The sequence below is a fragment of the Sulfurospirillum sp. MES genome, from assembly GCF_000789415.1.
Taxonomy (GTDB): domain Bacteria; phylum Campylobacterota; class Campylobacteria; order Campylobacterales; family Sulfurospirillaceae; genus Sulfurospirillum; species Sulfurospirillum cavolei.
The window spans coordinates 1-42,888 of the sequence record NZ_JSEC01000013.1; the positions used below are offsets into that span (position 1 = coordinate 1).

A 42,888-nucleotide genomic window follows, 5' to 3' on the forward strand; every position below is an offset into this window, starting at 1 on the left:
TTTTTAAATTAAAATTTATTTTACTTTTGTTATGATGGCTTTACATTAAAAATGCAAAGGAGAGATGATGAAAAAAGTCATCAGTTTATTGGTTTCTGCGTTTTTTGTATTGGGACTTATGAGTACCCATGCGATGGCAGATGCGGCGAAAGGTCAAAAGTACTATCTTAAGTACATGAAAGAGGGTGCCGGCATGAACGGTGCTAAATTTGCTACGCAACATACGCAAGCAGAGTGGAAAGCTTTATTTGACGGAAAAGGCGAGAAATTTGTTGCAGAATACAGCAAAAAATATCCCGGTCTTGAGTCCTTTTTAAAAGGCGATAAATTTGAGAAGTTTATGGCAGATATTAAAGATTTCTGTGTTGAATACGCAAGCGACAGCGGTAACGTTCCTTCTTGCTAATCGGGTTTAAAAATCTTACTTAAAAAGGTAAAAAAAGATGAAAAAATTCATCGCTCCACTGCTCGTCGGAGCAGCTCTTACATCGGCTTTCGGTGCCGATGAGTCGTTAAAGCAAGAAATCGAAGCTTTAAAAGCACAAATGGCGGAGCTTAAAAGTGCCCAAGCGAAAGTAAACGTTGAAGCACTTAAAAATCAGCTCTCTGAAGTCAAAGCACACGATGCCGGCGATAATATCAAATGGACCGTCGATTTTAGAACGGCATATGACTATGTTGATTATAAAATCCAAGGTTCTGAGAAACAAGATAACGGTATTTGGACGAACAAGTTAATTTTGGGTATGGCTTCGCAACCTGTCGATAATTTAGTCTTCAAAGGCTCTTTAGCGGCATATAAAGCATTTGGTCAAACGGATATGGCAACTTCTTCGTATTTCCAAAATTTTGATTGGTATGATTCTCAAAAACCAAATGATTCTACGATTCGTTTAAGAGAAGCTTATTTCTTGTATTTTGGCGATATGGGAGATGTTCCATACACGGCAAGTTTCGGTCGTCGTCCATCGGTTGACGGTTTCTTGGCTAACTTGAGAAACGATAACGACAATCCGGCTTCGCCGATCAGTCATAATATCAACATGGAATTTGACGGAGCAAGTTTTAAATTTGACTTTGATAAAGTAACGGGCATCGCCGGCCTTTACGCAAAACTCTGTTTAGGTAGAGGTTTCTCCGATACGACAGGTTCTTATTCTATGAATAGCACTGGATTTAATCCAGCCTATGTAAATGATGATAAAAATCCTGATATGGATTTAGCAGGCTTGATTGTCCAATTCTTTGATAACGGACAGTATAAGTTAATGGGTAATTATTTCATTGCTAAAAATATGATGGATATGAGTATTTATGGTTATGATATGCCTACTTTTGCGATGATGTCAATGGACATGAGGTATGCATCACCATTATTTAATTTTAAAGATGTCGGTGATATGACCGGAGGCGCATTATCGCTTCAAGTGACGGGCATCGGTGATGGTATTAGCGATTTCTTAGATGATAGTATTTTCTTCCTCTCTTATGCTTTTAGTCAAACCGATCCAAATAGCAATTCTATTGGAGCTGGTCTTGATTCTATGGGGAATGTAGTCTATCAATCAGGCATGCTTGGTTTTGAGGATAAAAAATTTGGCTCTTCTATTTATACAGGTGTTCAAGTTCCCGGTTTCTTAAAGGGACAAAGACTCGGACTTGAGTATAACCACGGTAGTAAATACTGGAGAAGCTTTACCTATGGTGAAGACACTTTAGTGGGTTCAAAACTTGCTGCACGCGGCGATGCTTATGAAATCTACTACATTATGCCGGTTGTCGGAAAGAACTTGACGGCACAGCTCAGTTACGTATATATCGACTATGATTACACTGGTAGTGATACTTTCTTTGGATGGACAGGTGAACCAATGGATGTCGATACGAAGACTGGTGCGGTTAAAACGGCACAAGATCTACGTTTGTCTTTACGCTACAGATATTAATCTATCTTCTTTACGCAAGAGAGGTTTTAAAACCTCTCTTTTTTCTTCTTAAAACAAAGCCGCAAAACAGTCAAACTATGTTAAGCTATAGCATCTTCGAGCAAAGGAAGTTTCATGCGATGGATCAGTCTTGCCTTGCTTTTACTTTTTTTGAGCGGATGCTCAAATCTTACGAAAGAGAAGTACGATAAAATTGAGATCGGTATGAGTTATGCTCAGGTGATCGATATTTTAGGTAAAGCAACCGAGTGTAACACGCTTGCTGGTATGAGCGATTGTACCTGGGGTGATGAAAAACGTTACGTCAAAGTTAAATTTATCACCGATAAAGTGATGTTGATGCATGCGCAAGGTATCGAGTAGTTAACAAAAGATTAACATCTCTCATCTATAATTTCAAATACATAAAAAAGGAATGTTAGATGAATGTTATAGCTCGAAATATTGTCAGTAGTCTCTTAATGATACTCTTTAGCGTCGTATCCATAACGGGTGTGATGATGTTTTTTAAAATCCGAATACTTTCCGGCGAAGTGCTGCACATATGGTTAGGTTTTGTTTTTGTGTTAATATCGTGTTTACATGTAATGAAAAATTGGAATAACGTCCGTATCTATTTTACGAAGCGCTCAACGCATTTTACTTTTTTATTCGGACTTTGTGTCGTCGTAGTGTTTGTAGCGATGCCGTTGCTTCAGCCGCAAGAACGGACGATCAATCCAAAAGGATTGATTTTTCAAACGATGATGAGTGCGCCGCTTTCTAAACTAGCCGCCTTTACGGATATCGATGAAGAGCTTATGGTTAAAGAGTTAGCCAATAGGCACATATCGGCTTCCGGCAGGCAATCTATCTTAGAAATTGCAAAAGCTAACGATACGACAAACGACGCTATTTTAAAGATAGTCTTTAGCGTTCCCGCGATGCACTAATGCAAACTGACATGTAGGAATGATTCTTACATGTCAGAATTTACGAAGTCTATTTTTCTTCTTTTTTCATCGCTTCTTTGGCACTTTTTACGGCACCGTCGACCATATTTTTAGCGACTTTCCATGCATGAAAACCTAATTTCTTAGCCTCTTGTGCCACTTGTTTCGCTTTTTCGTTCTCAAATTCGAATTGTTTCAAAGACTCGACTTTGGATGTTGCGATTTTTTCAAACTCGTTGACGTCTTTTTTGAAGGATTCGAGTCTTTTTTCGGCTTTTTCTTTGAACGTTTTTTCTAAAACAAACGCTTCGGCTTTAAGTTGTTCGATGCGCTCGCTAATCGCTTCTTTTGCTTCGTTTGCCGCACGCATCATTTTGGCGGTCGAGCTGTTCATCTCTTTTAAAATTTCTTGAATAAGCGAAGCGGAGATACCTTCGTTTTGTGCGGCAAGCGCTTCGAGAAGTTTCATAAATTGCTCATCGACTTTGAGTAACTCTTTGCGCAATTGCGTCAAATCGGTTTCCAAAAGACCTTCAATCTCTTCCGTTGGAGCAAATTTCAAATCATTTTTAAATTTATCGATGGCTTTAGCGATACCTTCTCTAACGCCGTTAACCGTACCTTCTAAAATATCTTTGGCATTCCCTAAATCTTCGTCGGCAATTTCAATAGCTGCGGAAATAACGGTATGTGAAATATCCATCATACGCTTTTTACTCAATTCGCGCTCGCTAATCGCTTGAAAAGAGAGATTTTTCGTAATTTCGTAAATCGTATCGACAATATCGCTTCCTTTCTCCAGTGTCGTTAGCAAGGCTTCACTGGTTGTTTCATGCAAAATACCGAGCATTTCGATACCTTTGAGCTTTGCGTCGCTGAGTGCCGATAAAGCATGATGTTTCGTCTCTTCTTGCATCGATTCGATATGATGTTCAAGCGTATCGAACATTTGGGTTAACGTGGCGCGAATGTGTTGTTTTTGGTGAAAAATACTCTTTTCCAATTGCTCTTTTTCATAAATCGTTTTGTATAAAAATGCCTCTTGCTCAGAACTAGAAGCCTTCAATAGACCGTCTATGACGCTCGTAAGAGCTCTTGTATTTTTGAGCCCTTCTTCATGCAACGCTTTTGCGTAAAGTTCAAACAATTCGCCCAATCGATTGTAAATATTGTGCTCATCTTTAAGGCGTTGAATCTTTTTACGCGAAAGTTCAAAACAGAGTTCGGAAATCAGCGGGTAAAGTTTGGGACTATCTTTGTTTTCCTTAACGGTTGCTAAAAAAATGGTGTACGTCGATTCCATATAAACCTCTCTTTTACAATACGAATTTAATGTGTTGGTGCGCTTTGAGTAAATGATAAAGCATTTTTCGATCGTCTGTTCCGTGGACTAAAACACGCAAGGTATAACTGACATAGTTACCTTGTGTACTCTTTTGCGATTTGGCGATTTCGTGCACGCGCTCTTCTAGTAGTTCCGTAACGATAGCGCGAATATCATGCTTGGCGTCCAAAACCAATTTGTATTCCCAATGACAAGGATAATCAAGCTGGAGTTCTGGCGTAGTCTCCACTTTTCCCTCCGCTTTTGGACTCTAAGCAAACGGCGTTGATAATCATCGATTTATCGATCGCTTTTGCCATATCGTAAATGGTTAAAAGTCCGATGCTAACGCCCGTAAGTGCTTCCATCTCGACGCCGGTTTGTCCTTTAAGCTTTGCCGTTACGCGTAACCTAAACCCCGGCAATTCCGGTAGCTCTTCGACGTCGCAGTTGACCGACGTGAGCATTAAGGGATGGCACATCGGGATTAAATCGCTGGTGCGCTTCGTTCCCATGATTGCGGCAACGATGGCGGTTTGAAGCACGGGACCTTTTTTGGTTTGCTCTGAAATAATCATCTCGTATGCATGCGGACTCATCGTGATCGTACCGCTAGCGACCGCAACGCGAAACGTCTCCTCTTTGTCGCTGACATCGACCATTTTCGGGCGATCTTTTTCATCCAAATGGGTTAATTTCATGGTCTTATCTCTTTTGTTTTTAATTTATTATAGCACCATTTTTCTTAATACCGTTCGTAAGCGCGTGATAAGAGTGTGTCATTTTTTCTCACTTGGCGCATCAAGGCGTTATTCTAAAGTATATAAAACGAAATTATATGCTACAATGATTTTGCAAAGTCATTCAGTGTTTTCTTCATAATAACGTAGTTACGGGCAAAAAAGATGACGTGAATGATTCAAACACGAGGAGTATGGTAACGATGAACATTTACGTAGGTAATGTTAAGTATGAGATGACGGGAGAACAACTTAAAGAGATGTTTTCCGCATACGGTGAGGTCAGTAGTGCACGCATTATTAGCGACAGGGAAACCGGTCGTTCTAAAGGATTTGGTTTTGTCGAGATGCCAAACGATGCGGAAGCTAAAGTGGCTATCGAGTCGACAAACGAAAAAGAGGTCGGAGGAAGAACGCTTAAAGTCAATGAAGCGAGACCTCGCGAAGAACGCCCGAGAAGATCCCCAAGAGAGTTCAACTAAGACGTTTCCCGCTCAAAAGATTCGCGCCGAACGGTCGCGAATCTTTAACGCTTTTTTACCTCGATAAGGCAAAGCCTATACCGATACGATCGCTTCGTTTATTATAATCGATTAAACTTTCCGCATAACCGCTGTAGAGTTGAATGTAACCGAACAGATTCTTCTCCCATAACGGAAATGTCCAATCTGCTTGAACGGCACCTCTATTGTCGTCACGATGAAAATTGTTACGCACTAAAATTTTAAACGTGTGTTGTTTCCACGGGTACATCAGCTCCAAATCCGCAATACCTAAATAATCGTCGATATCGGGATTGTCGTCACTGTTGGCATCTTCGGGGATGCGGTACCATATGCGTGGAGAAATGACCCAATCGCCCGCTTGCAAATAGGTTTTGGCATAGACGCGATTCCACGAACGCGATTTATCGCCTCCTTGGCCGTTGGATTCGTGTAGTACGCCGATTTGGTAAGCTTTGATAAAACTATCGTCGCTAAAATGCGGCATAATCATAAAAAGTTCGGGTTGATAATTGGTCTCTCTAAATGGAGCGGAGTCGTCCGTCGTTTGCCACCATGAGGTTTGCGTATAGGCAACAACGAAGCTTTCGTGTAACCCTAACAGATTGTCGGAAAGTCCTTTTTGAAGACTAAGTTGAAATTTGGTTTCGGCATGTTTTCTATCGCCGTGAGAAACTGCATCGTAGGTCATCGGCAAAAGATAGTTGATTTTATAGGGCGCAATGTCAAACGCTTGAGTCAACATCTGTTTCATCGAAGCTTTGGTTTCGTCGTCACCGTCGTACGATCGTAAGAAAGAGCCGTAGACGGCTTCGGTACGTTCGATTCTTTGCAGTTGTTCGACGGTTTCAGGCTCAGACGTTTGTCGGGTAAGCGGCGTTTTTTCGATACTCAGCGTTGCGGCATGTTTGTACCATAGCAGTGCTCTGTCTTTGTCGTCGTGCGCTTCATAATACTTGGCGAGATTTAAAGCCGCCGAGGCATCGCCGCCGAGGGCTTTTTCTTCTAAGAGCGACGTTGCTTCCGTTGCATGAAGAAGCAAAGACGTGCTAAAGAGTATGAAAAATGTGATAAGGGAGTGTTTCATAAGAGGTACCTTCTAAAATTAAAACACAATTATAGCGCAACTATGCGTATTACGGGAAGGATTTCGACCGCGCGGGTAACGAGGCCGAAAGAAAAGAGGTTTAATATTCGTAATCGACGACTTTACTCAGTGCGTTGAGGGATTTAATAAACGCAACGACTTCAAGGTGAATCGGATGGGTTGCATAGGTTGATAAATCTTCTTTGGTTTCAAAATCGCTGATGAGTGCAACATCAAAGGCACGTTCTTCAGGCGAGAAGTTAAGTCCGACTTCCAAATGTTTGACGATATCCAATTTCCCCTGCATGCTCATAATGCGATCGCGCATCGCTTGTTTATTCGTTTCGGAATTGTCGGGAAGCTTGAAAAATACGATATGGCGAACCATCGTTACTCCTTTTTAAGAGCTATTATAGCAAAACTTTATCACGAATCTGCGAAGGAATTTAACGTTAATTTAACACTTCATGACTACACTGTGACAAATTATTTCATAGGGAGTAACGATGATAAAGTTTATCGTATGGAGTGTTCTAGCACTCTTCTTGACGCTCGGATTGCATGCCGAGGAGTTTAACAAAGCGGCTTCGGGCGAGCCCGAGTTGATTCAGCAAGGCGATACGAAGGCCTATTGTCCGATATGCGGTATGAGTTTAAAGCAGTTCTATAAAACGTCTCACGGGGCTATTTTAAACGACGGAACCGCGACGCAATATTGTTCGATTCGATGCCTTGCGGCAGATTGGAATGCCATTGAAGCACGTGTTAAAAAAATCGTCGTAACCGATGCCAAAAGTGAAAAACTCATCGATGCGAAAGACGCGTTTTACGTCGTCGGTTCTAAAGTTCCCGGTACGATGAGTCAAGTCAGTAAATTGGCATTTGCTCAAAAAACCGACGCCGAAGCGTTTATGAAAGAGTACGGCGGCGAGTTGATGAGCTTTGATAAAGCGTTTGCCTCGGCAAAAGCCTCTTTAGCGCAAGACGTGGATGCTTTTATTCAAAAGAAGCAAAAAGGCATGTACCCGATGGGTGAGAAAATCTATAACGCAGCATGCGCGAAAGATCAAATTCATTTAGACGATTTTACGACGATTAGCGCATTGAAAGTCTTTTTGAAAAATAACAAAGTATGCGGCGAACTCGACGAACAAAAGTTGCAAGCCGTTTCTTTGTACGTGTGGGAGATTTTGCGCGAGGAGGCACACGGACATGCCCATAAAAATATGATACATGTCGAAAAAGATGAAAAATGTCCCGTGTGCGGTATGTTTGTTTACAAATACCCGCGTTGGGCGGCGCGTATGAACTACGTCGATAACGGTAAAAACGTCAGCCATGCCTTTGACGGCGTGAAAGATATGCTCAAGTTTTACCACAACCCTTCCAAATGGGGTAACTATGCAAAACAACCCGATGATAAAGTCGCTTTATTGGTGACGGATTATTATACGCAAGAAGCGATTGACGGCAAAGCGGCTCTTTACGTTGTTGGAAGCGACATGTACGGTCCGATGGGCAGAGAATTTATTCCGTTTAAAGATGAAGCAAGCGCGCAAAGCTTTTTGAAAGATCATAAAGGAAAACGCGTTCTTCGCCTCAATGAAATCGACGAGGCACTTGTGTACGAGCAAGATAAATAGTTTTTACGCGATGTCGTGAGGTTGTTCGACGATAAAGCCTTGGAAAAGATCACAGCCGAGGGTTCGAGCAATCTCGCGTGCGGCGCGCGAGTTGAGTTGCGAAGCGATTGTTTGGATGCCCTGCTTGCGGGCGAGATCGATCATGGCATTGCAGGTTGCTTGTGCGTTAGGATCAATCGCAAAATCACGGATAAGACGGCCGTGAAGCTTCACGTAATCCACGCATCCTTGCGGAAAATAGGCAAGATATTCCGCACTTTTCACGTTATCCAAAATCAGCGTAAATCCCTCTTGTTTCAGCGTACTTAAGCTCTTTAAGAGCAATTCGCACGGCGTTTTTCCTTCACATTCAACCTCAAGCCATACGTTTTTCGGATCGACGCGGTGTCGTAAAAATGCCAAACGCTCCGCATCAAGGAGATCTTCGTACGAAAGATTGAGCGCAATACGGCGATGCGCGGTTTGGGTTAATTGGCACGCTTTGTGGACGATACTGCGAAACAAAGCATCGTACAAACCGCGTTCGTGTGCGATTTTGAGGAAAAGTTTCGGCGACTGTAACGTTTGGCGATCGCACAAGCGCAAAAGACCTTCGTAATAGCAAGCTTGTTCTGCAAGATCGACGACGGCTTGGCAATGAAGCGTAATATTTTCGCGTTCGATCGCTTGTTTCATCATCGCTTCTACCGCTTCTTCGCTTTCGCCAAGGAGCGTATTGGCAAATTCAGAGTAGGTTACGAAAGGTTGATCTTCCGTTTTGGCAACGCGTAGCGCTTTTTGGGCTTTTTCCAGAGCATTGAAATGATCGAAACTGATGCCGATAACGGTCTCGACGCGAATGGTCTGATCGTCATAATCGTAGGCGAGATTTTTCAGCGTATCGAGCAGTGCAAAGATGAGGTTTTCCATCTTGGAAAGTTCAAACGGAGCATTTTGCAAGAGTATAAATTTGTCGTCGACGAAGCGGTAAAGCGTCATTTCGTACGATAGGGCAAAGGTTTGGAGCGTTTGGGCAAAACGACGCAAAATAAAATCACCGCCTTCGTCGCCGTGCGCGATCGTAATAGCTTTAAAACGTTTGATATCGACGAGAAACAGCTTCGGACTCTTACATGTCGTTACCGCTTCTACAAAAGCATCGAGCGATGCGACGTCGGTTAGCCGATCTTTCATAAGCGTTTTTTTGCCTCTTCGTATTCGTCGGGATGATTGACGTTAAAAAAAAGTGCGTCGTCTTGAAACGAAACGAAACGTGTACGGCTTTGTGCTAAAACCGAACGTATTTTGTGTTCGTTACGTTCCAAAAGCGTTCGAATGACGGGAATGATCGAGGGCGCATAGATTGCGCACAATTGATGCGAAGACGAAGAGGATGTCGCAACGAGCGCATCGGTTTCGTCGTTGAAGTTCGCATACAGCGTTTCAAAGACTTCGGGGGTAACAAAAGGCGTATCGACGCTTAAAACACACACGGGAATTTGGAAATATTCCAAAATCGATAAAAGTGCCACCAGCGGCGAATGCTCTTGATACGATGCGGTATCTTCGATAAAAGAAGCATCAAAGTTAAATTTTGCGCGGCTTTTAGCACTGACATGTAGGCTTTGAAAAAAAGGTTTTAAACGTTGCAGTTGAAATTGCGTGAGCGTTTCACACGCTCCAAAAGGAAGCAACGCTTTGTCGCTTCCCATGCGAGAGCTTTTCCCGCCGGCAATAATGACTAAGGGCAGCGGGACAAAGACCATTAGAGCGTTCTTGGATCGGTAATTTTGCCCATAACGGCACTGGCGGCCGCTACGGCGGAGTTGGCAAGGTAAATCTCGCTGGTGCGCGCTCCCATACGTCCTACGAAGTTACGATTGGTCGTCGCTACGCAACGTTCGCCTTCGCCTAAAATACCCATGTATCCGCCTAAACATGCGCCGCATGTGGGGTTGCTAAACACCGCGCCCGCTTCGACGAAAATATCCACCAAGCCTTCTTTTTGGGCTTGCAAAGAGATCTTTTGCGTTGCCGGCGTGATGATAAGACGTGTTTTACGTGCGACTTTGCGACCTTTTAAGATGCTTGCCGCGATGCGTAAGTCTTCCAATCGGCCGTTGGTACAGCTGCCGATAAAGACTTGATCGATCGCTAGATCGTCTTTGACCGCTTCGTTGATCGATTTGCCGTTAGAAGGTAAAAACGGATAGGCAATGACCGGATCAAGGTTTGCGACATCGATGTGAAGGACTTGTACATACGTCGCATCGTCGTCCGAATAGAAAAATTTCGGCTCACGTGCAAGATTTTTATCGCTTAAAAAGGCTTTGGTCGTCGCATCGACGGCAACGATACCGCTTTTGGCTCCCGCTTCAATCGCCATGTTGCACAAAGAGAAACGATCGTCCATGGTGAGGTGTTGGATCGTATCGCCCGTAAATTCGAGCGTGCGGTACAAGGCACCGTCGACGCCGAGTCGGCGGATGACTTCTAAGATAAGGTCTTTGCCGTAGACGTGGCGTTTGGGTTTGCCGCTGAAAACGACTTTGATGGATTCGGGAACTTTAAACCAATTTTCACCCGTAATCATCGCAAACGCGAGGTCGGTTGAGCCCATACCCGTCGCAAACGCGCCTAACGCGCCGTGCGTACAGGTATGCGAGTCCGCACCGATAATGACGTCGCCCGGAACGACCAGCCCTTTTTCGGGAAGCAAGGCGTGTTCGATGCCCATGTCTTTTTCGTCGAAGTAATGTTTGAGATCGTGTTTGTAGGCAAAATCACGGCTGATTTTGGCTTGGTTGGCACTGGCAATATCTTTGGCGGGAATGTAGTGATCCATAACGATACTAAACCCGTCCGGATTGGCAAGTTTGGTCGCGCCGCTCTCTTCAAACGCTCGGATGGAAATCGGCGTCGTGATGTCGTTGCCTATGACCATATCGATCTTGCATTTGATAATTTCTCCGGCATATACCGCGTGTCCGACGTGTTCGCTGAAAATTTTTTCGGTGATGGTTTGTCCCATGATAAAACCTTACATGTAAGAATAATGGGAAGATTGTAACACAAAAAGGTTTAAGAAAAAGAAGAGTTGCTTATGCAACCCTTCTCGGAAGCTCTATCGTCCGCAACCGCAACCGCCGCCGCAACTGCTAGAATCGTCGTTTTTAGAGGTGTCGATTTTGAAAGGAAGATACGCGGGGCAAAAGCGAATAATCGCACTTCCTAATACGATAACGCCGATGATTCCGAACCAGCTTTGATACGCTACGCCTGCTAAAATAATGGCAATTCCTACGATAAAACGAACGGCTCTATCGGTTTTTCCTACGTTGCATTTCATGAATGACTCCTTGGTTTTGATAATTTAGGAGTTATTATATCCTATTCTAAAAATAAATCGGTTAAAAATCTAAATAATAAAAATTACTATTGACAAATATTTATCAGTTTGATATACTTTCATCATCAAACACAAAAATAAACATAAGGAGCAATTATGGCATGCGATACCAACAAAGTTGAAGCAATCGCTTCTGAAACCGTGCAAGACAATAACATCAACGAAATGAAAACACAGGAGAAAAAAAACATGAGTTCCTCTTTAGTTCTACAAAAAGCACCGTCATTTAAAATGGATGCGTATAACGCCAAAACAGGTCATTTTACGAGCGTAAGCAGTGAGGATTATAAAGGCAAATGGCATGTTGTCTGCTTTTATCCGGCAGATTTTACCTTTGTATGTCCGACGGAAATTGCGGCGATGAACGCCAAATACGACGAATTTCAAGAACTTGGCGTCGAAATTTTGGCGGTTTCGACCGATACCAAATTTTCGCACAAACGTTTTGTCGAAACCGAACCTCTTTTGGCGGGTTTAAAACTGACGATCGGTGCGGATCCGACCGGTACGGTTAGTCGCGCTTTCGGCGTGATGATCGAAGAAGAGGGAATCGCGCTTCGCGGACGTTTCCTCATCAATCCCGAGGGCGTATGCGTTGCGCAGGAGGTTCAAGCACCGATGGTAGGACGTAACGTCAATGAGTTTTTACGCCAAGTCAGAGCATGGCAACATGCAAGCAAAACGGGTGAGGTATGTCCTGCTGGCTGGAGACCGGGCAAAAAGACCTTGCCGGTAGCAACCGAGGTGGAAAAAATGACGGGACGCGTAGGCGATTACATTACGATCGAAGAGATCTTATCGTAAAAAGCCCTTATAGTCACTCAGAAAATTATGGATACCCTCTTGTGCAAAGAGGGTATCGCTCCACGGTTTCGTATCAATCAAATCAAAATAGGCTTCTTTTAAAACATACGCCGATGCTTTGACGTAACGACCCTCTACAAGAAGCTCCACCTCTTTACGCTCGTAATACTCGCCTTCAAAAGTATCAAGGATGACCAAATCTTCGTCGCACACGTCGTAGTAAACGACGCCCTCGACCGACGCATCTTTTAGCGGAAAAATGACGGGATAAACGTCGTTTTTGATCGCGCGCCTTTCGTAATGGGACAAAGTCGCTTTTTGGGCAAGGTAGTTGCCCTTTACCAGTCGGTGCCAAACGTCTTCAAACATTAATGATCCGTACGTAAAGAGGTGTGTCATTGCGTGCTCCTTGATGAAAATCATACCACGATACGCGCCGAAACCGTGATCAAAAAGTAAACAAATGAGGGTATAATAATAAGAAAATCATTCAAGGCTTGACATGTTAACCCGTCAAACAAGCAATGCGCATGAAGATTTTCGTGCCTTAACGCGTGCGTTGGATGCCGAATTAAACGCGCGTTACGGAGCGATGCAAGCGGTATACGACCGCCATAACGTCATCGATCCGATCGAGACGGCGTTGGTCGGTTATGAAAGCTCAACGCCTATTGCCTGCGGATGTTTCAAAATCATCGATGCTCAAACGGTTGAGATCAAACGCATGTTCGTGATGCCGGCGTATCGAAGGCGCGGCTTTTCGTCGTGTATTTTAGCGGAACTTGAATCGTGGGCGTGTACGCTTGGGTATCAACGGGCGCGATTGGAAACGGGCAAATCCCAACCCGAGGCGATCGCCTTGTATCGCAAATGCGGTTACGAGGTCGTCGAAAACTTTCCACCTTACGTGGGCATGGACAACAGCGTGTGCATGCAAAAATCTCTAAGGAGCAACGATGGCTAAGTGTACCATAGACTCTCCCGTGGGGAGATTGATCGCCGAGGTCAACGACGACGCACTCTTAGCGTTGGATTTTGAGCAAGACGGCGAAGTTTACCGTGACGAACATCCGCTTTTAGACAAACTCAAAAGTGAGTTACGCGACTATTTCGAAGGAAAACGCAAATCTTTTAGTCTGCCACTTGCGCCCAAAGGAACGCCTTTTCAAAAAACGGTTTGGCAAACGTTGACGCGTATTCCTTACGGAGCGACGGTTTCTTACAGTACCGAAGCGTCCATGTTGGAACATCCCAAAGCCGTTCGCGCGGTGGCAAACGCCAACGGCAAAAATAAAATTGCGATTATTATTCCCTGCCACCGCGTGATTGCCAAGAACGGCGGTATCGGCGGATACAGCGGCGGACTTTGGCGTAAAGAGTATCTGCTTGCGTTAGAGGCAAAGTATCGATGAACGTCGTTTCGGTCATCGATTCGTTTAAAGGGTGTGCGAGTTCTTCGGAACTCTCTTCGTGGGTTCGCGAGGCAATTTTAGAGGTCTTTCCCGATGCAAGCGTGCATTCGTGCCTGATTGCCGACGGCGGCGAAGGGATGATCGACGCTTTGCTTGCCAACGTTGAGGGTACACGCCTTACATGTCAGGTTCACGACCCTTTAATGCGTGAAATCGAAGCGTATTACGCCATTTTAAAAGACGGTACGACGGCCGTTATCGAGACGGCGCAAGCCGCGGGTTTGCCTTTGGTTCAAGCGTCGCAACGAAATCCCTTGTTAACGACGACGTACGGCGTGGGTGAACTCATTCACGATGCGCTTGCGCGAGGATGCAAAAAAGTGATTATCGGACTTGGCGGAAGTGCGACCAACGATGCGGGAATCGGCATGCTTCACGCTTTGGGTTTTCGTTTCCTCGACCGCGAAGGTCGCGTGCTTTTTCAAGGCGGAGAGGTTTTGGAAAAGATTCATACGATCGATCGAAGCGGTGCGCTCAACGCATTAAAATCGTGCGAGTTTATTGCCGCGTGCGACGTGGAAAATCCGATGATAGGCGTTAACGGTAGCGCACGTGTCTATGCGGCGCAAAAAGGGGCGGACGCTTCGATGATAGAGCGTTTGGAATCGGGCATGCAACACTTCGCGCAACGTTTGGAGCGGGCGCTGGGACACGACGTCGCGTCGCAAAAAGGTTCCGGAGCCGCCGGCGGTATTGCCGGAGGATTGCATGCTTTTTTAAATGCGCGTTTAGCGTCCGGAATCGAAATTTTATTGGACGAGATGCGTTTTGACGCGCTGATCGAAGATGCCGATCTTGTGATCAGCGGCGAAGGACGCATCGATGCGCAATCGTTGATGGGTAAAGTCCTTAGCGGCGTTGCCAAACGGTGTCAAAAAGCGCATGTCCCGCTCATCGCTTTAGGCGGCGGTATCGACGACGCTTTGGAAGAACATGTCGGTATCGACGCGCTTTTTTCGATTATGCGCTACCCCATGCGTTTGGAAGAGGCGATGAACAAAGCCAATGCGCAAAAGCTGACGCGCCAGAGCGTTAAAGAAATTTTTCGGCTGATTCAAGCCGTGCGACGAAAGTAGGATTATGAAATACCAAGAGTTGATTTTACTGAACGATTTTTTACGCAACTATCGTAAGATCTCGTCCATTCATCGGGTAGACGATAGCGTGCTTCGCATCGTTTTCGAATCGGGAGAGCCTTTGTTTATCGACCTTTCTCGGAATGATTCGTACCTGTTTTACAAAAGCGATTTTAAACAATCCAAACGCTATAGCGCGCCTTTTGACGTGTTGTTGAACAAGCGTTTCGCCAATGCGACGATCGAGAAGATCGCGCTTGAAAAAAATAATCGGATTTTACGCTTACATGTCAAAGCAAGTTCCAGCTACAAAGCACTTTTAACGACCTTGCAGTTGGAGTTTACGGGACGCAATACCAACGCGATTTTGTTGGACGAAAACGAAGTCGTGCTGGAAGCGTTACGGCACATCGACCCGAGCGTTTCGTTTCGAAGCGTTAAAGTGGGCGAAATTTTGGAGAAACTGCCGCCCAAAGAGATGAAAGAAAAGCCGTTTGTTTTGGAAGAGCCTTTTGAGGAGTATTTGAAACATGCGTATGAAAAAAGGTTACATGTCAAGCTTTTTGAGCTTAAAAATCAAAAAATCGCGCACTTACGCAAGAAAATCGAAACTTTAGTTACGGCGATCGCGGCATTGGAAAACGAAGAAGAGCTCTTAGCGCGGAGTACGCAGGCGCAAACGCAAGCGTCGATCGTCCTTGCCAATTTACATGCGGTCAAAGCGTATCAAGAAAAAGTACGTTTGTACGATTTTGAGGGTAACGAAGTCGACATTGAATTGCCCTTGGCGCATTCGCCTCAGCACGCCGCCAATCTTTTGTTTAAAAAATCGAAAAAATTGCGACAAAAAGCACTTTCGATCCATCGACAGCGTGAAAATCTCGAGGAGAAGAAGCTCTTTTTGGAACGTATGGTCAGTGTCGTCGATGCGGCGAGCGACGTGGAGGAAATCGGTATTTTGACGCCGAAAGTAACGAAAAGCAAACAAAAAGGGGACGATAAGAACTACGAGACGTTCTTTTTGGAAGGGTATCGCATTTTGCTCGGCAAAAACGAGAAAGGCAATATCGCGCTTTTGCAAGAGGCGAAAAAGAGCGATATTTGGTTACATGTCAAGGACGTTCCGTCCGCACATGTCATTATTTGTACCGAAAAACAGAGCGTTCCGGAGACGGTTTTGGTCTTTGCCGCGAAGGTGTGCGTTGATTTTAGCATGACGCAAAAGGGCGGTTATTTAGTCGATTATACCCCGCGCAAAAACGTCAAACCGTATGATGGAGCAAATGTTGCTTATGAAACGTATCAGACCTTAAAGATTTACAAAGCATAAATTCCGACTCGCAAGAGTCGTATCGGGGAAAAAGAGCAATTCACGTGCCGTAGCGGCTGAAACGGGGGCGTTTTAAAATGCCCGTTACACGCATTGGGAGGCGAACATGGCGGTAGGTCCCATCGGTAGTCTGATTTACGCAAATCAGATGATGCATATTCAAGCCTCGAAAGAGGCGGATTATAATAGCAGTGCGCAGATGCAGCAAACCTTGGCGGCGGCGATGCAAAACGAAAAAGAAGAGGTCGTTCAAGAAGTGCGCCCTGCCGAAGAGAGTTACAAGATCGATCCTGAAAACGAGCATGAGCGTCAAAAGAGCGACGAAGAGCAAGAAGAGCAGGCGCAACACCGCGAAGAACATGCCAAAGAGTCCAAAGAGGAAGAAGAGGTGCCGTTGCATCAAGGCCTTTTGGATGTCAAAGCTTAACTTCACGTCCGCTTTGCTATGATTCGTGAACATAAAATCGACATAAAGAGTACTTATGAACTTTAAAACGTTGTACGAAAGCAATAAAGAGCGCGTCGTCACGGGATTTGGCCTCTTGGCACTCGCCGCCGTGATCGCTTTTGTCAATAGTACGCTATTGACGTGGGCCATTTTAGGTGTCATGTATCTGTTTGCGTTTCATGAAGCGATGGCACTTTTTAACGTGAAAGACGTGAAGCTTTACGTTTATGCCGTCTTGTTGTGGCTTGCGGCGTTTTTCTACCCGAACCCAGACGATTTGGTGTACCTCTCTCTCGTGCTTTATCTAGCGGTAATGGCGTACCGTAAAGAGGTCGATTATAAACTCCTTGCGCCGTTTTTTTACCCTTCGATTTCGATGTTGTTTTTGTATACGCTCTACCATGATTTCGGCATGAGTGTTTTAATTTGGTTGGTGATTATCGTAGCGTTAACGGATACGGGAGCGTATTTTGTCGGTAAGAGTATCGGAAAGACGCCTTTTAGCGCAACTTCTCCGAACAAAACATGGGAAGGTTTTTTCGGCGGTGTAGGCAGTGCAACCGTAGCAGGAGCGTTGTACGGCACACTTTTCGTTCCGTTATGGCTCTCTTTGGCGATTGCGTTATTCAGCTCGGTTGCGGCGATCTTCGGCGATCTTTTCGAGAGTTACCTTAAGCGTGAAGCGGGTGTGAAAGACAGCGGTACGCTATTCCCCGGACACGGCGGAATGCTAGATCGTTTGGACGGTTATCTTTTCGGCGGCGTCGTGATGGTAATTTTGCTTCGAGGACTCGCATAAATGGTCATACTAGGCTCTACCGGCTCTATCGGCGTCAATGCGCTAATCATTGCGGAGCGTTTTAACGTTTACGTCGAAGCGTTGGTTGCCGGAAAAAATATCGCACTTTTGAACGAACAAATCGAAAAATTTCATCCCGAATACGTTGCTATCAGCGATCCGAAAGATCGCCCTTTCGTGAAACACGCGCACGTGTTTGTCGGCAAAGAAGGGATTTTGGAGCTCTTGGGCAAATGCAAAAGCCACATCGTTTTGAACGCGTTGGTCGGCTTTGTCGGTTTGGCTCCGAGTATCGAAGCATTGCGTTTGGGTAAACAACTCGCCCTTGCCAATAAAGAATCCTTGGTCGTAGCGGGACATCTTTTGGATACCGCGCGTATTACGCCGATCGATAGCGAGCACTTCGGTTTATGGTATTTGCAGGGCAAACGTCCCGTAACGCGGATGATGATTACCGCAAGCGGCGGTGCGTTTCGCGATACGCCGTTGGAAGCTTTGCCTCACATGTCGTTTCAAGATGCCCTAAAACACCCCAATTGGAGTATGGGCGCGAAAATTACGATCGATAGTGCTAGCATGACCAATAAACTCTTCGAACTGTTAGAAGCCCGTTGGCTTTTCGGATGCGAGCAACTCGACGCGATGATCGAACCTAGCTCGCTGATTCATGCTTTCGTGAGCTTTAAAGACGGCAGTACGACCGCACACTTGGCACAAGCGGATATGAAACTTCCTATCGCGTTTGCGATGTTGGGCGAGAGCAAAGAAGAGATACTCCCTCCGCTTGATTTGAGTACGCTTCAGGGCTTTTCGTTCCAAGCGATCGATCCGAGACGTTATCCGATCTGGGAGATTAAAGAAGAAATTTTAGCCAATCCCACACGAGGCGTCGTGATTAATGCCGCCAACGAAGTGGGCATTACGAAATTTTATAACCGCGAAATTAATATCCTCGAGTTGGCGGAATTGAGTAAAAGAGCCTTTTTCCGTTTTAAAGAGGTTTCGCCGAGCAATTTACAAGAAGTCTTTGAAATCGATCGAGAAGTACGGGCTTTTTGTTTACGCTAAATTTCAAAAATCGTGTGTGAAAAAATCTATCGCAAAGAGGTGTGAATGCTAAGTCGTACCGACTATAACTTTCGGCTTAAAGACAGTATTATCGGGCTTCAGTTCTTATTTGTTGCCTTTGGGGCATTGGTGTTGGTGCCGATTCTCACGGGGCTTGATCCTAACGTGGCGTTGTTTACCGCGGGGCTTGGAACGCTTTTGTTTCAATTGACGACGCGCGAGCAAATTCCTCCGATCTTTCTTGCTTCGTCTTTCTCGTTTATCGCGCCGATTATCTACGGACTCAAAACGTGGGGCTTACCCGGAACGTTATGCGGTCTTGCGGCGGCGGGACTTTTCTATCTTTTTCTAAGCATTCTCGTTCGCTTAAAAGGAACGGAATTTTTGCATAAAATTTTTCCGGCGGTCGTCGTCGGCCCCGTCATTATGACGATTGGCTTAATTCTCTCTCCGGTGGCGGTCAATATGGCGATGGGAAAAACGGGAGACGGAGCTATCGTTCTCGTGCCGCTCCATCAAGCGATGGCAGTTTCTTCTGCGGCATTGTTGGTGACGTTGCTGGTGGCACTTTTGGGCAAAGGCGTGCTTCGGTTATTGCCTATTTTATGCGGTATCGTTGCGGGGTATAGCGTTTCTTTGTTTTTAGGTATCGTCAATTTTGACGCGGTCGCGAAGGCTGCGTGGTTTGCGATTCCCCATTTCGTATTTCCCGAATGGAACGCGGAAGCGATCATCTATATTTTACCGATAGCCATCGCTCCGGCGGTCGAACATGTCGGCGGAATTTTGACGATCAGCAACGTGACGAAGACGGATTATTTGAAAAAACCGGGTTTAAAAACGACGCTTTTAGGCGATGCAATCGCCACAAGTGCGGCTTCCTTGCTTGGAGGACCGCCGAATACGACCTATTCGGAAGTGACGGGTGCCGTAACCATCACAAAAGCGTTTAATCCCGCGATTATGACGTGGGCGGCTATTTTTGCGATCGTTTTGGCATTCGTCGGAAAACTCGGCGGACTTTTGGCGACGATCCCCGTTCCCGTTATGGGCGGCATTTTACTGTTGCTTTTCGGCATTATCGCTTCTATCGGCATCGGAACGATGGTACGCGAGAAAGTCGATATGAATAATCCGCGCAATATGATTATCGTCTCGATGATCTTAGTCCTTGCCATCGGCGGCATGGTCGTCGATATGGGCGGTGTCGCATTTAGCGGTATCGGTTTAGGTGCGATCGCGGGCATCGTACTCAACTTGGTTTTGCCGCAAGGGCATTATACGAACGAACACGAATAAATTAAAGGAAGAGGAATGGAGTTGATTGAAAAAATCGTATCGACGCTCTCAGGTATCGTCTGGGGTGCTCCGATGTTGGTCTTGCTCGTCGGAACGGGCATTTATTTGACGGTAATTTTAAAAGGCATGCAGTTTTGGGCATTACCGCATGCGATGAAGCTGATTTTTCATAAAGAAGAAGACGGTGCGGGCGAAATTAGCCATTTTGCGGCGTTAATGACGGCACTTGCCGCCACGGTCGGTATCGGAAATATCGTGGGCGTTGCGACCGCGATTACGCTTGGCGGTCCGGGTGCCGTGTTTTGGATGTGGATGACGGGATTGGTCGGAATGGCGACCAAATATTCCGAAGCGGTTTTAGCGGTCAAATACCGTCAACATAGCCACCACCACGGCTTTAAGGGCGGACCGATGTATTATTTGACGTACGGTCTTAACATGCCCAAACTCGGTCTTGCGTTTGCTCTTTTTACGGCATTGGCGGCATTCGGTATCGGAAATATGACGCAGGCCAATGCGGTTGCGACGATTTTGGAAACGCAAATGAGCGTTCCGACATGGGTCACGGGCGTCGTACTTTTAACGTTGACGGCGGTCGTTATTTTGGGCGGTATCAAATCCATCGGACGTTTTACGTCGTTTCTCGTTCCGTTTATGATTTTGGTGTACGTTGCGGTTTCGTTGGTGATTTTATGTATGAACCTCGATAAATTACCGCATGCGTTGAGTTTGATTTTTTACCACGCGTTCAATCCGATAGCCGCAGGCGGCGGATTTGTGGGTGCGACGATGGCGGCAGCGATTCGTTACGGCGTAGCGCGCGGCGTTTTTTCGAACGAATCGGGTTTAGGTTCTGCTCCGATTGCGGCGGCGGCGGCAAAAACGAACGATCCGGTACGTCAAGCACTCGTGAGTATGACGCAAACGTTTATCGATACGTTGGTCGTCTGCTCTATGACGGCTTTGATTATTTTAATTTCTCCGTTTTGGCAAGAAGGCGTGAGCCCTGGGCTCTTGACGATGAAGAGCTTTGAGCTTTACTTAGGATCGTTCGGTACGATCGTCGTGGTCGTCTCGACGGTGTTGTTTGCGTATTCGACGATTTTGGGATGGAGTTATTACGGCGAAAAGGCGTTTGAATACCTTTTGGGCGAACGCTTTATTCGTTTGTACCGCGTTTTATTTATTGCGGGCGTTATGGTCGGTTCGATGATGAAGCTGGAGTTCGTGTGGAACTTCTCGGATTTAATGAACGGTATGATGGCGATTCCCAATTTGATTGCGCTTTTATTGCTCTCCAAAGTGATTGCAAGCGAAAGCAAACGCTATTTTGAGAGTCTAAAGTAGGGAACGATGTTTCGCCTCTCCTTTGCCTTGGCCGCCGTTGCGGTTTTAACGTTGATCAACGTCTATACGTATCGGAGGTTTTTACGACGTGTAGAGCTTTTCGCGCGCTTGGGCAAAGGTATGATGTGGGGGACGATCGTGGTAACGCTTTGCGAAATTCTCTATTTCGCGGTGTTGCGCCTCGATACCCTCAATCCGCTTCTTTTCGGTCTTTTTTCTTCGCTTGTCGGCATTTCGTTTATGCTCTTTTGCGTGGCGATCGTGTACGATCTGGTGCATGTTCCGTATGCCAAAATTCCGCACGATTATTCCAGACGTCTTTTTCTCAAAACGGTGCTCGACGTAACGATGTTGCTTTTGGCGTTTTCGTATATGTTCAAAGGCTTTATCAACGGCTTTAAAGCACCCGTTTTGAACGAGAAAGAAGTTTTCATCGACGGATTGAGCGAGACATTGAGTATCGTACAGTTAAGCGACGTGCATTTGGGTAAAAGCTTGGGCAAAGCGTTTTTGGACGATTTGGTCTTACGTATCAATTCGTTGGATGCAGATATTGTCGTTATTACGGGCGATTTGGTCGATATGCCCGTCTCCAAAATCGGCGATCAACTGGAGAGTTTACGCACGCTAAAGAGCCGTTTCGGGGTCTATTTCGTTCCGGGCAATCATGAATATTTTTACGGGGTGCATACGATTATGGAGCGTTTGGAAGCTTTAGGCGTCACGGTGCTGAAAAACCGATCGGTTCTCATCGATGGGCGCATCAATCTGGTGGGCGTCACCGATATGATGGGAAAACGTTTTGATTTTTTACCGCCCGATTTGCCGCAAGCCTTCTTACATGTCAGAAACGATTTGCCGACGGTTTTACTCTCGCATCAGCCTAAAATCGTTCAAGACCTTACCGACGAAAAGGTCGACTTGATCATCAGCGGGCATACGCACGGCGGGCAGATTTTCCCGTTTGGGCTTTTGGTACTTTTAGATCAACCCTACTTAAGCGGTTTGTACCGCCATTCCGCCCGTACGCAGGTTTTCGTGAGTAACGGAGCAGGGTATTGGGGTCCGCCGGTACGCGTGATGGCACCGAGCGAGATCGCCACATTAAGGTTAAAGGCAAAGGTATGAGATTTCTTTGGATTATCGCATGTGCGGTTTTTTTCGCCGGATGCAGCGCGAAAGTCGAGGGCTTACATGTAGAGCCGCAAAACGTGGCGCAATTAACGTCGGACTTGCAAGCGTTGGGCGATAACGTCGAGTATAGTGAAGCGCGTCTTTTTGCTTATGAAGCGTTGTCGTACCCGCAAACTTTGGCGGAGCGTTACGGCTTAGTCTATCCTCCTACACTTCACAATCTTTTAATCAATACGGGACTAAAAGAGCGCGGACTTTGTTATCAATGGAGCGAAGATATGATGGCGCATCTGAAAGGCTTACACCTTCAAAGTTTCGATTTACGTTGGGGCGTTGCGAATAAAGGCGAGTTGAACGAACATAATTCGGTGGTCGTCGTAGCCAAAGGCAGCGCGTTTCAAACGGGTATTTTAATCGATCCTTGGCGACATTCGGGCATATTGTATTGGGCGAAAATCTCGGACGATCCGGAATACCGATGGGTTGAGAATCTCTCTCGTAGTCGATATTTCGGTACGGTTACGCAGTAAGGTTTTTTTTCAGAATAATACGAATCACGCTGGCACGTCCGACATGTTGCGTGCCTTCGTTGAGCATCACGATCTCTTGAGAGAGCTTGAGCACTTTGCACGCTAGACGTTTAATCCAAGCGATAATAGCGTTAATATCGTAAAGCAACAGTGCGTTTTTTGGCCCCCCGCTGTTGAAGTGAATTTGACTTTCGCTGAAAAGTTCGGCAATAAAAATCCCCTCCGGAGCCAATGCGGCAACGGCTTTTTCAAAAAGCATCCTTTGCTCGTTTTTTGCCAAATCCAAATAGGTGCAAACAACCGCGTCGTAGATGGGTTCGGGCTGCCAATATTCTAAAAGGGTATGACGTGTTTTGATCGCGACATAGTGCTCTTTGGCACGTTTTCGCAGTTTGGCAAGTGCGACGTCGGAAGCGTCGAGAGCTTCAACGTTTAAGCCCAAATCGGCAAAGTAGATTGCATTGCGACCTTCGCCTTCGCCTAAGCAGATGCACCGTTTTGCGTGCACTAAGAGGTCGACATGTTCTTTGATAAAAGCGTTGGGCGTTTCGCCGTAGATCATTTGGGCCGTTTGAAATTTTTCATTCCAAAATGCTTGCATCGACTTCCTTTTGTGACGTTAAAATTATTGTAACACAATTTAAATCAATGCAATCCTTTTTGAAGTACGTTATACTAAACTTCTCACAAAATGAGTTTTACAAGCAAAAAAGCACCGAAGGTGCGCGGGCACTCTGCGTGAGAGAACTCAGCGTTAGCGTAGCGTTTAGAGCTTGGCTCTAAAGGCGTGTCAAAGATAAAAAAGCACCGAAGGTGCGCGGGCACTCTGCGTGAGAGAACTCAGCGTTAGCGTAGCTTTTAGAGCTTAGCTCTAAAGGCGTGTTAAAGATAAAAAAGCACCGAAGGTGCGCGGGCACTCNNAGATAAAAAAGCACCGAAGGTGCGCGGGCACTCTGCGTGAGAGAACTCAGCGTTAGCGTAGCTTTTAGAGCTTAGCTCTAAAGGCGTGTTAAAGATAAAAAAGCACCGAAGGTGCGCGGGCACTCTGTGTGAGAGAACTCAGCGTTAGCGTAGTCTTTGGAGCTTCGCTCTAAAAGCGTGTTAAAGATCAAAACAACGAAGGAGTCACCATGAAATACCCTCTTTTTTTCGAAGCAATCGAGGAGATTCGTCTTTACGATGCTCTATCCGAAGCGTTAGGAACGTTTGAGAACGGTATCGTCTCGTTTACGTATCTAGACGTCGTTAAAAATGCGGGACACAGTTGTCCGACGATTGCCGGTGCGTATCTTAGCGTGCGTGAAGGGCTGAAGGCGTTATACGAAGGAAAAATGCCCGAGAGAGGCAATATCGCCGTTTTTTTTCGCGATGCTAAAGAACAAGGTACGACGGGCGTGGTCGCCAACGTTTTTTCGTTGATAAGCGGTGCAACCGATACGTGGGGATTTAAGGGCATCGGGACGCGCTTTTCACGCACGAACCGCCTCTTTTTTCAAGCCAATATCGCAACGCCGATCCAAATTGAACGACTCGATACGCATCAAAGCGTAGGCGTTACGTACGATCCTTCCTGCATTCAGGGCGATTCGCGTTTACCGCCGCTGATGAATAAACTCGCGCAAGAGAGCTTATCGTTTGAAGAAAAAACACTGTTTGAGACACTCTGGCAAGAAAGAGTTCGAAAAATTTTAGAAAATTTTGATAAAGTAATAACGCTAAACCTAGATTAACATTGTCGGAGAAGAGGTTGCTAAACCTTAGGAAACAAAATATTACGAAATGGATTGTTTTTTTACCCGCTTCCGCCATTTTATTGACGTTCTTAATGATCGTAACGATCGTGGTTTCGACCGAACGTACCGAATATAAAAAAGCGTTGGAAGCGGCTCGAATCGATTATGTGAAACGCTCAAAACTGCAAGCCAAAGAGCGTATCGATAAAATCGTCGAGTACGTCAATGAAAACGAGAAAATTTTGATGAACGAAGTGCAAGAAGATGTGAAAAATCTTGTGAACCTTGCCTATCAAATCAGTGAAGATACCTACCGAGAAAACACCCGCCTTCCTCGAGACGAGATTCTCGAAAAGATCAAAACCAAGCTCCGAAACACGCGTTTTTTCAATGACCTAAGCGGCTATTACGTCATCTTCGGTCTGGACGGCACCTGTGAAATGAACGGGATGGACCGTAGTTTGGAGGGGAAAAACTTTATTGATTTGCAAGACTCAACCGGCCGCTACATTATGCGTGAAGGGTTGGCGCGCCTGAAAAAAGAGGAGGCGTTTGCAACGACGTACGAGTGGAAAAACTCGACGGACAAAGCACCTCGAAAAAAAATAGGCTATATTCGCAGTTACAAGCCTTTAAACATTTACATCGCCAGCGGAAGGTATGAAGACGAAGTTCGCGAGCGTATCAAAAAAGAGACGCAAAAATTTCTTTTAAGCACGCGTTACGGCGAATACGGTTATATTTTTGCCTACGACTATTACGGCAATACGATTTCGCACGGCGATCACGCTTTGATAGGGCAAAATCGACTGAACGTCACGACGAACAACCAATACATTATCCGCGACATCGTGGAAGGCGGAAAGCGCAACCTTGAAGGGTTTTTTATGACTTACGAGGCTTCGTACCACCCTGATAACCAAGACAAACGTAAAATCTCTTTCGTGCGCTCCATTCCTCAGTTTGAATGGGTTGTGGGTACGGGCGTTTATCTGATGGAAGAGAACAATGCGCTCGTGCAGCAAGAAGAAGCGTTAAAGACGAAAATGCAATCGACGCTTGTTAACATGTTAGCGGTTTCTATCATCATTATGCTCTTGGTAATGGGCGTAATGTTTTTTATTTCGACCAAACTGCGTTCGGTTTTGGCGCGCTACGAAAACCATCTCTTGCTCAATAATAAGCAAATCAAAGAGCAAAAACAGGTTTTTGAAACGCTCTACCAAAAATCGGCGGACGGTATTTTGCTGCTCAAAGAGGGGATTTTCGTCGATTGTAACGAAGCGATCGTAAAGATGTTTAAAGCCAAAAACAAAGACGTGCTCGTGAACGTGACCTTAGCCGATCTCTCTCCTAAAGTTCAACCCGACGAGCAAAGTTCGTACGAAAAAGCGTTGTGGATGAACGAGTTGGCATTAAAAAACGGTACGCATAAATTTGAGTGGCAAGTGCTCGATTGTGAAGGAAAACTTTTTTGGATCAGCGTTATGATGACGACGATTCATATGGATAAGGGCATCATTCAGCACTGCTCGGTTCGTGATATTACGATTCGAAAAGAGCTTGAAGAGGAGAATAAAAAACAAAAAAACCTTTTAATGCACCAAGTCGAACACGATACGCTCACGGGACTGCCCAATCGTAACTTGTTGCAAGATCGTTTGACGCAGGCGATTAAAAAAGCGAGTCGCGACAACAAAGTCTTGGGCGTGATGTTCGTGGACATCGATAAATTTAAAAATATTAACGACTCTTTGGGGCACGACGCCGGCGATATGCTTTTGAAGATTATAGCGGCAAGAATGCGCCAGAACGTTCGCGACACCGATACCGTCGCACGCTTGAGCGGAGATGAGTTTATCGTACTTTTAGACGGTTGTAAGGACGTTAGCGATATTTTTGTCGCTATCAAAAAACTCGTTTATTCGTTCCAAGAACCTTTTATTTTCGGAAACGAAAGTTTTCAGATCACGACCAGTATCGGCGTCAGCGTCTATCCGCACGACGGCGAAGCGGCAAGCAAGCTTTTAAAAAATGCCGATATTGCGATGTACAAGGCCAAATCAAAAGGGCGTAACCGTTACGTCTTTTTCGATCAAGAGATGAACCAAGAGACCAACGAGCATTTGGAAATCGAAAAAAACTTGCGCAAAGCATTTGAACGCGAAGAATTCGTCATTTATTACCAACCGCAGATCAACTTGCAAACGGAACGTATCGTCGGACTGGAAGCTTTGATTCGCTGGAATCATCCGACGCGCGGGCTAACGACGCCGAATTATTTTATTCACGTCGCCGAAGAGAGCGAACTGATCGTCGAAATCGGCAATTGGGTCATCATCGAAGTCATGAAACAGATGAAATCGTGGTACGATCAAGGATTAAATCCGGGCAAAACGGCGATCAACATTGCCGGAAAACAACTCGAATCAAGCGAGCTGATTAGCTTTTTAATTCAAAGTCTGCGTCAAAGCGGCTGTCGTCCCGAATGGCTCGAAATGGAGATTGTCGAGCGTTTTATTATGAAAGATACGATCAAGTCGATTGCTTTATTAAAACGCTTTCGCGAATTGGGGCTTGATATTTCGATCGACGATTTTGGTACGGGGCACTCCTCTTTGGCGTATCTGAAACAATTGCCGATTACCAAGCTGAAAATCGATCAAAGTTTCGTACAAAGCCTTGAAGAGAGCAAAGAGGATCGCGCGATCGCCCGAACGATTATCGAGCTCGGACGCGGTTTGGGGCTCAAAGTCCTTGCCGAAGGCGTCGAAACGAAAGAGCAAAAAGAGTTTATCTACGCAAGCGGTTGCGAATTGATGCAAGGGTATCTTTTTAGTCGTCCCGTATGTGCGGAGGAAATTGAAACCATGCTCAAAAATCAAGGGCGTATGTTATAATCATATAAAACGATGCAATAGGTTTATAAGCGATGGTACGAAGAGCATTTTTAGGCTGGATGGGAGCGAGCGTTTTAAGCGGTACGTTGATGGCCGATGAAATCAAGCACCCCGATATTTGGTTACGCGACGATCAGAAAGAGGTTTTTAACACGGTGCTCAAAAAGCTCGATCAGATCGAAAAGACGGTCGGCTATGCCAATTTTAATATCTTAAGTTTTGACGAAGCATTAAAAATCGCTAAAAATTTCTCCAAAATCGGTGCTTTTAGTCCGAGCGAACTTGCCTATATCGAAGAGGTATTTTACACCGATCCCGTGATTTACGGCTTTTACGGTAAAAAAACGGTTGAGAAACTTACCAGCGTCGTTGACGAAAAAGAGGTCGTTAAAATTCAAGGAAGCGGGCATTATCTCTTTAAAGGCGAATCGCAAGCCGCGCTTGAACGCATCGTCAAAGACATCGGTAAAACCGTTATTTTAACTTCCGGCGTACGAAGCGTCGTCAAACAACTCAATTTGCATTTGGAAAAAATCCGCGACGAAAAAGGCAACATTACCGTTGCGACGCGCTCTTTGGTGCCGCCGGCATACTCATACCACACCGTAGGCGACTTTGACGTCGGTAAAAAAGGGTGGGGCGCTCAAAATTTTACCGCCGAATTTGCGCGCACCGAAGAGTTTTGGAAGCTTCAAAAATTGGCGTATATCTCTATGCGTTATACGCTCGGAAACGGAGACGGGGTACGTTTTGAGCCGTGGCACGTGAAGATCGTTTAAATGATTTTAAGCATAGAGAGCAGTTGCGACGATAGTTCGATCGCGATTACGCGAATTCAAGACAAAAAACTTCTTTTTCACAAAAAAATTTCCCAAGACGCGGAACATGCCAAATACGGCGGCGTCGTACCCGAACTTGCCGCACGCTTGCATGCGGTGACACTTCCTAAAATTCTTGAAGAGGCGAAGCCTTATTTTAACGAACTCAAAGCCATCGCCGTCACTAATGAGCCGGGACTCTCCGTGAGCTTGGTGGAAGGTGTGAGCATGGCAAAAGCCCTTAGCGTTGCGCTTGAACTTCCTCTTTTGGGGATTAATCATCTCAAAGGGCATATCTGCTCTTTGTTTATCGAAGAGGAAACCCTGTTCCCCATGGACGTTTTACTGGTCTCCGGCGGGCATACGCAGCTTTTACATGTAAAGAGTTTGAACGAGATAAAACTGCTTGCAACCACGATGGATGACAGCTTTGGTGAGAGTTTTGATAAAGTGGGAAAAATGTTGGGACTTCCCTATCCTGCGGGTTCTATTATCGAAAAGTACGCCCAAAGAGGCGATGCAAAGCGGTTTGATTTTACGATTCCTTTGCAAGGCACTTCGTCAAAACTGCTTGCGTTTAGCTACTCGGGACTTAAAAACCAAGTGAGGCTTTGCATCGAGGCGTTAGGAGTCTTAGATGAGCAAACGCTGTGCGATGTATGTGCTTCGTTTCAACGAGTCGCCGTGGCGCACCTGATGCAAAAGATCAAAAAAGCGTACAAAGAGCGAACCGTCGAGCATTTCGGCGTGGTGGGGGGTGCTAGTGCGAACCTCTACTTGAGAGGCGAACTTGAGGCTTTTTGCGCCGCTAAAAAAGCAACGCTGCATACTGCAAAAATGGAATTTTGTTCCGACAATGCCGCGATGATAGGGCGATGTGCGGTTGAAGCCTATGCGCAAAAAGCGTTTGTCCGTCTGGAAGATTTAAAAGTACGCAGTACGTCGAAAGATATTTTTTACTAGTTCTCAAAATAAACTTTAAGTTTATTTTCTAGCTCTATGCGTGAATCGTGTAACGATTTATGAGCGGTATCAATGATGATATGTTCTTGTTCCCACGGATGGTATTCTCGTTTAAATATATCTTGCCAAGTCGGGAGATGAAGATTTTTGATATCGGTTTTTCGTGTCTCAATACGCAAACGATGTTCTTTTGGATCCGAACATATTATTTCGATATTGACAAATAAAGCGTTATGCGATAAAGCAACGGCTTCCCATTCCTCCCGAGTCATTTTCCATGGATTGCAACTATCGGCAATGACATTTTGCCCAAGCACAAGATTATCCCCGGCGATACGATAGGCTAGCCGATAGCCTTCTCCTTGAACTCTGTAATTGCATAAATCTTGTATACCTTGTTCTATGGTATCAAGCCTAAGATAAGTGGCTTGTGTCGTGCGAGCCAATTCTTTTGCGATAGTGGTTTTACCGGTGCCCGGAAGTCCGGAAAAAATATACAATACAGGTTGTTGCATTTGTGCTACTTTGTATAAAAATTATAAAATAATAATCTCTTCTTCCAGTCGGATGCCGAAACGTTTTAAAACTTCCTCTTTGACTTCGGTTATCAGCATGATAGCTTCCTCGTAGGTTCCGCCGCCGAGATTGACCAAAAAGTTGGCGTGGACGTTGCTAAACATCATATTGCCAACGCGTTTGCCTTTAAAGCCTGCCTCTTCGATCAGTTTGCCCGCAAAGTGCCCTTCGGGATTTTTAAAACAGCTTCCGGCACTCGGTTCTTTGGGCTGGTTATCGCGCATTTTTTTAAACATGGCAAGGAGATTTTCATCAAAACCGTTTTGACATGTAAAGGTTGCTTCATAAATGACGCCTTTGATTTTGGCGAAGCGGTAACCGTATTCTAGCGTTGATTTTTCGCTCCAGCCGTGTTCGGTGCGAACGGCGATGAGGTGATTAAAGATTTCCCACTCTTTGAGTCCGGCATTCATCGCGACCATACCGCCGAGTGTGCCGGGGAGTTTTTGCATCAACTCGAAGCCTGAAAGGTTGTGCTTTTTGGCAAAGGAGAGGATTTTCCCGCTCGGCGTTGCACCGCCTACATGTAAGACGTTTCCTTCCAAACGGATAAAATCAAACGTCTTGCCAAGCATTGCAAGCGGCGGCGGCGTAGGGCTTACCAAAAGGTTATTCGCGCCGCCGATAATGGTGCAACCTTGGGGGAGCGGCATGATGGCATCTAGCAGTAAAACATCCAGCGTGGGGCCGATTTTAATGCTGGAAAAGGTAGAAAAATTGATGGATTTTGTCATCTAAAAAACAAACGAGGGAATCATCTCGATCATGCGGGTCGTAAACTCGATCATCATGTTCATCATCCACGGCATCGTAAAAATGGCGACGACGATCGTGATGAGAATTTTAGGAACAAAACTCAGGGTCGATTCGTTGATTTGCGTGACGGCTTGAAAAATGCTGATCGCAAGACCCGCCACCATACCCGCAAGCAGCATCGGCAACGAGAGGTAGAGCGCTATTTTAAACGTTTCGACGCCCAAGCCGATGAGTTTTGCTTCCATAAACTTTTTCCTTAATCGTTTCGCAACGCTTCGTACTCTTTGGGGATCAAAAAGTCGCGCGCATGTATTTTTTGGTCGAAAAAGCCGTGGGTATATCCCAATGAAAAAAGCAAGTCGATCGCTTCGTATTGAGCGTCGTTCATCTCGATAGAGTGTTCGTTGGCGTAAAGCCCGAGATACGTTTGCAGCGTGGCATGATCGACGCGTACGAGGCGGCGTTCTAAGAGCATTTTTGAAAGCATATTTTGATGCGTATGGGCGATCTCTACGGCTCGGATCAGTGCTTTTTCGCATTCGATAGCGCATAATAGCGGCATTGAGCGGCGTAACGCCATACCGCCTAAAGGAAGCGGTAACTCTTTGGGACAAAGCTCTTTCCAAATATCCCAAAGCTCTTTTTCGACGACGAGGGTATCGTCGTAGCCGAGAATGCTTTCGTGAATCAAAACGCCCGCGTCGACTTCGCCTTGCAAAACGGCTTTTTCAATCTCTAAAAAGTTTTTGTAAACGATGCGAGCATCCGGATAAGCGATTTTGAAGAGTAGCGCGTTGGTCGTATGCGTTCCGCTCAGTGCGACTTTAAAATTGCGTTTGAGTTTGGTCTCTTTTTTCTTAATGAGCTTCGGTCCGTACCCTTCGCCGAAACTGACCGCCGTGCGAAGCAGTGCGTAGTCGTTTCGAATTTTAGGATAAAGCGCAAAGCTGATGGCGGTGACGTCGTAAGTGTTTTTGAGTGCCTCAAGGTTCAACGTTTCGATGTCTAAAGCGATGTTGTCAAAGCGCATATCTTTAAGATCGACCCAGCCGAATTTAATCGCGTAATACATAAAAATATCGTCGGCGTCGGGGGAATGCGCTACGGTTAATCTCCTCAAAACGATCCTTTAAAAATAGAGTGGCTTATTTTAGCATATTGCAGATTGAAATATTTTGAGAGCGGGTTTTAATTTTTCACTACAATCCGTTCAAAGGGCTTTTTCAAGCTCGAAATGCTACAATAATATCATTACGGAAAAGGGTCATTCATGCAAATTGACGAAAATAAGAAAAAAGCGTTAGACTTGGCGATCAAGCAGATCGATAAGGCGTTTGGAAAAGGTGCGCTCGTTAGACTCGGCGATCGCGTCGTCGAGCCGATCGCGTCGATTAGCACCGGTTCGCTCGGATTGGATTTAGCTTTGGGAATCGGAGGGATTCCTCAGGGACGTATTGTCGAAGTGTACGGACCAGAAAGCTCGGGTAAAACGACGCTTTCGCTTCAAATTATCGCCGAAGCGCAAGCCAAAGGAAGCGTGTGCGCGTTTGTGGACGCCGAGCATGCGTTGGACGTGAAATACGCGGGTAATTTGGGCGTGGATATCGAAAACCTTTTGGTATCGCAACCGGATTTCGGCGAACAAGCACTCGACATCGTCGAGACCTTAGCCAGAAGCGGCGCGGTCGACGTGATCGTCATCGACTCCGTTGCGGCGTTAACGCCTAAAAGCGAGATCGAAGGCGATATGGGCGATTCACATGTAGGGCTTCAAGCGAGGCTGATGAGTCAAGCACTCCGAAAGCTAACGGCGGTCGTTCATAAAATGAACACGACGGTTATTTTTATCAACCAAATTCGTATGAAAATCGGAACGATGGGATACGGATCGCCCGAGACGACTACCGGCGGAAACGCTTTGAAATTTTACGCATCGGTACGGATCGACGTACGCAAGATCGCAACGCTGAAACAAGGCGAAGAGCAAATCGGTAACAGGGTCAAAGCAAAAGTCATTAAAAATAAAGTAGCGCCTCCGTTTCGTCAAGCAGAGTTCGATATTATGTTCGGAGAGGGTATCTCTAAAGAGGGCGAACTCGTCGATTACGGCGTTAAGCTCGATATTATCGATAAAAGCGGTGCATGGTTTAGCTACAACGAAACCAAACTCGGGCAAGGGCGTGAAAACGTGAAGGCCTTTTTGAAAGAAAATAAAGAACTAGCCATAGAAATCGAAGAAAAAATAAAACAAGCGATCAACGGCAATGCCATGGTCATGGCATGCGGAGCAGACGACATAAAGGACGATGAATGATTTATATTGAAGATATTGTAGCAGACGAAGTGCTGGACAGTAGGGGAAATCCTACCGTACGCGCTACGGTCACCTTGAGCGACGGTACGTGCGCAAGCGCAATCGTTCCAAGCGGTGCAAGTACGGGCAAACGCGAAGCGTTAGAGCTTCGAGACGGCGATAATCGCTATATGGGCAAAGGCGTATTAAAAGCTTGCGAAAACGTGAACGGTGAAATTTCGGACGAGCTAATCGGGCTTAGTCCGTTTAATCAAGCCGTGATCGATCAGGCGATGAAAACGCTTGACGGTACGGACAATTACGGACGTTTAGGCGCCAATGCGGTTTTGGGCGTTTCAATGGCGGTCGCACGTGCGGCGGCGTTGAGTTTGGATATTCCTTTGTACCGCTATTTGGGCGGTAGCAATGCGATGACGCTTCCTACGCCGATGTTTAATATTATCAACGGCGGTAGCCACGCCAACAACAGCGTCGATTTCCAAGAGTATATGATTATGCCTTTAAATTTCGAGAGTTTTACCGAAGCGCTTCGTGCGGCGACCGAAGTGTACCATCATTTGAAAAAATTAATCGCGGCAATGGGCGAGAGTACGGCTCTGGGCGACGAGGGCGGCTTTGCTCCGAATCTTAAAGATAACGAAGAGCCGATTAAAGTGATTATGGAAGCGATTGAAAAAGCGGGCTATAAACCCGGTATCGATATTGCGATTGCACTTGATGTTGCGAGCAGCGAGCTGGTCTGTGAAGGCGGTTACCGACTCGAATCCGAAAAACGAACGCTCAGCAGTGCCGAAATGGTGACGTATTATGAAAACCTCTGCGCAAAATATCCGATTGTTTCTATCGAAGACGGTTTGAGCGAAGACGACTGGGAAGGCTGGAAACTTTTGACCGATAGACTCGGTGCTAAAGTCCAACTCGTCGGCGACGATCTTTTTGTTACCAATAAAAAAATCTTAGCCGAAGGTATCGCTAAAGGTATCGGTAATGCCATTTTAATTAAACCGAATCAAATCGGTACCGTGACCGAGACGATGCAAACCGTTCGCTTGGCGCAACGCAATAACTACAAATGTATTATGAGCCATCGAAGCGGCGAGAGCGAAGACGCATTTATCGCCGATTTCGCGGTAGCTCTTAATACGGGTGAAATCAAAACGGGCGCGACGGCACGCGGCGAGCGAACGGCAAAATACAATCGCCTGCTTGCGATCGATAACGAACTCGTCGTAGGCGAGTATATCGGTAAAGAACTCTTTGTTTAATGAGCGATGTTTTAGACGAATTTGAAGATGAAAAAGAAGAAGAGGGCGGAACGGCTCTCTTCTCTTTGAAAATTTTGGGTTTGGTCGTCGTCGTAGTGGGTTTCGGTCTTTACATCGGAGACGTGCTTTTCGGTAAAAGTTCGTTAGACGTCTTACTCAATCTTCAGGCCGATAAAGATACCCTAAGCGTTAAGATTCAAAGCCTTAAAGAAGAGAATGCGGTGTTACAAAAAGAGTATTTCGAGCTTAGGCAGTTAGACCCCGATAAACGCTAAATAAGGAGAGCAGATGCGCAAGGTTCTTTGGCTTTTACTATCACTTTTTATGATTGCAGAAGCGAGGGAAAATCCTTTTGAATCCGCCGAATCCAAAACGATCGGGAAAGCAACGCAAGTCGAAGAAACGCGTACGGATTTTTCCACCGCCTCCGTTACGCTTCCCTCCAGTGCGCGTATTTTACGCAGCCTTACCCTTACGTTCCAAAATCTTGACGGCTCGATCAGTGAAGAGATCGTCGCCGTTGATCAAACTATCGATTGGCACCAACCCTTAATCCTTTCGGCGCAAAAAGCAGTACCTTTGAAAGAAACCAAAGAGTCCAATACCACGCAAGCTCTTGTTAACGCCATCAAAGAGAAAAAAGAAGAAACTCCCAAAAGCGTTACGTTGCCGAAGATAACGACTCCTAAAAAAGAACCCGATCCTTTAAAATTTAACACTACGTTGGCTTTAAGCGTGAACGGTAACGAGATTTCTATTTTTACGCAAGATGCGAAAGTGCGCGATTTTTTGATTGCCGACCCGTATAAAGTCGTGGTTGATTTTAAAAAGAACAATACGCTTGCCACGCAAACGCTGACGATTGCGCAAGCACCCTTCGTTTCGGCGACGCTTGGCGGGCATGACGGATTTTACAGGGTGGCGATTTTGCTAGACGGGCATTATCGGTACGATATTTTGCCCTTTAACGGCGGGTATGTGATTAGACTCAAATAAATTTGCGTTGATTTTTTTTGACATGTTGGAAAGAAAATGAAAAAGAGTGGGTAACATGTAAGGGGAATCCTTACATGTTACTTTTTAAAGTTCGTATTTGGGTGTTCTCTCAAGCGGTCCTAAATAGTGTTGTCGCGGTCGGGCGATTTTCATATCGGGTTGTTCTTTGAGTTCGATCCATTGCGCGATCCATCCGGGCGTTCGACCGATAACGAAAATAACCGCAAACATCTCTTTGGGGATTTTGAGCGCTTGTAAAATGAGTCCGGAATAAAAATCGATATTCGGATAGAGTTTACGCTTGATAAAATAGTCGTCGTTTAAGGCGATCTCTTCGATACGGTGCGCAACCGCCATCAATTCGGTATCCAACGCCAAATCGCTCACCAATTGTTTTTGAAGGTTTTTCAAAATCGTCGCACGGGGATCAAAGTTTTTATACACCCTGTGCCCGAAGCCCATCAATCGAAACGGATCGTTAGGGTCTTTGGCTTTTGCGATAAATTTATCGACGTTTTCGACTTTGCCGATCATCTCTAATTGGCGAATGACCGATTCGTTTGCACCGCCGTGGGCTCGACCCCATAATGCACCGATACCGGCACTGATAGCCGCGTAAGGATGCGCATGGGTTGACGCAACGACGCGAACTGCCGTCGTGGAAGCATTTTGCTCATGGTCGGCATGCAGGGTAAAAATCGTATCGAGCGCTTTGACTTCGATCGGTTTGAGATCGATATGATGGTGCGGATAGCCTCGCAACATGTACAAGAAGTTTTCGGTAAATCCTTTATCCAAATCGGGATAGATAATCGGAAGCCCTTGCGAATAACGGTACGAAAATGCCGCAATCGTAGGAATTTTTGCAACGACGCGGTGTGCCATCTCTTTCACTTGATCGGGCGAATCCAAATCCAAGTGATCAAAATAAAAAGCCGAAAGTGCGGAGACCGCCGCCGAGAGAATCGCCATCGGATGCGCGTTGTCCGGAAACGCGTCGAAGAGTTTTCGCATACTTTCATGAATAAACGAACGTTTTTTGAGTTCCATTAAAAAGTTTTTGTATTCGTCTTTAGAGGGTAACTCTTTGTGCAAAAGTAGATACGCCGTATCCAAAAAAGATTTTTTCGTCGCCAAATATTCGATATCGTATCCTCGATACATCAATTTGCCGATATCGCCGTCGATGTACGTGATGCGTGAGCGACAGCTTGCGGTTGAGGTAAATCCGCGATCGAGCGTAAACATTCCCGTTTCGGGATAAAACGTAGAGATATCCACGACATCGGGTCCCATCGTAGATTTTAAAATCGGAAATTCAAAAGTTTTACCCGTACGGTTGTCGGTCAGGCTAATAGAATCTTTACTCATACGCATCCTTTTTCAAATAATAATTTATTATATCAAATCTTTCGTTTCGCAGATAGTCTAAATTGTAAGCACAATTGAATTAGAGAGAAGATGATTTAAAAAGTTAGTTCAAAAATTTTAGAATAGGCTTCGCGCAAAACGAATTATGGGCACAATCCATGCATGCGATAAACATGCAAACCGTTGCGCGCAAAGCCTAAAATGCGTCTTTCAAGCGTTTCGCACAAGGGTTATCGTAGATTGTTTTTGAAGGTTTTAGGCATGACATGTACGGGCAATTTCGTAGCCTAAGCGTTCGATCATCGCACGATCGCGCTCAGGCAGTTCCCCTTTGGTAGTGAGGTAATCGCCGATGACGATCGCGTCCGCACCCGCTTCGAAAATATCGCATTCGGGCGAAAAGGTCGTCTCTCTCCCGCCCGCGATCATTAAGCGCGTTTGCGGAAGGGCTTGGCGTATTTGCCTGAGAATAGTCAATGCCTCTTCCTCGCTTAGGTGCGCCGTTTGAAGCGGCAATGCCGCATTATGGATAAAAAAGTTGATCGGCATCGTAAAAGGGTTGAGCGATTGAACACTTTGAATGAACGCTTGGCGGTCTTCTTCGCTCTCTCCTAGCCCGAAAATGCCTCCGCTACAAAGTGCTAGTCCCGCTTCTTTCGCATTAAGACAGGTTTGGTAACGCGCTTCCCACGAATGCGTCGTACAAATGCGTTCGTAAAAGGCTTGAGAGGTTTCGAGATTATGGTTATACGCATCGATGCCGGCACCTTTCAGTGTTTTGAGTTGATCGACGCTTGCGATGCCGTTACAGGCGATGAGATGAATGTCTTGAAGTTCTGCTTTGATCGCACGTGCGGCGTCACAGACGTAGGCGAGTTTTTTATCGTCCAAGCCTAAGCCCGAAGTCACCAAACAAAAGCCTATTGCACCGTTTTTTGCCGCATTTTTTGCTTCAAAAACGATTTGTTCGATTGATTTGTATTTATAATGCGCAATATCGGCTCGATGATGCGCGCTTTGCGTACAAAAGCCGCAATCTTCCGCACAACTTCCGCTAGAGATATTACTAATAGCACATAAAAAGATGGATTTTTTCATAGACGGTATTTTCCTTCGTAATTAATAGAGTTTTGCAAGGAGATACATTGAGCTAAAGAAGCCAAGACGCTTGTTAGGCGTCTTCTTTATGCTTGCATTTGATGCACTCAAAAATCTCTTTTTTACGCAGTTCGCGTTTCGCCATAATGTAGCCGCATTCGGGGCATTTTTTATCGGTCGGTTCGTAGTTGGAGATAAATTTGCATTTAGGATAGTTTCCGCAACCGAAAAATTTTCCGCGACGGGAACTGCGCTCGATAATTTCGCCTCCGCATTCGGGACACGGAACGCTTAAGGTAATTTTCTCTTTCGGAGCGGCGGCGGTCGTTTTTTTGAGGTTTTGGGTGTACTTACATGTCGGATAGGTACTGCATGCGATAAACTCGCCGAAGCGTCCTTTGCGTCTAACGAGTTCTTTTCCGCACTCGGGGCACATTTCGCCGGTGAAAACGACCACTTTTTGGCTTTCGATACCCGTTTTGCCTTGAGCGACTTGCGCCTCAAACGGTTCGTAAAACTCCCATAAAATCGATTGCCAGTCCTCTTTATCTTCGGCGATGAGGTCTAAACGCTCTTCCATCGTCGAGGTAAACGAAGAATCGACGATCTGCGGAAAATGTTTTTCCAAAAGTTCGGTGACTTGAAATGCAATTTCGGTAGGAACGATCTGTTTTTTCTCGATGCCGATGTATTCGCGTGCGCTCAATACCGAAATCGTCGGTGCGTACGTCGAAGGACGGCCGATACCCAAACTTTCGAGCTTTTTGATCAAGCTTGCTTCGGAGTACCGTGAAGGCGGTTCGGTAAAATGCTGATTGGCGTCTAATTTGCTGAGCGTGACGGTTTGCTGGAGTGAGAGGTTCGGAAGCAGTTTGTCTTTGTCGTTATCGCCGTACACTTTGTAAAAGCCGTCGAAAAGAAGCTTTCTTCCCGTTGCTTTAAACTTCCCGTGCGTACTTTCAAAAACGAGGGTTTGCGACTCGAAACGCGCGTTGGTCATTTGAGACGCTAAAAAGCGATTGTAAATCAGCGCGTAGAGTTTGAACTCATCGGGTTTAAGGTACTCTTTGGCAATTTCGGGCGTAAACGATAAAATGGTCGGACGAATCGCTTCGTGCGCCTCTTGCGCGCCTTTACTTTTGTTGGCGTAAAAGCGGGGTTTCTCCGGCAAATAAGCTTCGCCGTAGGCTTTTTGAATCGTTTCGCGCGCCGCATGAATCGCTTCTTGCGCAACGTTTAAAGAGTCGGTTCGCATGTACGTGATAACGCCCATCGTACCTAAGTGCGTTTGCACGCCTTCATAAAGCGTTTGCGCTAAAATCATCGTTTTTTTAGGAGAGTACCCTAGCGAACTCGAGGCACTTTGCTGAAGCGTCGAGGTCATAAATGCCGGACTCGGAGAGCTTTCACGCTCTTTCTTCTCGATCAACGCAACCTGAAAGCTCTCGTGAAGTAGCGTCTCTTTGATTGCCTTAGCGCGCGTCGCGTTTTGGATGCTCATTTTTTCGATTTTTTCGCCTTCAAACTCGATTAACGAGGCTTCGACGGTTTTGTTGAAAAGCGCATCGATGCTCCAAAACTCCTCTTCTTTAAACGCGCGGATCTCTTTTTCGCGATCGACGACGATTTTGAGCGTGGAGGATTGTACCCTGCCGGCACTGAGTCCCTTTTGGATTTTAGAAGAGAGCAAAGGCGAGAGTTTATAACCGACGATACGGTCCAACAAACGTCTGGCTTGTTGCGCGTTGATGCTGCTTTCGTCTAAGATGCGCGGATGCTCTAATGCATGCGTGATGGCATGTTTGGTAATTTCGTGAAATACGATACGCGGCAAGCTTTTGGGGTCTTTTCCGATCGCCGTAGCGATGTGAAAGCCTATTGCCTCTCCTTCTCGGTCTTCATCGGTCGCGATATAGACTTGATCCGCTTCTTTTGCTAACTCTTTGATCTCTTTGACCACGCTTGCGTGATCTTTGGAGACGCGGTATTCGGGTATAAAGGCTTTATCTTCGATTTTGATACCGAAACTGCTTTTGGGAAGATCGCGAATATGACCCTTAGATGCGACAACCGTATAGTTTTTGCCTAAAAAATTTTTAATCGTTTTTGCTTTTGTCGGGGATTCGACGATAATGAGATTTTTCACTAATTTTTCCATCTTTACATGTAAACATTTTTGCGTATTCTATCTAAAAAAAAATCTTTTGAAAACTATGCGTTAAAACTAAAGTTTTTTTTGAGGGTGTCGATCTTGTTTTCATCAAAGGCAAGGATGCCTGCGAAATTACAGATAAAAGGATTTATCATGGGTTTCCGTATTAATACTAACACCGCTGCCTTGACGGCTCACACAAGTGCAACGATGAACAACAGAAGTTTGGACAACTCTCTTGCCAAACTTTCTTCAGGTCTTCGCATCAATAAAGCGGCAGATGACGCTTCAGGTCTTGCAATTGCAGACTCTTTGAGATCACAAGCAAGTTCTTTGGCTCAAGCGGTCTCTAACGGTAACGATGCGATCGGTTTGATTCAAACGGCGGACGGTGCTCTTAACGAGTACTCTTCAATTCTTGATACCATCAAAACCAAAGCTACACAAGCCGCAAGTGATGGTCAAAACTCTACAACACGTTTGGCGATCCAAAAAGATATCGATAAGTTGATGGAAGAGCTAAACATCATCGCTAAAACAACATCTTTCAACGGTCAAAAACTTCTTTCCGGTACGTTTACCAACAAAGAATTCCAGATGGGTGCAAATGCTAATGAAAGTGTTAAAGTCTCTATCGCTTCAGCAGAAACAAATCAAATCGGACAAACAAGCCGTGCAGACTTGAACCTAGCAAGCGATATGGGTGGCAATGTTCAGTTAACACTTAAGAGTGCTACGACAGGTAAAGAGATAACTCTTAAAAATGTAGATGTACAGTATAACAACAATGTACAAAACGGTATGGGTGCTCTTGCTGATGAAGTTAATCGATATACAGGTGAAACTGGTATTTCGGCAAAAGCTGTTGTCAAGTCTTCTGCAAATGTCGCTGTAGCGGCAGGTACTACGGGGGCAGATTTTGCAATCAATGGTATTAATATCGGAGCTATTCAAGTTGCAGCCAATGATAACGATGGCACACTTGTAAACGCTATCAATAGCAAAACGACTCAAACAGGTGTTACAGCTTCTATGAGTACCGATGGTAAGTTAACACTTCAGTCTGATGGTAGAGCTATTAAGGTTGAGGGTAATGTTTCTTCTGTTTTGGGTGCTACTGCAAAAGAAATGACAACTGTTGGACATTTAGAATTAGTTCAAAATGGTTCATCTCAGTTTCAAGTTGAAGGTATTGGAACAGGTGCTGTTACCAATAAATTAACACTGAATACAGCAGTAACCACAGTAAAAGATTCTATTCTTTCTGCAGGTTCTACGATTGATGCGTCATCTGTTCTTGCTGCAGGTACAGTTGTTGGTGGTAACATTAAAAATACATCAGCGGTTGTGACTACGATTGACAGTACACTTAAAGCAGGAACGATTTTAGGAAGTGGTTCTATTTTTAAAGCGGGTACTCAAATTGGTGGTACTGTTACAACAAATGCGGATACAGCTCTCACTCAAGATGCGTTTGTAACATCAGGTTCTACATTGAAATCAGGTAGTATTCTTGGTGCTGGTACAGTAATTCAACAAGACTTTACCGATGGTTCAGGTGCTACTGCTGTTAGCTTCACAAAAGGTCAAGTTTTAGGTGCTGCATATACACTACAAGGAGATTTGACTTTAACTTCTGATATGACGTTAAAATACGGTACAACAGGTAACTCTAGCGTTAAATTGGGAAGTACATTGCAATCAGGTTCTATTTTAGGTGCTGATACAAAGCAAAGTACAACCAAATCTATTACCGTAGCTTCAGATATGACGCTTAAAGCAGGTAGTACGTTGGCTATCTCTAGTACATTGATGGCAGGCAGTACCGTGGGTGGAAAATTCACTGTAAGTGCTTCAACAAATACATACTTGCAAACAGACCTCAAAGCAGGTAGTACACTTGAGAATGCTTCTGTTTTAAATGCTGGTTCGACTATCGGTGGAGAAGTCACTTTGGCAGCAATTACTGCAGGTAACTTTAAAGAAGATATGTTGGTAAAAGCGGGAAGTACCATAGGCAATGGTACTGTATTTGCTGCTGGAACACAGCTTAATCAAGATATGACATTAGGTGGTCAAAACTATAAAGCAGGCGATATACTTGAGCAAGACCGTGCAGCTGGCGCTGATATTGTTTTAGCCAAAGATATGGTTTTGAAAGGAAGCACAACAGCAACATTAGCGGTAAATAGTAAGCTTATGACCAATACTGAAAATGCTGGTACAGTAGGACTCTCAAATGAAGAGTTTACTAACCTTTCAGATATTGATGTTACGACACTTGAGGGTGCGATGAAAGCGATCGATACAGTATCTGCGGCGATTACAAACCTTGATAGTATTCGTTCAGACCTGGGTTCTGTTCAAAACCAAATCACAAGTACCATCAACAACATCTCTGTAACACAAGTAAACGTTAAAGCGGCTGAATCTAACATCCGTGACGTTGACTTTGCTGCTGAGTCTGCAAGTTTCTCTAAGTTTAACATCCTTGCACAATCAGGAAGTTATGCGATGAGTCAAGCCAATGCAGTTCAACAAAACGTTCTCAAATTATTACAATAATTTGAGGTTGTTTCTGTGAAAACGTTCTTAAACTACTTCAATAGTTTAAGGTTGATACTAAGGCTGCTGTTAAGCAGCCTTAGCTATTATGATTTGCATCGCCATTATTTTATTTAGAAAGATACTCTCTTAGCTTTTGATCATACGTACTTACAACTTTTTCAACTTCATCTAAAACGATTTTATCCAACTCTTTAAGATACTTTTTGGAATCTTTCATACTCTTGGTATTGCATGTATCAAAGATAAAACTCAATGTAATTTTGAAATATTCAAATAAAATTTCTCCCAAGTCACTTCTTGTATCTCTCTCCATTTCACTGATATCTTGCACAAAAGGGATAAGTTTCCTAAAAAGGTAGTTCTCTGACTCTTTTGGAATAATAAGACGTAAATTCTTTATTTTTTGTAGGATGTGAGTTGTGTTCTCAAGTTGTTTTTGAATATAACATCTATCCATTGCTCTAAATTCACATGAGCTATGAGTTTTTAAAAATGTAGATATTTCCTG

At 45.2% G+C, this 42,888-nt stretch carries 46 protein-coding genes; 27 read left to right on the forward strand and 19 right to left on the reverse strand.

All coding sequences use genetic code 11. The features are described from left to right. The first annotated feature begins 67 nt into the window (after positions 1–67). The 4 genes from OA34_RS11635 (at position 68) to OA34_RS11650 (ending at position 2,878) form a co-directional block, all read left to right on the forward strand. Entirely contained in the window at positions 68–406 is a 339-nt protein-coding gene (locus OA34_RS11635; protein ID WP_039675552.1) for a hypothetical protein, read from the forward strand. A 37-nt stretch (positions 407–443) separates the two neighbouring features. Then, complete coding sequence (locus tag OA34_RS11640; RefSeq protein WP_039675553.1) at positions 444–1,946, forward strand: DUF3373 family protein; 1,503 nt, start codon at positions 444–446, stop codon at positions 1,944–1,946. 114 nt (positions 1,947–2,060) lie between these two features. Further along, positions 2,061–2,309 carry a lipoprotein gene (locus OA34_RS11645; protein ID WP_039675554.1) on the forward strand — a complete coding sequence of 83 codons (249 nt, stop codon included), beginning with the start codon at positions 2,061–2,063 and terminating at the stop codon, positions 2,307–2,309. 59 nt (positions 2,310–2,368) lie between these two features. Next, on the forward strand, positions 2,369–2,878 hold the full coding sequence (locus tag OA34_RS11650) for a DUF4405 domain-containing protein (RefSeq protein WP_039675555.1): 510 nt from the start codon (positions 2,369–2,371) through the stop codon (positions 2,876–2,878). A 49-nt stretch (positions 2,879–2,927) separates the two neighbouring features. Here the strand turns inward: OA34_RS11650 and OA34_RS11655 are convergent, their stop codons facing one another. Genes OA34_RS11655 through moaC form a run of 3 tightly spaced genes read right to left on the reverse strand, consistent with a single transcriptional unit; the run spans position 2,928 to position 4,903 of the window. Continuing rightward, on the reverse strand, positions 2,928–4,181 hold the full coding sequence (locus OA34_RS11655) for a DUF6781 family protein (RefSeq protein ID WP_039675556.1): 1,254 nt from the start codon (positions 4,179–4,181) through the stop codon (positions 2,928–2,930). 13 nt (positions 4,182–4,194) lie between these two features. Beyond that, a complete protein-coding gene (locus tag OA34_RS11660; RefSeq protein WP_039675557.1) occupies positions 4,195–4,452 on the reverse strand; it encodes an HP0495 family protein in 258 nt (85 codons plus the stop codon). Next, positions 4,424–4,903, reverse strand: coding sequence for a cyclic pyranopterin monophosphate synthase MoaC (moaC, locus tag OA34_RS11665; RefSeq protein WP_039675559.1), 480 nt, complete (start codon positions 4,901–4,903; stop codon positions 4,424–4,426). Before moaC ends, OA34_RS11660 begins: the two co-directional genes overlap by 29 nt. Before the next feature lie 242 nt (positions 4,904–5,145). On the opposite strand from moaC, the gene rbp reads away from it, so the two are divergent. After that, a complete protein-coding gene (gene rbp, locus OA34_RS11670) occupies positions 5,146–5,424 on the forward strand; it encodes an RNA-binding regulator (RefSeq protein ID WP_039675561.1) in 279 nt (92 codons plus the stop codon). 55 nt (positions 5,425–5,479) lie between these two features. Here rbp and OA34_RS11675 read toward each other — a convergent pair whose 3' ends face one another. Together OA34_RS11675 and OA34_RS11680 are read right to left on the reverse strand one after the other, a co-directional pair. Further along, positions 5,480–6,532, reverse strand: coding sequence for a phospholipase A (locus OA34_RS11675; protein ID WP_286683021.1), 1,053 nt, complete (start codon positions 6,530–6,532; stop codon positions 5,480–5,482). Between the two features lie 100 nt (positions 6,533–6,632). After that, entirely contained in the window at positions 6,633–6,920 is a 288-nt protein-coding gene (locus OA34_RS11680) for a Dabb family protein (RefSeq protein WP_039675563.1), read from the reverse strand. Between the two features lie 118 nt (positions 6,921–7,038). Here OA34_RS11680 and OA34_RS11685 point away from each other — a divergent pair, with 118 nt between their 5' ends. Beyond that, complete coding sequence (locus OA34_RS11685; protein ID WP_039675565.1) at positions 7,039–8,175, forward strand: nitrous oxide reductase accessory protein NosL; 1,137 nt, start codon at positions 7,039–7,041, stop codon at positions 8,173–8,175. 3 nt (positions 8,176–8,178) lie between these two features. Here OA34_RS11685 and OA34_RS11690 read toward each other — a convergent pair whose 3' ends face one another. The 4 genes from OA34_RS11690 to OA34_RS11705 form a co-directional block, all read right to left on the reverse strand. Next, positions 8,179–9,348, reverse strand: a complete 1,170-nt coding sequence (locus OA34_RS11690) for an EAL domain-containing protein (protein WP_039675567.1) — start codon at positions 9,346–9,348, stop codon at positions 8,179–8,181. Next, complete coding sequence (mobA, locus tag OA34_RS11695) at positions 9,345–9,920, reverse strand: molybdenum cofactor guanylyltransferase (RefSeq protein WP_039675569.1); 576 nt, start codon at positions 9,918–9,920, stop codon at positions 9,345–9,347. Before mobA ends, OA34_RS11690 begins: the two co-directional genes overlap by 4 nt. Beyond that, positions 9,920–11,185 carry a 3-isopropylmalate dehydratase large subunit gene (leuC, locus tag OA34_RS11700; protein WP_039675571.1) on the reverse strand — a complete coding sequence of 422 codons (1,266 nt, stop codon included), beginning with the start codon at positions 11,183–11,185 and terminating at the stop codon, positions 9,920–9,922. Before leuC ends, mobA begins: the two co-directional genes overlap by 1 nt. A gap of 93 nt (positions 11,186–11,278) precedes the next feature. Further along, positions 11,279–11,503, reverse strand: a complete 225-nt coding sequence (locus OA34_RS11705) for a YgaP family membrane protein (RefSeq protein WP_039675573.1) — start codon at positions 11,501–11,503, stop codon at positions 11,279–11,281. A gap of 156 nt (positions 11,504–11,659) precedes the next feature. Here OA34_RS11705 and OA34_RS11710 point away from each other — a divergent pair, with 156 nt between their 5' ends. Further along, positions 11,660–12,367, forward strand: a complete 708-nt coding sequence (locus tag OA34_RS11710) for a peroxiredoxin (RefSeq protein ID WP_039675575.1) — start codon at positions 11,660–11,662, stop codon at positions 12,365–12,367. Here OA34_RS11710 and OA34_RS11715 read toward each other — a convergent pair. After that, positions 12,359–12,766 (reverse strand): gamma-glutamylcyclotransferase family protein, encoded by a 408-nt coding sequence (locus OA34_RS11715; protein ID WP_039675577.1) that lies wholly within the window; start codon positions 12,764–12,766, stop codon positions 12,359–12,361. The genes OA34_RS11710 and OA34_RS11715 overlap by 9 nt on opposite strands. 103 nt (positions 12,767–12,869) lie before the next feature. On the opposite strand from OA34_RS11715, the gene OA34_RS11720 reads away from it, so the two are divergent. The 11 genes from OA34_RS11720 (at position 12,870) to OA34_RS11770 (ending at position 22,870) form a co-directional block, all read left to right on the forward strand. Beyond that, entirely contained in the window at positions 12,870–13,331 is a 462-nt protein-coding gene (locus OA34_RS11720; RefSeq protein WP_039675579.1) for a GNAT family N-acetyltransferase, read from the forward strand. Beyond that, a complete protein-coding gene (locus tag OA34_RS11725) occupies positions 13,324–13,779 on the forward strand; it encodes a methylated-DNA--[protein]-cysteine S-methyltransferase (protein ID WP_039675581.1) in 456 nt (151 codons plus the stop codon). The genes OA34_RS11720 and OA34_RS11725 overlap by 8 nt, the downstream gene beginning before the upstream one ends. Continuing rightward, a complete protein-coding gene (locus tag OA34_RS11730) occupies positions 13,776–14,915 on the forward strand; it encodes a glycerate kinase family protein (protein WP_039675583.1) in 1,140 nt (379 codons plus the stop codon). Before OA34_RS11725 ends, OA34_RS11730 begins: the two co-directional genes overlap by 4 nt. Before the next feature lie 4 nt (positions 14,916–14,919). Then, positions 14,920–16,245: an NFACT RNA binding domain-containing protein gene (locus OA34_RS11735; RefSeq protein WP_039675585.1), complete on the forward strand. Its 1,326-nt coding sequence runs from the start codon at positions 14,920–14,922 to the stop codon at positions 16,243–16,245. A 106-nt stretch (positions 16,246–16,351) separates the two neighbouring features. Next, a complete protein-coding gene (locus OA34_RS11740; protein WP_039675586.1) occupies positions 16,352–16,672 on the forward strand; it encodes a hypothetical protein in 321 nt (106 codons plus the stop codon). A gap of 55 nt (positions 16,673–16,727) precedes the next feature. Beyond that, positions 16,728–17,492: a phosphatidate cytidylyltransferase gene (locus OA34_RS11745; protein WP_039675588.1), complete on the forward strand. Its 765-nt coding sequence runs from the start codon at positions 16,728–16,730 to the stop codon at positions 17,490–17,492. Next, a complete protein-coding gene (gene dxr / locus OA34_RS11750; RefSeq protein WP_039675590.1) occupies positions 17,493–18,560 on the forward strand; it encodes a 1-deoxy-D-xylulose-5-phosphate reductoisomerase in 1,068 nt (355 codons plus the stop codon). It begins immediately after the preceding gene. 45 nt (positions 18,561–18,605) lie between these two features. Then, positions 18,606–19,859 carry a uracil-xanthine permease family protein gene (locus OA34_RS11755; RefSeq protein WP_039675592.1) on the forward strand — a complete coding sequence of 418 codons (1,254 nt, stop codon included), beginning with the start codon at positions 18,606–18,608 and terminating at the stop codon, positions 19,857–19,859. Positions 19,860–19,874: 15 nt separating this feature from the next. After that, the gene (locus tag OA34_RS11760; protein WP_039675594.1) at positions 19,875–21,206 is read left to right on the forward strand and encodes an alanine/glycine:cation symporter family protein; all 1,332 of its coding nucleotides are present in this window, start codon (positions 19,875–19,877) and stop codon (positions 21,204–21,206) included. Between the two features lie 6 nt (positions 21,207–21,212). Further along, entirely contained in the window at positions 21,213–22,334 is a 1,122-nt protein-coding gene (locus tag OA34_RS11765; RefSeq protein ID WP_286683022.1) for a metallophosphoesterase, read from the forward strand. Then, positions 22,331–22,870 carry a hypothetical protein gene (locus OA34_RS11770; protein ID WP_039675595.1) on the forward strand — a complete coding sequence of 180 codons (540 nt, stop codon included), beginning with the start codon at positions 22,331–22,333 and terminating at the stop codon, positions 22,868–22,870. The genes OA34_RS11765 and OA34_RS11770 overlap by 4 nt, the downstream gene beginning before the upstream one ends. On the opposite strand, the gene OA34_RS11775 is transcribed toward OA34_RS11770, so the two are convergent. Beyond that, positions 22,860–23,471, reverse strand: coding sequence for a class I SAM-dependent methyltransferase (locus OA34_RS11775; RefSeq protein WP_039675597.1), 612 nt, complete (start codon positions 23,469–23,471; stop codon positions 22,860–22,862). The genes OA34_RS11770 and OA34_RS11775 overlap by 11 nt on opposite strands. Positions 23,472–24,000: 529 nt before the next feature. Here OA34_RS11775 and OA34_RS11780 point away from each other — a divergent pair. The 4 genes from OA34_RS11780 to tsaD are packed head-to-tail and all read left to right on the forward strand — an operon-like array spanning position 24,001 to position 29,284. Beyond that, positions 24,001–24,600 (forward strand): hypothetical protein, encoded by a 600-nt coding sequence (locus tag OA34_RS11780; RefSeq protein ID WP_039675599.1) that lies wholly within the window; start codon positions 24,001–24,003, stop codon positions 24,598–24,600. A 17-nt stretch (positions 24,601–24,617) separates the two neighbouring features. Then, on the forward strand, positions 24,618–27,503 hold the full coding sequence (locus tag OA34_RS11785) for an EAL domain-containing protein (RefSeq protein WP_039675601.1): 2,886 nt from the start codon (positions 24,618–24,620) through the stop codon (positions 27,501–27,503). 32 nt (positions 27,504–27,535) lie between these two features. Then, on the forward strand, positions 27,536–28,282 hold the full coding sequence (locus OA34_RS11790) for a M15 family metallopeptidase (RefSeq protein ID WP_039675602.1): 747 nt from the start codon (positions 27,536–27,538) through the stop codon (positions 28,280–28,282). Continuing rightward, complete coding sequence (gene tsaD, locus OA34_RS11795) at positions 28,283–29,284, forward strand: tRNA (adenosine(37)-N6)-threonylcarbamoyltransferase complex transferase subunit TsaD (protein WP_039675605.1); 1,002 nt, start codon at positions 28,283–28,285, stop codon at positions 29,282–29,284. On the opposite strand, the gene OA34_RS11800 is transcribed toward tsaD, so the two are convergent. From OA34_RS11800 to OA34_RS11815, 4 genes are read right to left on the reverse strand one after another with little or no spacing between them, the layout of a single operon-like run. Further along, the gene (locus OA34_RS11800) at positions 29,281–29,799 is read right to left on the reverse strand and encodes a P-loop nucleotide/nucleoside kinase family protein (protein ID WP_039675607.1); all 519 of its coding nucleotides are present in this window, start codon (positions 29,797–29,799) and stop codon (positions 29,281–29,283) included. The two genes, tsaD and OA34_RS11800, sit on opposite strands and share 4 nt — an antisense overlap. A 21-nt stretch (positions 29,800–29,820) precedes the next feature. Then, a complete protein-coding gene (locus OA34_RS11805; protein ID WP_039675609.1) occupies positions 29,821–30,594 on the reverse strand; it encodes a UDP-N-acetylmuramate dehydrogenase in 774 nt (257 codons plus the stop codon). After that, positions 30,595–30,861, reverse strand: coding sequence for a flagellar biosynthesis protein FliQ (fliQ, locus tag OA34_RS11810; protein ID WP_039675611.1), 267 nt, complete (start codon positions 30,859–30,861; stop codon positions 30,595–30,597). 11 nt (positions 30,862–30,872) lie between these two features. Then, complete coding sequence (locus OA34_RS11815; protein WP_039675613.1) at positions 30,873–31,736, reverse strand: menaquinone biosynthesis family protein; 864 nt, start codon at positions 31,734–31,736, stop codon at positions 30,873–30,875. 156 nt (positions 31,737–31,892) lie between these two features. Between OA34_RS11815 and recA the strand changes: the two genes are divergently transcribed. Genes recA through OA34_RS13805 form a run of 4 tightly spaced genes read left to right on the forward strand, consistent with a single transcriptional unit; the run spans position 31,893 to position 35,191 of the window. Next, a complete protein-coding gene (recA, locus tag OA34_RS11820) occupies positions 31,893–32,930 on the forward strand; it encodes a recombinase RecA (protein WP_286683025.1) in 1,038 nt (345 codons plus the stop codon). Further along, positions 32,927–34,195, forward strand: a complete 1,269-nt coding sequence (gene eno / locus OA34_RS11825) for a phosphopyruvate hydratase (protein WP_039675617.1) — start codon at positions 32,927–32,929, stop codon at positions 34,193–34,195. Before recA ends, eno begins: the two co-directional genes overlap by 4 nt. Continuing rightward, positions 34,195–34,470: a hypothetical protein gene (locus OA34_RS11830; RefSeq protein ID WP_039675619.1), complete on the forward strand. Its 276-nt coding sequence runs from the start codon at positions 34,195–34,197 to the stop codon at positions 34,468–34,470. The genes eno and OA34_RS11830 overlap by 1 nt, the downstream gene beginning before the upstream one ends. Before the next feature lie 13 nt (positions 34,471–34,483). Then, positions 34,484–35,191 carry an AMIN domain-containing protein gene (locus OA34_RS13805; protein WP_286683023.1) on the forward strand — a complete coding sequence of 236 codons (708 nt, stop codon included), beginning with the start codon at positions 34,484–34,486 and terminating at the stop codon, positions 35,189–35,191. 84 nt (positions 35,192–35,275) lie between these two features. Here OA34_RS13805 and OA34_RS11840 read toward each other — a convergent pair whose 3' ends face one another. The 3 genes from OA34_RS11840 to topA all read right to left on the reverse strand — a co-directional run bounded on the left by OA34_RS11840 (position 35,276) and on the right by topA (position 39,806). After that, on the reverse strand, positions 35,276–36,562 hold the full coding sequence (locus tag OA34_RS11840) for a citrate synthase (protein ID WP_039675621.1): 1,287 nt from the start codon (positions 36,560–36,562) through the stop codon (positions 35,276–35,278). Between the two features lie 255 nt (positions 36,563–36,817). Further along, positions 36,818–37,660 (reverse strand): biotin synthase, encoded by an 843-nt coding sequence (locus OA34_RS11845; RefSeq protein WP_039675623.1) that lies wholly within the window; start codon positions 37,658–37,660, stop codon positions 36,818–36,820. A 73-nt stretch (positions 37,661–37,733) separates the two neighbouring features. After that, positions 37,734–39,806 (reverse strand): type I DNA topoisomerase, encoded by a 2,073-nt coding sequence (gene topA / locus OA34_RS11850; RefSeq protein WP_286683024.1) that lies wholly within the window; start codon positions 39,804–39,806, stop codon positions 37,734–37,736. 159 nt (positions 39,807–39,965) lie between these two features. On the opposite strand from topA, the gene OA34_RS11855 reads away from it, so the two are divergent. After that, complete coding sequence (locus tag OA34_RS11855; protein WP_039675627.1) at positions 39,966–42,377, forward strand: flagellin N-terminal helical domain-containing protein; 2,412 nt, start codon at positions 39,966–39,968, stop codon at positions 42,375–42,377. Between the two features lie 109 nt (positions 42,378–42,486). Here the strand turns inward: OA34_RS11855 and OA34_RS11860 are convergent. Further along, positions 42,487–42,888: hypothetical protein (locus tag OA34_RS11860; protein WP_039675629.1), on the reverse strand; the 402-nt coding region annotated here is incomplete at its 5' end.

Excerpts from the sequence above, each read along its gene's own strand:
- OA34_RS11720 (WP_039675579.1), top strand. The coding sequence starts at position 12,870 with ATGTTAACCCGTCAAACAAGCAATGCGCATGAAGATTTTCGTGCCTTA.
- OA34_RS11730 (WP_039675583.1), top strand. The coding sequence starts at position 13,776 with ATGAACGTCGTTTCGGTCATCGATTCGTTTAAAGGGTGTGCGAGTTCT.
- OA34_RS11680 (WP_039675563.1), bottom strand. The coding sequence starts at position 6,920 with ATGGTTCGCCATATCGTATTTTTCAAGCTTCCCGACAATTCCGAAACG.
- OA34_RS11740 (WP_039675586.1), top strand. The coding sequence starts at position 16,352 with ATGGCGGTAGGTCCCATCGGTAGTCTGATTTACGCAAATCAGATGATG.
- OA34_RS11745 (WP_039675588.1), top strand. The coding sequence starts at position 16,728 with ATGAACTTTAAAACGTTGTACGAAAGCAATAAAGAGCGCGTCGTCACG.
- OA34_RS13805 (WP_286683023.1), top strand. The coding sequence starts at position 34,484 with ATGCGCAAGGTTCTTTGGCTTTTACTATCACTTTTTATGATTGCAGAA.
- OA34_RS11800 (WP_039675607.1), bottom strand. The coding sequence starts at position 29,799 with ATGCAACAACCTGTATTGTATATTTTTTCCGGACTTCCGGGCACCGGT.
- OA34_RS11735 (WP_039675585.1), top strand. The coding sequence starts at position 14,920 with ATGAAATACCAAGAGTTGATTTTACTGAACGATTTTTTACGCAACTAT.
- OA34_RS11710 (WP_039675575.1), top strand. The coding sequence starts at position 11,660 with ATGGCATGCGATACCAACAAAGTTGAAGCAATCGCTTCTGAAACCGTG.
- OA34_RS11635 (WP_039675552.1), top strand. The coding sequence starts at position 68 with ATGAAAAAAGTCATCAGTTTATTGGTTTCTGCGTTTTTTGTATTGGGA.
- OA34_RS11650 (WP_039675555.1), top strand. The coding sequence starts at position 2,369 with ATGAATGTTATAGCTCGAAATATTGTCAGTAGTCTCTTAATGATACTC.
- OA34_RS11685 (WP_039675565.1), top strand. The coding sequence starts at position 7,039 with ATGATAAAGTTTATCGTATGGAGTGTTCTAGCACTCTTCTTGACGCTC.
- mobA (WP_039675569.1), bottom strand. The coding sequence starts at position 9,920 with ATGGTCTTTGTCCCGCTGCCCTTAGTCATTATTGCCGGCGGGAAAAGC.
- OA34_RS11805 (WP_039675609.1), bottom strand. The coding sequence starts at position 30,594 with ATGACAAAATCCATCAATTTTTCTACCTTTTCCAGCATTAAAATCGGC.
- OA34_RS11640 (WP_039675553.1), top strand. The coding sequence starts at position 444 with ATGAAAAAATTCATCGCTCCACTGCTCGTCGGAGCAGCTCTTACATCG.
- OA34_RS11645 (WP_039675554.1), top strand. The coding sequence starts at position 2,061 with ATGCGATGGATCAGTCTTGCCTTGCTTTTACTTTTTTTGAGCGGATGC.
- OA34_RS11830 (WP_039675619.1), top strand. The coding sequence starts at position 34,195 with ATGAGCGATGTTTTAGACGAATTTGAAGATGAAAAAGAAGAAGAGGGC.
- dxr (WP_039675590.1), top strand. The coding sequence starts at position 17,493 with ATGGTCATACTAGGCTCTACCGGCTCTATCGGCGTCAATGCGCTAATC.
- OA34_RS11755 (WP_039675592.1), top strand. The coding sequence starts at position 18,606 with ATGCTAAGTCGTACCGACTATAACTTTCGGCTTAAAGACAGTATTATC.
- OA34_RS11765 (WP_286683022.1), top strand. The coding sequence starts at position 21,213 with ATGTTTCGCCTCTCCTTTGCCTTGGCCGCCGTTGCGGTTTTAACGTTG.
- OA34_RS11760 (WP_039675594.1), top strand. The coding sequence starts at position 19,875 with ATGGAGTTGATTGAAAAAATCGTATCGACGCTCTCAGGTATCGTCTGG.
- OA34_RS11725 (WP_039675581.1), top strand. The coding sequence starts at position 13,324 with ATGGCTAAGTGTACCATAGACTCTCCCGTGGGGAGATTGATCGCCGAG.
- moaC (WP_039675559.1), bottom strand. The coding sequence starts at position 4,903 with ATGAAATTAACCCATTTGGATGAAAAAGATCGCCCGAAAATGGTCGAT.
- leuC (WP_039675571.1), bottom strand. The coding sequence starts at position 11,185 with ATGGGACAAACCATCACCGAAAAAATTTTCAGCGAACACGTCGGACAC.
- eno (WP_039675617.1), top strand. The coding sequence starts at position 32,927 with ATGATTTATATTGAAGATATTGTAGCAGACGAAGTGCTGGACAGTAGG.
- OA34_RS11690 (WP_039675567.1), bottom strand. The coding sequence starts at position 9,348 with ATGAAAGATCGGCTAACCGACGTCGCATCGCTCGATGCTTTTGTAGAA.
- OA34_RS11790 (WP_039675602.1), top strand. The coding sequence starts at position 27,536 with ATGGTACGAAGAGCATTTTTAGGCTGGATGGGAGCGAGCGTTTTAAGC.
- OA34_RS11855 (WP_039675627.1), top strand. The coding sequence starts at position 39,966 with ATGGGTTTCCGTATTAATACTAACACCGCTGCCTTGACGGCTCACACA.
- fliQ (WP_039675611.1), bottom strand. The coding sequence starts at position 30,861 with ATGGAAGCAAAACTCATCGGCTTGGGCGTCGAAACGTTTAAAATAGCG.
- tsaD (WP_039675605.1), top strand. The coding sequence starts at position 28,283 with ATGATTTTAAGCATAGAGAGCAGTTGCGACGATAGTTCGATCGCGATT.
- OA34_RS11840 (WP_039675621.1), bottom strand. The coding sequence starts at position 36,562 with ATGAGTAAAGATTCTATTAGCCTGACCGACAACCGTACGGGTAAAACT.
- OA34_RS11715 (WP_039675577.1), bottom strand. The coding sequence starts at position 12,766 with ATGACACACCTCTTTACGTACGGATCATTAATGTTTGAAGACGTTTGG.
- OA34_RS11775 (WP_039675597.1), bottom strand. The coding sequence starts at position 23,471 with ATGCAAGCATTTTGGAATGAAAAATTTCAAACGGCCCAAATGATCTAC.
- OA34_RS11845 (WP_039675623.1), bottom strand. The coding sequence starts at position 37,660 with ATGAAAAAATCCATCTTTTTATGTGCTATTAGTAATATCTCTAGCGGA.
- rbp (WP_039675561.1), top strand. The coding sequence starts at position 5,146 with ATGAACATTTACGTAGGTAATGTTAAGTATGAGATGACGGGAGAACAA.
- OA34_RS11770 (WP_039675595.1), top strand. The coding sequence starts at position 22,331 with ATGAGATTTCTTTGGATTATCGCATGTGCGGTTTTTTTCGCCGGATGC.
- OA34_RS11655 (WP_039675556.1), bottom strand. The coding sequence starts at position 4,181 with ATGGAATCGACGTACACCATTTTTTTAGCAACCGTTAAGGAAAACAAA.
- OA34_RS11705 (WP_039675573.1), bottom strand. The coding sequence starts at position 11,503 with ATGAAATGCAACGTAGGAAAAACCGATAGAGCCGTTCGTTTTATCGTA.
- OA34_RS11780 (WP_039675599.1), top strand. The coding sequence starts at position 24,001 with ATGAAATACCCTCTTTTTTTCGAAGCAATCGAGGAGATTCGTCTTTAC.
- OA34_RS11675 (WP_286683021.1), bottom strand. The coding sequence starts at position 6,532 with ATGAAACACTCCCTTATCACATTTTTCATACTCTTTAGCACGTCTTTG.